Origin of the sequence: Legionella rowbothamii (assembly GCF_900639985.1) — a bacterium.
Taxonomy (GTDB): Bacteria; Pseudomonadota; Gammaproteobacteria; order Legionellales; family Legionellaceae; genus Legionella; species Legionella rowbothamii.
On record NZ_CAAAIM010000012.1, the window covers coordinates 1 to 47047 of the forward strand.

Below are 47047 nucleotides of genomic sequence, written 5' to 3' on the forward strand. Positions count from 1 at the left end.
GAGAGCGCCCGTGAACAGGTTGTGAATGAGCTGACCGGGGTGCAAAGCGAATTAGAGGAACAGGTAAATGCGGTGCGCCGCTTAGAGCAGGATGCGGTGGAATTAACTCATCAGAACCAAGCCTTGCGCTTGGAATTGCAGACTTCGTATCAAAGCACCGAAAAGGTTCGTCGAGAGTTAAGTGAGAAGTTGGCCCTGCACCAAAAAGCCGCGGACAGTGCTCAGTTAGCTGCCCAATCGACTTTAAATGAGTTGAAGTCTTTGCAAGAAGAACATGCGGGTTTGCATGATAAAGCACTGCAGTTGGAAGAGGCCAACCGTAAGTTGTCCTCGCAGGTGATGTCCTTAGAAGCACGCGTAGACGAATTAAGCGAAGAGCAGGCGCACTTGCACATTTTATTGCGTACCGAGCAAGAGACGGTGACGCAAAGCAAAGAAATGCTAAGGGTCCAGGCCAAGCAACTGGAATCTGCAGAAGTGAGGGTAAGGCTGTTACAGGAAGAGGCAGAAGCAACGGTTCTCGCTCATGCGCGTAGAGTAGAGGAATTGCAATCAGCGATTGCCCAAAACGATGATCACTCCGAGGAAGCCGCTCGAGTTCTGCGTGAAACTCAAGAGCAGCATCAACTGGTTTTGAGGCAGCTCGAGCAACGCCTACGCTTGGCAGAGAGCGCCCGTGAACAGGTTATGAATGAGCTGACCGGGGTGCAAAGCGAATTAGAGGAACAGGTAAATGCGGTGCGCCGCTTAGAACAGGATGCAGTGGAATTAACTCGTCAGAACCAAGCCTTGCGCCTGGAGTTGCAGACTTCGCATCACAGCACCGAAAAGGTTCGTCGAGAGTTAAGTGAGAAGTTGGCCCTGCACCAAAAAGCCGCGGACAGTGCTCAGTTAGCTGCCCAATCGACTTTAAATGAGTTGAAGTCTTTGCAAGAGGAACATGCGCGTTTGCGCGATAAAGCGCTGCAGCTGGAGGAAAGCAATCTTGAGTTATCAGCGAAAGTAATACAACTTGAAGAGGCAGAATCGAGAGTTCAAGCAGAGGCACATCTCAAACAATTGGAAATTAAGCGTTTGACGGGCCTACTGGGCACCGTGGCTCGACAAAAAGCCATACTTTCTCTGAGGGCAGTGATTGAATCCAGCAACAATCTTGTTTTGTTACGGATAGTTGCTACTGCTAAAAGCAAAGAGGAGTTGATTGGTGTTGGGTTAAATCCTGCAGAGGTCAAGGCTTTGGGAAATGTGCCATCAGCATTTACTGAAATTAATAAGACAGGAAGAAGACGTCTGGCAGCATTAGAGAAAAATGCAATTGCTGTGCTAAAAGAACAAGTTGGAGTTGGTGGGGAAGCGTTGCTACTCAAAGTTAAATTAGCAACTAGCAATGAAGATTTAGAGGCTGCTGGTTTAGATAAAAAGCAAATAGCTTTTTTAAAAAACAAGAATTTTTATACGCATCTACTTAAAATCGCTGTTTCCAGACTAGATCAGAATCAAAAGGCAATTGTCGCTATTAAAGCAATAATTGAGAAAAGTATTGATGTGGAATTTTTAAAAACTTTAGCCAAAGCCACAAAAAATGAGCATTTAACCATAGGGCTGCCACATCAATATGTGAAGGATTTAGTTAATCCTGATGTGTATAGAATATTTGTAGTATTGGCAAATGAACGACTACAAAAATTGGAGGCATCTCAAACTAAAGCGATGCCCAACGTACCTAAGAAGGCTAATTTGCTAATCGAAAAAGACGGCTTTTTAGGGTTTAAAGATGATAAAGTAAAAAGAGATCAGTTAGATGAAGGACTACCTAAATGCGAGAGTAGTTATGAGGCAGATACTGAAGTTGGACCCTTGATTAAGGGAACTTTGGGTGTATATAAAGGGACGCGAGTAGAAAATGAAGAAGTTGCTCGTTCACAAAAAGTATTTAAGAGCAGTGGCCAAGATAAGGTGACCGGTGTTGCCCTTTTAGTCCAAGATCAGACGGGGCGAGTTGTTGATAAATCTTATGGAAAATTTGATTTGCAACAGAAAACAGATATTGCATTGAGACAAGCACAAATGTTTCTTCTTAACTATAACGCAGATAATCAGAAGAGGAGCAAGAAGGAAATTTATCTTTGGGGACCCGTAGCTGGGAGCAGTAAAGTATTCGCTGCTTTGTTATATCTTAAACATAATGATCCTACACTTGCAGATGTTGTTATAAAATCTTCGACTAGCGGTTTTGCTGGTCCCCGATACAACTGGTATACCCGTAATAAAGTTAGTGAACAAAACTTTATAAAAAAACATTTGGATATGGATTTCTTAACGCAAAAAGGAAAACTAGTATCCGAGCAAAGTGCGCAAACAAGAAAAGTTTTGTACTCAGCTGAAAAAGGAAAAAGTGTACCAACGAGTACGGCACTTTTAAAAAATTTATATGAGGGAGATGAACTTAGCGCTGAAGGAGATATTAGAAAAATTTCTTATCAAGAAGCAATAACTGTGCTTAATCAACAGCATAAAGCAAAAGTTAAAGTTAATATTCTTTTAAATGTTTTTGAAGAGGACATTAGCGATATTGAAAATGATAAGGCATTTAGAGTTGCAACTTTATTACATAAGAGATTGAACAAACTGAAAGAAGAGGCGTTCAAAGAACCCATTGATTTTGATGCACTGAAGCAGTTTTCTGAACAATCTAAAGTTGTCATAGAACAGGCGATACCAGTCCTAGAGGAGAGTTTGGGGAGAAGTTATTTGGATAATCTTTCGAAAGAGATCGGTATTGTAATAGAAAAAATGTCGCCATTGACGAGTTTAGGTAGTTTGAGTTTGGGTGCTGAGAAACGAGCTTATCCAACCCGGAGAGAGCACGATCGAACAGATGAAAATATGCCGCGGAACGGTTTAAGCTAAAAAAAGAATTTTTACAAGTTAATTAGGAGGGAATTGGTTTGTCAACAGCCCCTGTAGACCGTATTAGGCTTAATGGTTTTGAATTTCAATGTTAAGCAGCATCTGGGATTTCTTCACGCACAATTATTAAAAAGGACAGGAAATTGCATGGAGTTTTTGCAGGGAATGCGATCCAGAAAGTTATTTCCTGATTACTAGCTAAGCTCAACAGTGTTGTACTATCCTAAGTATTGGATGTCTTTTTTCTGATTTTATGGGGTTTGATGCAATGCACTTGCCAGTATTTACTATATTGCTGTTTCAGTATGAAATTCATATTGCTTGGTTTTGGGATTAATAATAAGCAAAGGTTGATTGACGAAGTCTCTATGTGAAAATGATATTCATAAATTGTTCGAGTTCATCACAAAGTGAAACCTACTTGATTACAAAAGGATAATAAAGGTTTTCATGATTTAATAATAATTAGGCAACGTCCCTAAAGTATTTGAATTGAAAATCTTCATCGGCGGTTCGACTCCGTCTCTGAGCTACCCTAGAAATCAATCTCTATGGTAGCTCAGCCCCAAGTTGATACAAACCTTAAGCTATTAAATAGAATAACTTCATTTCTTTGGTGAAAGTAAAGTGCTTTTTATATCCTCATTTTTTTCTGGTTCATCCTCGAAAGGTTCGTCAGAAGTAAACTTTAATTTTTTGTTTTCTTCCAAATCATTATCACGCTTTCGTTTAGGCCATTTAAAAAAGACTATTTCGTCATTGATTAATTGCTTTCGTAAATACTGAAAATTATAAGCAATCGCTTTATCTAGGGCTTTATTTAACGGCATCGGATCAGAGCTAAAAATGTTGGCTATTGTAAGGGTAGGAAAATCTATCTTATTTTTGCTGAATTCATTCTGAATAGCAGGTAATAAGATCAGCGGAGCAACAAACTCAAATAAAGAATGACCACCGTTATAAAATAAAAGGGTAGAAATATAGAGTTTAAAAAAAGACTGGAATTCCTTATGGGATTCACTAAAATAACCTTCATTTTTTTGATTAAAAAAGGATAGCGCGCGTAACTGACAAAGCATACTACCGGAAATAGAATTAGAAAATGGATGCATCTGGCGGGAAAAGTTTAATGCCGGCCACATCTTTCCAAACACAAATCGTGATTGATCACTACCTTTTAGAAAAGGGATAATCGATTCTGCCATAGCCTTGTCATCCGAAGGTAAAGGCATGTGTCCTTTCATTAAACCAAAATGCTGGGATCGAACATTACCTGCATGATTGGAAGCCTCCTGTGGTGTTGTTGGTAATAGTTCTTTCCCGCGCGCATCTTCTGCATAAATCCCTTTTCCATAAATATTAAGAGGAAGATTAATCTTATCTGATTGTGCACAATTTACTGCAAGAAAAGATGCTCGAATAAATAACTCAATAACTAATTTTTGGTTTGCTTTAAGCGTTGGAAATAATTCCCCTGTCTTAAGCCTTCTCATGTAATCAGCATATTCTTTCTGTACATTAGAGTCACCTTCTTCTGAATTCCCTTCTAATACAGCATAGCATTTTCTATAACGGACAAGATCATTAGTTTTAATCAATTGTTCTAATTTATTTACATATTTGATTAGTTTATTGAGATCGACTTCGTGGGTATCATGCATTAGGGTTTCATACGCTAAATGGGTTTCAAAATACCGGCGTGTAGGGTCATTATTGATCACGGAAGGTTCTACGATGATTTTATAAGGTCGGAAAAGACGTTTATTACTACCTACATACTGATCAAACTTCGAGCAATCGTTAGGATTGCAGAGACCATTTAAATACAAAGTTGTTAATATTTTTATGTCTTTATCTGATGATTTTTTTTTATAATGATCTATAAGTAGTAATACCGCTTGACCGGGAGAAATAATCTTTTTAGCCACATTGACACCTAATATCGAACTTTAAGTCTTTATATTATAGATCTATTAATGCTCAATTGGGTAAAAAAATACCATAAATATTTTACTTGATAACTAAAAGCGTATAAAATGTACATAAAAACGACCTTTGTGAGTGCTTTATGGGCAAAATAAATGAGGAAGGAAAATTCACACCATTTCCCGGATTATCAGTTATATCCAGCATTCATTCTGAGGATGAGCCGTTTTGGAAAAATATATTTAATTTTTTACAGCAAGACCCTCTTATAGCCGAGCACTATTCATTGCTTCCAGTAACCAGTTATCATATGACCACTTATAATTTATTTGTGCAAAATCATACATCTGAAGATCAGTGGCTGGCATTTATTGATAAGAACTTGACATTTTTCCAATTAATGCATGAGCATTTACTGATGTTTTTAAATTTCTCCCCTTCAATTACACAAAGTACAAAGATTATTACCAAGCCTGTATTACAATTAGTAGTAGATATTCCAACAGCACAAAAAGATAAAATTGTGAGCATTGCTTCATTTTTTAATTTAACTGAAAATATTGCTTTTCCTTTTCATATCACCTTAGGTTATCAACATAAAGCATTAAATCACACGGAGCACGAAAAGATAGAAAAAACACTATCGGCAAATGTCCATAAGCTAATGCTATCTAACACAGTTCCATCCTTAAAACCTCCCACTCTGAGCTACTTTAATGATATGACCGCATTTATACCTTGGGATGGCCGTATTAATCCTTTTAGAACCTCCTCGACCAGCATATTGGGCGCCTCTCCTCCAATGCAAGAAAAACAATTGATAGTCAATTCTTTCTCTCAGAACAATAATAATACCTTCTTTTCCGAAGAGAAAAATAACTCAACAAATCAAGATGAATGCACCAACAAGAACTCATTAAAGTAACTGCATTAATGTAATGAGGGCACCATCAATTTAACTTTTGCTTTTTCTGGCCCCTTCACTAGTTAAGTTGACGATGATGGCTTTCGAAGCGATTTGTCTTGGACTTACATATGAGGATGAAAAAAAGCGTGCACTTTCATCAGTCTATGCACCACTCTTAAAACCTTTTACAATGTTTTCTATATTTGAGTTATCCCCTAAATATTATTTAGAACATTTACGACTTCGCTTGGCCCAATCCTCGACTGTACCTAGTTTTCATAATTTAAGTATTGAGGAGATGGTGAGGGTAGTATTTCAAACACTAGCTTCTACATGCGCTGAAAAAGAATACGATCTCATAGTAACATCTCTTTTGAAATCGATTCAAAATTCTGATGCGGAACATATAAGTAGAGAAAGCTCCTGTAATAGCATTTAAATGGGCATCCTCAGCTTAACTAGTGAAGTGGCGAGGATTGGTATCCTTGAACATCGAGCGAATCGGTTTCGAAGGGATAACCGTATCTTTTCGGTTTTCTTTCCAGGAGCGCGCTTCTCCTGTAAATAAACTACAGTGTAGAGCATAAGTTAAGTTGACGATTCTTAGTATGGATATCCAAAAATTTTTATTATCAAAAGTTAAACAGATAAATGCTGTAAGTGTTAAATTTAAGGTCGTAATGCTCATTACGATGGAGATGTGCCCAATACAGTAAAAGCATTTGATGAGCAAAAAGAAAATGAGCTTTTTGCGCGCCGTTTGGGAGACAAAGCCCCTTTAATAGGTGATTATGCTCAAAGTGAACAAAGAGAAAAAGCAGATGCCCTTCTAAATGCTGAAAAATCGCCTAACCTTGATAGTACTAAAGAAGGCTGTATTAAAGAACTAGAAAGATATATTAATTCACGTGGATCACTTTATGAGGGTAAATTTAGCCCCTCCTTGACAACAAAAATATTTAGAGACAAAGATTTAACCCTTTATAAAGTCGCAGTAACACTGACACTGATCGAAAATATTAGAAATGCCAATTCGTTAGAGGGCATACGGGATCTGTTAGAGGATACCTATAAGTCCGATCCTAATTATCGCAAAAAACTTTTTTTTCCAGTGGGTTAGAACGAAGTATGGCGAAATGCATTTCGATAACTGATGCCGTAATCAAAGCCGAGCCTCGTTCAGAGTTAAATGCCCAAATACAATAAAGGAAGATATCTAATGCGGCGAGTACTGAGTTTATGTTTACTTTAAAGCTATAGGATTTTCCTTTGCATCTTTGGAATTTGCTATCTGTATTGGTTTTTAGATGGCGGGTTTAATACCAGTGAGAAGGGATATTTTGGTTAATTGCGTATTATAAGTTTTTCAAAAAATCGCTTGAAATAGAAAGTGAGCTTATGAAAGCTCCTTTCTATCGGGAATAACCAATTGCTTATTTTTCTGTATAAGGCAGCATTTTTTTCAATACATCGTCTTTTAAAATAAGGTGATGATGTAATGCAGCAGCAACATGCAAACCAATCAATGTAGCAAAAGCATATCCTAATATGGAATGAGTTTGAAAATAAAAATCTGCCATTTGCTGATTTGTAGAGATTAAATTGGGTAAGTTAAATAAGCCAAAAAAGCTCACCGCTCGTCCATCAGCTGCTGCCATTAAATAACCCAAGATAGGCATAGCCAATAGTAATATAAATAAGGAGTAATGAACTATCTTTGCCAGTATGTGTTGCCAATAAGGCTTATATAGGGCAGAAGGTCGAATAGTTACCATTCTCCATGCGATAAACAATATGGAGAGAAGCAAAATGGTTACACCAAATGATTTATGTAATAGCACGTATTGAGTTTTTATTGCATTGCTTATCGTCATAAGATTAGGTGCCCAAACCCAATAAAACTGGGCACAAACTAATAAAGCAATCACCCAGTGGAAGAACTTTGACATACTTCCAAATGTATTTAGCGTATTTTTTAGCATAAAAATTTCCCTAAACTAAATTTGTATTAATACTTCTGTGTATAAAAAATAGCTCTTTTTAAGTCTAACAAAAAAAACATGACTTGCTAAGACGCATTTGTCTCTATTGATTCAATACCGTATTTTTTACTGTATTTAGCTTACTTCTTTTAATATAAGATAGACAATCTTTATTCAATTTGGATTTATTTTCATTTTGAGTCTTGTTTTTGTTGATTGCTTCAAAAAAACTAGTACTGGTTCTTGGTGCCAAAGGGATTTGTAACTTAGTTTTTTAATGTATTAAGGGAAAACATTTATGAACTTTTATATTGTCAGTACCCCCGTAGAATTAATTGAGCCAGCTGGGTTGGGGAAATGGTTTCCATCCTTGTTTTATATCTTAAATCCTAATCCTCCAATGAAACCAAGGGAAATGGATGCAACAATAATGGAAGAACATCTAAGATCGGTACATTGCTGAATAAGAAAACTCTTACGCGTAGGAAAAAGTTAGGGCTGGGGTGAGAGAGATGTATATGAGATAAACCGTAACCCGTATTAGCGCAACGTAATACGGGATTTCAGTTGGATTCTTGTTCAGATCTCTATGCATAAAGCCCAAAATCTAAATAATTAATACCTTAGTTCCTGGATTAGCTTTTACCCACTTTGCAACATACTCGATGTAGTTATTTTTGCCAACAGCAACACAACCACGCGTTGACCCTGGTAAGTTACTTAACCAACCAAATACATTTCCTGACTGAGTAGGCCCATGAATTCCTACATCTCTACCTGTATATCCAGCAGCTACTTGTTTTGACGTTGGATAGAGAATTGGAATAAAGACTTTAAATTGTTTGGATTTTCGTGGGTAAGCTAAGCTATATAAACCAATAGGTGTTTTATTATCGCCGGCTTTCTTTTTACCTACGCCTTTATTTCCAAGTGCGACTTTAAATGACTTAACCACAGTACCGTGTTTACATATATTTAAAGTCCGCTTTTTAGTGTGTACATTGATTCCGCTTGCTAAAGGACAGGTCCCACTACTAGCGAATAAAGCGAAAGGAAAAAAAAGAGAAGTCATTAATAAAAGTGCTTTAATTTTCATATAACTATATTAATATTGTCGAAGTTGGGCAATAATTATCCCATAAACTTCTCTTTATTCATAGAGTTAACAGGCTAAATCTTTCACTTACAGTCCTTAAGGGAAAATGGTTGTTTCTAACTTATTGATTTTAAATAGTATCATTCTGAATGATTAGACATATTGGATTTTTTTCAAGGAGGGAAATTACAGACGTAAAGAGAGCTTTATAAATCATATCTACGCAAGTCCTTGGGGTTTCAGTGAGTAACATTAACCAAATGCCTAACCACTTGCTGGGTTAGTTGCTGCTCATGGTAATGGGGCCTAAATCTGCAGCCTACCTGTCAATGAGGAGGGTAAAGAAGAGCTCGCGGCTCTGCGCAATGGAACGATAACAAAAATAAAGGAGAGGGGCATCATGATGCAAACAGAAACTATAGCATGAATGGTCCATAATTATTGGGCATGGCGGACCTATATGAGCTTTATAAAAGAGCATATCTATTCAAAATCAGAACTCGTAGATCTGATAATTTTAAGTCAATTTGTGTTAAAATAGGCGAAAAAATATTGCTTCCAGAGGAGCATTAAGATGCCTTTGATTAATAAAACCTCCTTCTTTCAAGGAGATAAAACTTCCTATCAATTAAAAGCTTCCGATTTAAAATCTATTGCTGAATATTATGCTCAAAAAGACATTCCCATTTTAGTAAATGGAGAAAACGGTGGTTTTTCAAAAGATACTGCAATTATAGCAATGCAATCTGAGATTGCTTCATTGAAGATCCCAATAGAGAGTACGGGGTTTACTTTAAAAGACGTTGGCCAGGAAATCAGGATTTTATGCTAGCTCCTCTTTATGCTTTTTTTTACGAAGAGCAATTATCCTGACTTTTAGATTATTTTCATAATCAACCTTTACCGCTGGGTTTGAAGCTTTATGCCAAGATTTTATGACTCAGCTTGCTGCATTCAAAGTCAGCCGTCACGAAGAGTTTGTGCGCAATTTTTTTATGCTAGTAATCCAAGAGGAGCGATGGAATCAAGCCATTTGGGAGCAGCTCCAGACTTTAAGTCTTGGTTCACCCACTCATCCTTTGATTTTAGATGGAGGCACCTTAACTCGTTGGGTCGAACAATACCGTAATGCGGAGGGAGGCGTTGACTTATCCACTTATGAAATCAATCGAATTTTCATGCAATCCTTATTAGTGCCTCCGGCTTCTTGGGGAAATGAATTAAGGATAGCTTTAAATTTAGTAAGTACCTGGCTATTAGAGCCCATACGCGAAGAAGACAATGCATCAACCAGGCTTTCCCGGCGCATTTCTTGTGCCACATCAAGACCTCGCTGTGTGTGTTAAATTCAGACACTCCTCGGCTCCCTGCGGGTCTTGCTTTAGACTCCTTCCTAACGAGTCCTTTGTTTTTTAAGTTGATGCAGCAGAATAATGAGTTGATACCTCAGTTTTTTGAAATTTTAAATGCCCATTGGGGCACGATAATTCTACATATGAGTATACTGAAACACACTTAGCTTTGCCTGAATTAACTAATGAACAACGTCGTGAAATTTGGCTAGCTGTTATAAGATATCGTAACAATGTGGTTCATTTTATTCTCCAAGATCCAATGCTTCTACTTATCCATTTATTGATGCCCAATTATTGAATCAACCACTGATTCACGAAGGAATTTATAAGGGGATAACTCCCTTTTTTAGGTTCTGCATTTCCCCTAAAGGCGTGCAATTACTGCGGGATAAGGGGGATTTTTTTGCGGATAAGCTAACTTCAGAAACCCGTCAAAGAATAGGTGATAATCAAATTAACTTCTTAGATAGCCTAAAGACCAATACTTCAAGCAAAAAAAGAGAACGGGTTACCTTTTTTGAGGCGGGTCGAGAGAAATTAGATCCGCTCAATGATTCATCCAAAGACGTTTATTACAGCCCTTATAATTAAGGAATCAATGAAATAGTCTTGGCACATACTTAAGTTCTTTACAGTGGACGTAGGTTCGCGCTGAATGCAACGAAGTCCAACAACGGGTAAAGGTGAAAGTGTAAGTGCCATTAGACTTAGCTCCATTAAGGGAATGTGAATCGATTATGGTTTGTTGCCAAATCTTCATCATGCCCAGCCATTATTAGCTGCTAAAATTTTTAATGCTGGATTTAATCCACCATCCCTAGCTAGGGGATAGGGAGATAATGATTGAGGTTCTATTTTTTGTTCTAAATAGTGATTAAAAAATGCAGTAATTTTTTTGTAAATTAAAGTAGAAGATGCCAATGGTCTGTTGGTATTTTCAGGCACAGCAGGTTTTTGCTTATCCCCTTCATTATTAAACATAGAGTTTTAATTGTTGAATTTGCAAATCAATTACCAAAGGATGGTTTGTTCGTGTAGGAGGCAATAAAGAAGTCCTGCAGTTAATGGCAGTGCGCCCGGGACTATCCTAATAAATAAAGAGTGCTTAGCTGTTATTGTCTTAAGCAGCACGGACAAGAAGGACAGGTGTAGAAGCAATGCGCATCACATGTTCTGCTACACTACCCAAAAGGAAATGGCTAAATCCTTTTCGGCCATGAGTGCCTAAAACCAACAAATCTGCAGGCCATTCTTTTGTCGCTTCTACAATTAGTTCAGCGATTCTTCCTCCTTGCAATTGCCCTAATTCAAGAAGTTCTGTTTCAACTTTAATAGGTACTTGTTCTGCGATGAATTGCTTCGCTTTGTTTAAAATATCCTGCCCTTCATTTCTTAGCACCTCTATATATGCAGAATAATCAAAACCTGGACCCCCGTAATAAATCAAGGATTCGTCAACAACATGGATAATTTTTAGTTCGGCATCTTGGCTTTTTATTAATTTAATGACTTCTTCGATAGCAGAATTAGACGTGTCGCTACCATCAATTGCTAACATTATCTTTTTATAAAACATAATAGTTCCTTATGTTTTGCATAAAGTCATACTGTTTGATGAGTTGTTGGATAATTTAATTTCTGGCCCGGTAAAACTTAAGTGTTCTATGAGAAAACTTACCTGTTTATTAATCCAACACGTGTATTCATTTTTTAGTATAGCATTTCTAATGATAATTAATTAAAAAGGATAATAAACTGTAGGTTGGGCCTATGGCCCAACAAGGCAGCGAACCACGACAAAACTCCACGTTGAGCCAGCGGCCCAACCTACAAGTCATTGCAATATCTTTTGTCGACCCTCGATGAAGGGTACCGGATAGGAGCCTAGTTGTTCAAACCTAATCTTTGCTATGCTTAAAAGGATGGATGCGTAAATTTATATACTCAAAATTAAGAGGTTTTTTCTTACAAAGGGACATGAGTGATGAAGAAAGTCGTATTATATTTCTTAGCCTTTATTGGCGTTTTGTTTTTATTATTTCTCTCTTATCACTGGTTATTCAGCGTAACCGGGGCAACAATGTATGGTAGCGGCAGCGTCTCATCTATCCCGGGTTCGGCCCCAGCTCCTATAGCAGCATATGCTCGATTGGATAATGCGGCAATGACCTCCACGCCTCAAACAACACCCTTATCGCCATCTGCAGAAAATGTAATAAGGCGCATGATCATTCGTAATGCCAATATTACATTACAAGTGAATGATATTAATCATAGCTTGGATGCCATCACTAATCTGGCCAATACCTCAGGCGGATATGTTGTAAACTCTAATATCAGCCAGAATGCGGGCAGTACTTGGGGTGAAATCAGCATCCGAGTTCCTGCAGAAGGTTTAAATAATGTATTGAAACAATTAAAATCATTAGCTACTCATGTGACACAAGAGAGTATTAGTGGAGAGGATATTACTCAGCAATACGTCAATTTACAAAGCCAGCTAGAAAATCTACAGAAATCAAAAAGCCAACTCGAAAAAATTATGCTTGGTGCAACAAAGACTGAGGATGTGCTTAAGGTACATCAACAGTTGAGTGATACTCAGGGGCAAATAGATGTTCTTGAAGGGCAAATAAAATATTATAAAGAGTCAGTTGCTTTGTCTTTAATTAGTATTACCTTAAACATGAGTCCAACAATACAAAATGAATATCAGTCACAATGGCGAATAGTAGAAGCATTTAAAAGTTCCTATGTGGATTTGGTTAACGGTTTGAGGAGTTTCACCTATAGCCTGATTCAAATTATGGTTTATTTTCTACCATTAGCAGTGTTATGGGGATGTGTATGTTTTGTCATCTATTGGATCGGGAAAAAAATATACAAATTATTGTAACCCATCATCAATGAGGGCAGACTCGATTGAAATTTGATTAAATAAATCAATCGAGTCTGAGCTCAATCGAACTTACTTGAGTGTTTTACACCAAATAATTTTCAAGAATTCCCACAACTTTAACATACCGTAAAAAATACGGTATGGACTTAATATCTAATATTAGTACAGACAGTTTTGAGCCAACTGGCGGTGACGCATATTCAACGTATATGTACCAGTTCAGAAAAGTGGAGATATAGTTTTAATGATAATCCACGAGCTTGGTTTGCCACCCGAGACTTATATTTAGAACATTGTGATGCAATCCATTTTGCCTTTGCAGAGCTAAAAGAAAATATTGAGAAGAAGCAATATTACAAACTAACACCCAGCTCATTCAGTTTTATTCCTCAAGGGTATCGGTATACCGCTGTGATTCCAAATACAACGCTCAAATTATTATTACCTTTACTAGAACATGAGGATTATTTTCTTGTTTCCAGAGTAATTACTATTCTCACACAAGTAAGCTTTGATGATTCTCCTGAATTTAATTCCAAAAAAAACTCCCCTAAGCCAACGGAGCTAGTACAACAAGATTTGCTAGCGACCCTTAAAAAAGATCTTGGGCATTGGGAGGCATTCGGGGTACTAAAAAATATTCCTCTTAGCAAAACTACAGTAAAAGAATTGATTCCTCTTTTAATTAAGATATTAAAAACAGTTAAAGGGCCTGTTCCTGCATATCACGCTGCTGAGCTTTTAACAAGTAATAGCTATGTGTTAGACAATGAAGAGGTAAAAGTTGGCTTGTTCTCTTGTCTTGAGGAGCGTCAATCACATGATACGATACGGCATATTTTCTCTGTCTTAGCAAAGATAAATCTTTGAGGAACAGCATTGGAAAATAAACTTAAAGAGTTCCTAATGCATGAAAATTCACATATACGAGCAAACACTATTTTATTAATTGGAAAACAGCCACATTGGGAAAGTCGCGAGTTTCTAGATGGGATAATACATTTGCTTCTCACTGAAGATACTCCATTTGTTATCCATGAAATTTGCCAGATTTTTGCTAAATGGTATAAAGAAATGGATATGGATGTATTTCTCCAAGCAATCAAAAAGCATATTTCTTCTCATGTTGCGGAAAAGTTTTACTCTGTTTTGCAACACATTGTAATCCGAGAAAATGATTTAGATAAAAAAATATATTTTATTGTTCAAATTGAATCTTTGGTTGAGCAAGAAAAAGCAGCAGGCAATAAGATAAAACCCTCTTTGGGATAATTTTGCTAGAAAGTGTCAGGATAAATTTGTTGATGCAGAATGGGCTGCAGAACAAGAAAAGCCAAGTCCACTATGCGATTAGCCGATTTCTTTTGTTGAGTATACGAGACAAGCCCCATCTGGGGCTGTCTCCAAGCATTTAACAAAAAACCTGAGCTTAAAGCACTAGGGTTGCCTTACTCCTTCTTCTATACGGCGCCCAATTTCATGGTCAATGTTTTTCCAATATTGGATTGCTCTTTCTAGAATTGGCTGAGTTACACCATTTTTCAGATGGCCAACCACATTATTCACAAGTCTGTCTCGTTCTTCATCATTCATTACTTTTCGCACTAATGTATTCGCTTGCCCGAAATCGTCATCATCCCTACGCAAAGTATATGCTTCACGCACCAAATCCCCATGGGCGTTCCATGTCGCTACTTCAGGATTGAGCGAACTATCGGCTACGGGGCCGCCTTTCGAATTAGGTGTATAAACAGGATCCGCAACATTTTCAACTCGCATGGCTCCGTCCTTACTGTAGCTATGGACTGGGCATTGTGGTTTATTGACAGGTATTTGCTTATAGTTAACACCCAATCTTGCTCGATGTGCATCAGCATAGGAAAAGACTCTCGCAAGAAGCATCTTATCAGGACTAATACCAGTTCCTGGGACCATATTATTTATTTCAAAAGCAAGTTGTTCCATTTCGGTGTGATTATCGGTTGGATTACGATTCAAGGTAAGTTTTCCAACTTTAATAAGAGGGTAATCTGCATGTGGCCAAACTTTGGTGAGATCAAATGGGTTATAGCGATAAGTTTCTGCTTCATGAAATGGCATAATTTGCATGTGGAGAGTCCAACTTGGATGATCACCACGCTTGATTGCGTCAAACAAATCGCGCATATGATAGTCGCTATCTTTTCCGGCAAGATAATCTGCCTCATCCTGGGTTAGGTATTCAATGCCTTGATCTGTTTTAAAGTGATATTTTACCCAGAACTTTTCTCCCTTTGCGTTAACCCACATATAGGTGTGACTTGAAAAACCATCCATGTGCCGCCAGCTTTTTGGAATACCGCGATCGCCCATTAACCACGTGACTTGATGTGCCGACTCAGGAGACAAGGTCCAAAAGTCCCATTGCATGTCATGATCACGCAAATTATTATCTGCACGTCGTTTTTGAGAGCGAATGAAATGTTGGAATTTCATTGGATCTCGTAGGAAAAAAACTGGAGTATTGTTGCCAACAAGGTCGAAATTTCCTTCTGTAGTATAAAATTTTACTGCAAATCCACGAGGGTCTCGCCAGGTATCTGGGCTGCCACGCTCACCTGCGACCGTTGAAAAACGCATGACTAGATTGGTTTTCGTTCCAGGCTGAAACACGGCCGCTTTAGTATACTCACTGACATCCTCCGTTACTTCAAAATGTCCAAAGGCGCCACTTCCTTTTGCATGTGGCTGGCGCTCAGGTATTCTTTCACGGTTAAAATTAGCCATTTGCTCAATGAGATAATGATCATGCAGAACAATAGGACCATTCGGTCCTACCGTCAGTGAGTGTTCAGTACTAGGAACAGGTATTCCTGAATCTGTTGTGGTAAATTTTTGAGTTTTGTTTTTGTCCGTCATGTTAATACTTCCCTTAATATTCAATCTTTGAAAAGCCACACTTAAAAATGAGCCTAAGTTGATTCCGAATTGGTATTGTTTTAATTGCATCGCTTACTAAGTCTATTTTATCTATCGTTTCAATAATAGATAAAATTTCGATGTGTGTCGAAAATCATAATATATCAAGGGTCTAGCGAGTCAATATTTTGAGTTATGGTGGTGATTTAGAAGTGATTTTATCTTCGCAAAATACATGACCCAACACTGTAGCGAGCTCTGCAGGAACTCTATGTTGGGCCATGGGCCCAACCTACAAGCCGGCATAATCCTTATAGTTGTTGAGACTAATAGACGATGACTGTTCTTTATCCTCATTAGGTATTTCCATTCTATCAGCTCCAGGTGCTGTTGTTCCAAAAAAACCCATTTGTATCGTTGCTCTTAATTTCTGATATAAGGGGGAATTTAAAAGCAGGTTTTCTATTTCTGGTTGTTCAGAAAAAAGAGCCTGTTCGTGAGGAAATAATAAAATACTTGCCGATTGATAACTTTCTTGTATTTTTTTCTCTAGTGCATAATGTACCGCTGCATTCTTCTGAGAAATATTCGAAATTTTGGGAACAAAAACCGCTCTAAATGATTCTGAGTCAAACACCGTGGGTAAACACGCATCATTTTCAAGTAAAAAGCGAACCACATCAGTATGCCCTTTGCTTATTGCAAAATAAATAGGTCTGACCCCTTGAGGTAGCACTTTTGAAATACCTCCTAAAAGATTCAAATTAGCGCCAATTTCTTTCAAAGCCTTAAGATTCGGTACAAAACCCTCAAGGGCCGCTACATGGACAGCTGAACAATTACTTTGACCAGAGAAATAATCTGGGTCTATTCCTGAATCTCTCAAAAATTTAAATACCTCAATGCTACTTTTGGGGTTCATAGCGGCGAGTATCATAAGCGAGTTTCCATTCTCATCACAGCGAGTTAAATCTGCGCCTAATAGTTTCCATCTTTTTACTCCTTCCCAATGTGCACTTTTTGCAAGCTCCCAAAATGAAGGTAGGCAATTTGGTGGATTGACACTAAGAGCAAAATGCTCTGGGCTAATGTTCTTTTTAAGAAAGGAACTTAATGATGAAAATGTCTTAAGGGGTTCTTGCGTAATAGCTGATAAAACATGCTCTAATATTAGAAATTTATCATTCTCTCCATTATTAAAGACTCTAGACAAGAGAGTGAAAAAAGAACCAGCTTTCTTGTTTTTATTAGCCGTTAAATCAGAAAGTATTCGGACGAATGTTTTTAATGTTTGAGAAGTACGTTCTGGAGTACTTAACATCATCCAGGTCAGAATATTAGGGGAAATATTAGAAAGATTCATTTGTTTTGGAGTCACATCATACAAATAATATTCCGCATTATCATGCTCTAATAATAATCTTATGGCGCTCCAATCTCTGTTTTGAATTCGTTGCAACAATTTCTTAACTACCTCTCTTTCCTTGTCTAGGATGTTAGAAGAAGTGGCTTTTTGTAGCTGTTTTCCTGTTCTTTTTGCTTTATGCGGTACTTCAAGTGGCAATGGATGAACAGGTGCTGTAGGCAAATGACGAGTTCTAATCGCTTCTGCCAGTTTAATATTTCCTTCTTCTCGATGATGATGTTCTTGAGCGAGCCATTTTAGCTCTTCTTGTTCCGGAGTTGTCAGCTTTAGCTCTGATGTATGAAGTTCATTCAGGGGATGTGGCCCTAAAAGGGTTCCCACAATCTCTGATTGCATCCAGCGTTTCTGTTCTTCATAAATAAATAAACGTTTTTGAGAGCGCTTCATCGCTACATAAAGTGTATTCAGTGCATTCCATTGTTCTATCGAATATTCTTGTTTTATATTGGGATCTAATTGGGTGATTTCAGGTACATGGCTGAAGGGATTCCAAAGAATGACCGTTTCAAAATCTAGGCCTATCGCTTGAGCTGGGGTTAGAACATTGATACATTTTAGTTTTTTTTGAATTTCAGCAATCATTTCTTCATCTGAGGTAAAGACAATTACTGCGGTGTCAGCTAAAGCACCATAAGTATCAGCGATTGCTTCAAGCGATTCAGCGTTTATCCAACTGATTCTTCCTTTAGTAGTCAATGCCGATTGCACGTTTTTATAGGCTCGTTTTTTACGATCCGCGTCCATCTTATGCTTGGCCTCATTCATCCGATTTCCCAAAGCGGTAATTTCTGGAGGACTGCGCCAGTCTTGAGTAAGAATTTCTTCAGAATAGTTTCCACAATGAATATGTAATAGTGTTTCAAAACAATTTTGAATGTAAGGCGAGGAACACAAACATTGATCACTATCTAAGGCACTTACAACATGATGGTTTAAAGCTAAAGGAATTAGAGACCTAATGGCAGCAGGAGGTAGGTTTTGCGCTTCATCCAAATACATAGCCGCATAAGGCTCTGTCTCGGGAGGCAATAAACTCACCATAGGGTCTATACGATTGTTTTGTTTTAAGTGGTTCTCCCAACTATTCCATAAACGTAGCAATTGTCCTTGCTTGGTTTTATCTCCAGAATAGTGGCATTGGCGTTTTCCAAGAGTTAGATATTTGGGAATACCTAAAGCAGTCATTAAACTAAATTCATAATGGACACTTTTACTGGGTTCGGTGCAACTCTGTTTTTGTAACCAATCAGCAAATTCAGGCTCATCTATTAAGGTAGACTGGGGATAAGCGTTCTTTAATAGATCTTCCCAAGTTCTAAAAACTACAGCATCTTGGGCATAGTGCATCTCTTGTTTATACTGTTTCTCATGCTTCTCAACCAAAGCCCGAGACGGACTAAGAAATAATACTTTAGGTGAATTCGAGGAGCTGGCTTGTTCTGTGCTCATCTCAGAATTCAAATAACGTAGCATTTGGGTATAAACTAAACTGGTTTTTCCTGAGCCAGGAGCACCCGTAAAAATAACTGGTGTAGGAACTTGCCGTGCAGCTTTTTGACTTTCATCAAGCAGCAACGTTTTGCTCATGTAGGAGACTGCTGGATGCCAGTCCAATTGCTCTGGTTTGGTGCTTAATATCGGTAAAGTTTCAGGTTCAGGCTCATGTTCTAAAATGGCTTCATGTCCACCTTGTGAATGAGTAAGTATACGCCTTAATTTGTCATAGTCATGATCTTCCATCACCATTAAGACCATCAATTTCTTTTGTCCTTCATGCTCTTGATAGGTGTAAACTAAACGATCTTTATCATTTATTTTTGCTCTATATACAGGCTTGCCCAGATGAGTCATGTTGGCTAATTGTTTGGTTTGAGCTTTTTTACCTGATGCTATGGTCAGAATCAAATCCTGATGAGGCATTAATTCTTCTTTGCTGGTGTGTATATCGTGATAAAGGATAGGAAGCATAATTTTTGTTTAAATAAAAAACATTATTGTACACGGGCAATGCATCTGTTGCAAAAAAACACATTATCTGCGGCAAAGTGCAGGTTGGCCCGGGGCCCAGAAATCACGGCCATGAAGTGACTCCGTCACTTCATATTAATTCTAATTGATTGCTTATTATCACAAAATATTATGTTAGCATCGCTACTTATGTAACATATTAAAAGAAATTAATTTAAGGATAAATGATATGCGTTTAGGAATTTCTGTTCTAGGTATTGTTGGGGCTTGCTGGTACTCTTCATGTGCTTTAGCTGGTGACTCAGGTATATCCAGTATTAATTGTGCGACTACGAGCTATCGTTCAGTGATTTCTTTTTTTGGCGGTTATGCCAATGTTAATGCCGGGGGGAGGGCTTCTTACTTGGGGAGTGAAGGTACTGTTTATTCCTACCGAAGTTTAAAAGATGGTCAAAGCGATGGTTTTTTGGGAGGGTTTATCGGAATTGAACACCCAATATCTTGGTATAATTTATTGGTGCAAGCCGGTCTGGAGTATAATTATTTTGGCCCTGTGGGAGTACAGGGGCTTAATACTGTAAGTATGGCATCTGGGGTATCAACGCTGCATCGCTACAATTACAATTTCCTCGCGCACCAATTCCTTGTTTCAGCAAAATTGTTAACGACTACTTACGCACGTTATCATCCTTATGCCTCAGCTGGAATAGGGGCAGCAGTTACTAATATGGAGCATTTTCGGGCAACGGCTGTTCAAGCAGGGGGGGGGAATACAACTCCATTCTTCGCAGAGCATAATGCAACTAGATTTAGCTACAATGTTGGGCTTGGGGTGGATGCAGATGTTAATCAATATACCCGTTTGGGGTTAGGTTATCGATTCAGTAGTTTAGGTGATGCGGCCTTGAAAAGAGGACAGATGCTTGTAAATAATCAACTTGTTCCCGTACCATTTGCTCTTGGTGCTCATAATACGTATGCAAATCAATTAGTCGCCCAAATCACCTTTGTCGTATAGAGTTAATTTATCTATATTCCGTCATTTTTGTTAGCGAATGACGTAACATAAGAGCACAATTAAGAAATTGTGCTCTTATGTTAGGAAAGAAACTTTATTTGAGCCAAAATTGCATAGGCAAAAGGATTCTGCATCTAAGCCAGAGTTTGTACTGAAGTACCGCTTGGCGGTTTTTATTTTTTCTTTTAAATCTATAAAGTATTTATTGGTTGCGAAATAATCATCGAATATTTCCTCATTAATATGTTGATTAGCTCACCAGACACCAGTTTGCTTTTTTACTTCCTCCAAGATTTTTATCTTTCGCCGCTTGATTTAATTTTTTTCACAAAGAGTATGGTCAAGTAAATAGTCGCTATGGTGGTGATATTCAATAAAAAGTATCAAATGGCATTATTGCCTCCTAGTTCATCCATCTCTTCTTAATAACATGTTTGAATCTATTTTGAAAAAACACAGCAGGCAAATAGCAACTAAAAGGGACAATGACATCATGCCTGACAGATAAATTAGATTGAACATTTCTATGCTTCCTGCATCACCAATTTTTATGAGAAATGTGGAGCACAGAATTGTTTTTGATGCTTATTACCGAGTCTTGATTCTAACATCAAATATAAAACGAGGTTTTAATGATTAGGTTGTTGCTCCGTGACAAGATGTGTTTGAAGAAATGCATTAACAGGGTGGAATTCTATCGAGAGATAATCACCCATTTGAATCAAATTGCAATCTATTTGATTAAATTAAGTTGCCTGGCAATGTGAGGAATTACAAATTCTCAACATACTGCATAAAATAAAGCGATCTCTTAATATTGCGATAATGTTTATTATTTATACTCCCTCTCTTTTTGAAAGTCTAAACAACAATCATAAGGTTAATAAAAAGCACATTTTTAAATGTTTTTTAACGTAAATTCTTTGAACTAACTGAGTATTAAAATGAAAGTAAACAGTAATCCATTATATCTGCTTATTGATGAGCAACCCGAAGCGTTTAAAAAAGGATTTCGAATTCAGCCGAGCAACTCGTTAGACAATGGCCCTTATTATATGTTGCATTTTCCCTTGTTGCCTCAAAATAGAATTAATATCGATACATATAAGCTTATCGCTGTTGATGCTCATATTTCCATTTATGAAGAAGATAAAAAAGAAATGGCCCATTCCGCATTTCATTTGACGGTAAATTTAATAGATAACGTTGAGGACGAATATTGCGTACACCTCTTTTATACTTTATCTGGTGATTATCTTTTTTATACCTTCCGAGATGGAGAGAATAATTTCCATGAACTAGAATCTAAAGAAGAATTATTAAATTTTGGCAAAAAAAATATCCAAACTTTTCTAGATACTCTTTCAGAACAGCAGCAAAGCTACAAAAAACAGTATGATAGACTCACAAATAAAGCACATAATTTGAGTAGGTTAGCGGAGACCCATCAATCTCAAAAATTACTCAAAAAAACATTATCAAACTATAAACGTAGTTTATGCGAATTGATTGATTTTATTGAAAGCGCCACCCTGTTTAATCAAAATCATTTAGCTGGTATCGGAGTATATAAAAGTTTACTTGACAATACGCAACAAAAATTAGCCTCTTTTGAATCCGCTCCTCGCGGTAACGTTCCGGTTATAGCGGCGACCCCTGTTTCCGAAGAGCTGTCCTTGATAGGGGAAAGCAAACCGATGGAAAACAAATCTCATTCTATGGAACTGGATAGCCTGAACAACAAAATTAACGCTTTGAGCCGTAATAGAAAAACCAGAACGTCGAGTTTAATCCTGCAAGAATATGAATTATATCAAAAAAAATTAAATATTCTCAAAAAAAGTGATACCAACCCGTCCCCAAAAGGTTCCAAAAAAACGAACCACAATAATACGGATGATTTTATTAGTGTTTTGGACAAAATGCGCCAATTGCAAGAAGAAATTAATAGTTATGTTCTGGATATATTAAGAAATGACGATCGCTATAGAGCGATGCAAAATTCACTGGGTGCTCTCATCCAAATTTGCTCTCTTAAAACCAGCGCACTACTTCAAACTGCGGTGGAATATAACCGAGAGTCTATTTTCGAATATTTGGTTGCACAACGTAAAGATCTGGATGTGAATGGCTTAATCCAGAATGTTGATGGTGCATCTAAATCTCTGTTGGAAATCGCCTATAAAAAAGATTACATTGAAATGTGTAAACTTCTTCTACAACATGGTGCTGATTCGAATATAAAACGCGATATTGGGCTTACTTCATTAGGACTTTGTGTAATTAATAATGACTTTAATTTATTTAAAATGATTCTTGAACATTCAACGGTCCCACTAAAGGAGGCGGTGAAAAATGCCTTGGATGTCGCTGTATTTCTTAAACGCATTAGGAATACTGGCTCTTTTATTGGGGAAATCATCCGTTACAACGATAATCATCAATTGAAAACATATATTCCGGAATTTATGGATGCATTTAGCCAACTCGATAATGTTTTGAACCCGCGTCAAAAAGCATTTGTTACACCATATAATTTTTTCCAGAGCAGTATGAAAAATACTAAAGAACGACGTGAAGAGCACCTTCCCACTACCTCAAAACCATAAGGTAATTCTGTGGTAGCTTTTTAGTCTTAATCCGCTTATTTTCCGCAATTTTATTTGCTCTAGCATAGTGCATGGAGGCACCATATTTATCATTCAATTAATACTTTTAAATTCACAATAATTTTTTAATGTCTAATGTTCTCATGCTTTATCACGGGCTGAGCAGGAGATTGTTGAATGTTCTCATGCTTTATCACGGGCTGAGCAGGAGATTGTTGAATGTTCTCATGCTTTATCACGGGCTGAGCAGGAGATTTTTGAATGTTCTCATGCCTTATCACGGGCTGAGCAGGAGATTTTTGAATGTTCTCATGCCTTATCACGGGCTGAGCAGGAGATTTTTGAATGTTCTCATGCCTTATCACGGGTTGTGCAGGAGGTTGTTGAATGTTCTCATGCCTTATCACGGGTTGTGCAGGAGGTTGTTGAATGTTCTCATGCCTTATCACGGGCTGAGCAGGAGATTTTTGAATGTTCTCATGCCTTATCACAGGCCGTTGTGAAGGAGTTTGCATCGGAGTTGGATGCTCCGTAGGGCGTTGAATTTGCTGATTTTTCTTGACTGGATTATTTAAAGGTTGTGGGGTTACCTTGGTTGGCAATGGTGTATTTGAGTTTTGACTATTTAATGGTACCCCTGGGTTGTTTGTTAACTCACCTTTTACTTTAGTAAAAGGGGCGGGTGGGGCAGGGGGCGGATTTTTAATAATGATGCGCTGATGAGAGACGTTATCTGGGGGGTTCACCCCTTTTGTAAGGGCCCCCCCCAATATGCTTTGATTTGTAGGCGCTATTGGTGCATGAGTGAGAGAAGACGCTTTAAGCAACTCAGGCTGGGTAAGTTTAATAGCTGCTTTATTAACTGGTTGAGCATTTATAAAGGTATTTTTATTAACACTAGTAATCGCCTTCTCAATGTGTTTATTTTTATAGTCAAATTGAGAATTATTTTTTCTATACCAGTTATTAACATCAATATTGTGAAAATAAGTGTTACTCATATTTAATCTATTAAAATAAGCACGGCTCACTGCATATGCAGGAGTGTATATTTCACCAGGACCCAAAGGAAACCAGGAAATATTGTTACTGTCTGTTTCAACAAAAACGACTAAGGCAGGTGCATAGATAGCTTCAACATCTACAGGACCAGGAACCCAAGCCCATTGCTCATCGATAAAAGCCCAACGACCGTAATGAAACGGTGCAAATCCCCATGGTTGATTATCCACCCACGTCCATCCCCATTGATTTAACCATATCCATTGTCCATCGCTGTAAGGAGCCCATTCTGAACCTACATTTTCTGGTATCCAGATAGCTCCATAGTTCTCGTCAGTCTGCCAGCTACCAGAAGACTCAAGATCCTGATAGCCTAAAACACTAGGGGAAACATAATTAGGAGTATTTTTAGCCTCTAAAGTGTGCTTTTCTTGTTGTAATACCAAATTATCAAACTCATCTAAAGACTTGAATAGGTTGCATTCAGGGTTTTGAAGATCAATACCTGTGTAACGACAAGTAGTCCCTTCTTTTATTTCTAGGGGAGTAGAGGTATTTTGGCCATATACTTCAGCCAAACCTATTTTTATACTGACTCCAGTTGAAGAGGAGTCTTCTTTGCTTTTGACATCAATTCTGTAATATCCAGGCTTATTAATAATTAAGGCAATATTGGGTGTATCTATTTCATAAGTTTGACCAGCTTTTATTTCGTTTGCAATTAAAACCATGGTTCCTTCTGCCAACTGAAATTGCCTTAGATTTTCTGTGAGATTTATTATTTTGAAACTGGTCGAGCTATTAAGCCAAATCGCGGTTTTGTTGTTAAATTCCAGCGCCGCCTTTGCAGATGCATCTATCCATAGACTATCACCTACAACTAAAGGTCTATTAAGTGATGCATCAACCCATTGTTCCTCTCCTGCAGGAAGTAAGCTAACACTACCAGTAATTAAATTTAATCTGGCTATATCTGTCAACGGATCTGCAAATGCTGTGTTAAATAAGATAATGGAAGCAAATAAATAAAATACTATGTGGATTTTCCTAATCATGCTCATGATAAGTTCCTCTTTATCTTTTACTTCCCTATATTAAATTATAGTAAATATGCCCTATAAATGGGCATGTTTTTTTGTGTGATACGATTATGGGTCTTTATCGTAATCAAAAGGGGCTGCTTTACCTATGTTCTCTATTAGGCCCAGCAGATGATTCTGCTTGATTTTCTGTTGCTTCATCGGTAGAAAGGATTACTTTAGTACCCAATTTGGGTGGGGTAAAACTCGGGAAAAAGAGCTAATTTTTCGAGTAATAACTCACGGACCATAGTTCTAGTTTGTTCGGTTTCTTTTTGTTTTCTTTTTTTTCTCAGCGTCTACATCTACCTCTTCTGTTTAAAATTGCCCTAATTTAACATAGGCGATTTTAAATTCTTCGTTTATTAAGAGTAGTGTTATAAGCCAAGGATCTGTATTTGTTTGATTAATATTTTGCAGATAATTAGCCAAATTAATACTGTAACTTTTCGCAACACTTATTTGAAAATGGTTCATGCTTACTTGAATCACCTTCTCTATGGGTAAATTTGCATTTTGTATCGCATTTAAAAATGGCATTACATAAGTGTTGAAAATAACCTGTTTGGCTGCTAGATATTCAGGAGAGTATTGTTTCATTTGTTAACCATTATTTGTGCTGCTTTAATACATATAAGCAAATTATATTACCGTAAAAAATACGGTATTATTTCAAATAAGTTATCAACACTTGCTTCCAAAGGTGACAGAAATTACAGAGGGGGGACCCAAAGAAGGTAGGTAATATCCTCGTGGAATTAATGAATGTACTGTGGTTATACTCATCAAAAAATTCACGCTTCAATTAACTGCGTAATCGAAGTTATTTTGCACAGAAGGTCATCTATTTTAAGGGGTTTATTTATAAAGGCATAGGCGCCTAATTTTAAACATTCATTTGCTACTGCAGGGGTTCCATGACCACTTATGATAATTATATATAAGTTGTTATTAATTTTTTTTAACTTTTTCATCAGCTCCATACCACTTAATGAAGGCATAAATAAATCAATAATTAAACATCCTTGCCAAGTAGGCGAAAATCTTTCTAAAAACTGGAGGGGATTATTATACGTTTCAACATCGAGTTTGTAGAACGTTTGAATCAAAAATTTAAGGGAGTCACAAACGTTTTGATTATCATCAATAATACAAATTTTAGTATCTTTCATGGGAACTTAGACCAAAAATTGGTAATGTAAAAGTAAACCATGCCCCCTTGCCTGGATGTTCTTTTAGATGTAGTTCTCCACCATGCTCTTCTATTAATGACCTACAAATTCCAAGTCCAATCCCAGTACCTTTACATTTAGTAGTAAAATAAGCTTTTAATATTTTATCTTTAAATGCCTCCGGGATTCCAGGGCCATTATCACGTACATCAACAACTAAATAATTCTCCGATTGAGTGGTTTCAATTATTACTTGATTGTTTTTTTCTTGATCATCCTGAAATGCTTCGATGCTATTACGTATTAAATTTAAAATTACTTGCATTATATGAACTTTGTTTATCATGATTTTTGGCAGCCTTGTCATTAAATTCAAGTCGATTTTTAATTTAGAATCCAACAACTCATACCGCAAAATGGAAATAGTATCTTTTATTAATAGATTAATGTCAGTTTCTTCAATCGAAATACTTCCATCACGCATAAAGTTTTTCATATTATGAATAATTTCTCCCGCCAACTCGGTTTGCATTGCAATTTTTTCGAGAGGAGAGATTAATTTATCTATATCTTGAGTGTTGAGATTGTTTTTTATTAAAAAGAGACAGCTGCGACTGTAAACATTAATTACTGTTAGAGGTTGATTAATTTCATGGGCAAGAGCGGACGCCATTTCTCCCATTGCACTTACTCGGGAAGAATGAGCTAGCTCTTGCTGCAATTTATGCTGAATCCTTTCTTGTAATTTTAATTCGGTAATATCTCCAATCCTAACTATAAATTCTTTATTCTTATTTTCCATGTTATCCAGAATATCAATTTGATAGCAGTAATAGAGTTCAACTTTATTACTGCGGCTTTCGATAATAATAGGTTTTTTTTTCCCTTCTAGGGTATTTTCTATGGAATTAATAATTTTTAATTCTATGTCAGGAAATTCAAAAAGACTCGTAATTAAATTCATACCTGTGGTGACTTTAACGGAAAAGATTTTGGAAAATATTTCAACAAATGTATTATTTAGAATTTTAAAGTTAAATTTCTCGTCAATGGCAGCAAGCCCCTCAGTAGTTCCATGAGATAACTGATTGAGTAAAATGAACGATTTTTCTAAATCCTTATTTTGATGTTTTAGTAAATAATTAGAGGAGATATCTATTAAGTGAATTAAAATTAAAGAACTCTTTTCGAGGAAAGAGCTCTCAAAAGTAACATATTTTCTTTCACCATTTTTTCGTAATATTTCTAATTCACCTATTTGCTTTATTTTTTCCTGTAAGAGAGTATTTATGGTAATTTGAAATTTTTCTTGGTCGCTTCCTGAAATATAATTTAAAAAACAATGATTAAATAATGATTTTCTCTCACGCTCTAAAAGCAGTGCTGCTTGAAAGTTAACATTTTGAATAATGTAACTACTGTCTATAGTCAAAAAAGTTGAAGGATTGTAGTCATACAAATTCTGATGTTCCTTTTTTAATGCATTTAACTCATCATTTAAAGAAATAATTTTTTGGTTTAATTTATGAACATAATGTTGCGTATATTCTTCATGCTTTAAATCCATTAACATGTCAGTTTCCCATTGTTTTATTTATATGTCAGAGAATATAAGTAAAATTATTGAAGAAGAAATTATCTGTGCTTTAATTTGACTCGTTTGAGTTTCTGAAATTTTAAAATTATAATTTTCTACTATTTTCTGTGATGGTAATAATTTTTCAATTAAGTTTTTCAAATTAGTTATATCCCACCCGAGTTTTAATTTATAAATGGAATGAGCCTCAACCTCCTCAATGGGCATATTAAATCGGGCCAAAAATAGGGTATTTGCCATGATTATTTTGGCCTCTATAGTTAAAATAATAGCAGGGCTAGGAATGGCATTGAGTAAGGTGGTATTGGATTCTTTTAGAATCGTTAACTCATTTTCCAAGGTACATAGTTTATTTTCTGCTTTCTTTTGACTATGTATATTCAAAAACGTAACTACCACTCCCTCAATGTGTCCTGAAACTGTACGATAAGGGATAATTCTAATAACATACCAATGCCCTTTTTTATCAATACCTTCTTTGCTAATCGGCTCTAAAGTTTGTAACACAGTTCTGGCATCTTCAACTAATTTTTCATACTCTAAATTAGAAACAATATGACTTACCGGTCTTCCAACATCTGTTGCAATTAGATTAATAATTTCCGTGGCTTTCGGAGTAAACCGTTTAATACAAAGATTTTTATCTAAAAAAATTGTTGCTAGCTCAGTATTATCCAGTAAATTTTTAATATCATCATTTGCACTTGATAGTAGCTCAATACGATTTTCTAACTCTGTATTAACAGTTGATAATTCTTCATTTAAAGATTGTAATTCTTCTTTGGAGGTTTCGATTTCTTCATTGGTACTTTGTAACTCTTCATTAGTGGATTGTAATTCTTCGTTACTGGATTTAAGTTCTTCATTTGATGTTTCTAACTCTTCTATAGTCGTTTGTAAATTCTCTTTTGTATACTTTAATTCTTGTTCTAATTGGGTTACTTTTTTATCTTTAGTTTGGGGCTCAATTTTTTCATTTATCGCTTGGGGGGTATCTTCTAATAAGATCAATAATAACTTGTTACTTAAAGTATTTTTGTTGATGGGTCTTATTTTTATATTGATGTATTTAAGTACATCATTTTCTTTAATTTGAAGATTATCTAAAATAATTTCTTTTTGTTGTTCAAAGGCTTTATGAATTGCACTGTGTAATACGGATCTTAATTCCGGACGAATCATATCAAGAAAAGAAAGTCGTACTTCTCCTGAGGGAAACTCTAAAAACTTACTGGTCTTACCATAAACATAAACGATCATTCCTTTTTCATCTATAACTACGCACGCAGGAACATAATATTTTAGTAGTATATTCTTAATCAAATTTGACAGATTTTGCTCTGTATCTTGCATATTATTTTCCAATATTGTTGCATTTGTTGGCAGATCATTTTTAAAAGTTATTTCTCGATTTGAGATGAAGGAGGATTTTCTTTGATTTCGTTCAAAAATTTTCCATTTCTTATCTACCGTGTTAAAAAAATTAGAAGAACTACCAATGGTTTCAGAGGTACCTAAAAACAATAATCCTTTAGGAAGCAAACTGTAATGCAGCAATGGAAAGATTTTCTTTTGTAATTCAGAACTTAAATAAATGAATAAATTACGACAGCTAAGTAAATCGAGCCGAGTAAAGGGGGGATCTTTGATTATATTTTGTACGGCAAATATGATCATTTTTCTTATTTCTATATTAATTTTATAAGAATCATTATCTTTAATAAAAAACTGCTGTAATCTTTCAGAAGAAATATCTGCGTTAATGCTTAGAGGGTATACACCGGCTCTCGCTATTTTTATAGCATCTTCATCAATATCTGTTCCAAATATTTGCACATTATAATTTAATTTTAGAGACTGCATGCATTCATAGACAATAATAGCAATAGAATAGGCCTCCTCACCGGTCGAACATCCAGGAACCCATATTCTTAAATCACGGTTTTTATCTTTATGCGCTAATATTTTTTCCAATAATTCTTTTTTAAGCACTTCAAAAGCGTCTGGATCACGAAAAAAACTAGTCACATTAATGAGAAGTTCTTTAAAAAGGATATTTAATTCCGAAGGATGTTGATGGATATAATAGATATAATCGGATAAATTATGAATACAAAGAGCTCCTAATCTCTTTTGAATGCGACGGAATAAGGTATTGGATTTATAAAGAGAGAAATCATGTCCTGTATGGTGCTTTATTAATTTTAAAATTTTTTGAATTTCATCAAAGATGCTTTCATCAAGGGTGGCTATTTTATTATTTAAGTGAGCAATATATTTGATTAAGAAAGAATAAATTTTTTCAGGCGGGAGGATGTAATCGACTAACCCCGTGTTAATTGCACTTTTAGGCATACCCTCAAATCGAGCGGATTGAGTGTTTTGGGCAATCACTAGCCCTCCATTTTCTCGTAATACTCGTAGTCCTATACTGCCATCATGACCCATTCCCGATAATATAATACATATTGCTTTTTTTCCTTGATCTTGCGCTAAAGCAGCCAAGAAAAAATCAATAGGCAATTTTTTTATTGGCTGCGTATTCGGATCGATTAATTCCAATTCACCACGCTGAATGGTGACTAATTTTCCAGGAGGTAAGACATATATATGATTACCTAAAATTTTCTGATGATTGCTGATAGACTCTACTTTAATTGAGGTGCATGATTGTAATAATTCAGGCAGATGACTTTCATGAGTTGGACTGAGATGAGTAATAATCACATAGGCAATATTGGCGTTTTCAAAAGAATGCATAAAAAAGGTTTTTAATGATTCAAGTCCACCTGCTGATGCCCCAATTGCTACGATAAACGGTGAGCTAAGAGCCTCATCATCTAAATTTGGAATTAAAGAGGTAGTTTTTTTTTTTTTCATTATTTTAGGATCAGTATTTAATTTTTCAAGCAGAGTACCATCTTGAAGTATTGAGTCAATCAAAAAAACTAGTTCAAGTTTTTTATTCAGGGCCTAATTGAAAACTCTGCTTTCATTATAATAAAGCTCTATTATTTTGAGCTTGTAAATACATTTTAATAAAATGAGCTACAGTTTTGGCTTCCATCTTGTGCATAATGCTTGCTCGATGCGCCTCTACAGTAGACATAGATATATTCAATTCATAGGCTATTTCTTTATTTAATTTTCCATCTAAAATTAAATCAATAATTTGATGTTCTCTGCTCGATAAACTATTAATTTTTTCATTAAGTTGTTTATTAATTAGTTTCCATGAATAGTTCTTAGAAGAATCATCAATTTGTTTTTGTACTGACTCCAATAGACATTGATCATTAAAAGGTTTTAAAACATAATCTGTAGCTCCTGCCTTCATTGCTCGCACAGCCATTTGAATATCTCCATATCCAGTAATTACGATCACAGGTAAACTATTCTTATTTTGTTTTAGCTGCTCAAGCAACTCAAGCCCACTCATTCCTGGTAGACGCACATCTACAATAAGACAGCCTTCTACAGTATAATTAAAGTTTTCTAGGAAGAGATCCGCATTTTTATAAATTTCTACATTAAACTGGACTGATTCGAAAAGATATTTCAATGCGCAACATACTTCAGTGTCATCTTCCACAATAAAGATATTTGGATTTATTTTAGACATCTTGATTCCTAATATACTAAAGATCTCTGTTAAGCATCTCAAGATTGGCTATAATTGAATAAGAACTTATACCTTTATTGATATAAAGTTTATTTGAAATTTATAATATTGATTATTACTACTCCCAATACTTCTTTCCGATACTCCATAAAACTTGCCTCAATACTATTTGTTTTTTGATTAAAGAACATCCAAGGTTATCCTTTGATAACATAGGGGAAACCTTAGACTTATTGTATGTCCTGATTGCCTTGTCCAGGGATGGTATTAGTAGGGTTTTCCTTTATCATTCAAGGATCTCTGTAGCAGCCAATTGTTTAAAAGTAGCCTAAGATAACATGGTGCAATGCAATAAGGAGATCACCATGCAATATGTTAACTTAAATACAAATCCGTTTAATTTAAGTGATTCTATACAACAAATTATGGAACTTAATCAAAAAACATTGAAAAAATTTTCTTACCTTGAGCCTCAAAAAATAACACAAATTCATGGCACCCAAGCTTTATTAGAAAAAAACATGAAAATTTTTATAGAGAACAGTCATACGAGTTTAGATTATATATCTCAATTATTTAATATATTGGAAAAATCCTGGATAAATTTGTCCCATGATGTTGAAGAAGAATCACAAGATTTAGGGCGGCAAACTCAATCTACTTCGAGTTCAGCCATGAATAAAATGTCTGGATCTCAACCAAACGCAACGCATTCTCATAGCGGCGCTCATGCCTCAACAAAAAGAGCAAGTGGCTCAAGTCCTAAAAGCTCAGGAACTCATGCATGAAGCCAAAATGAGGCATCAAAAAGTTCTCAGGTGGCTACCACCTCCGGCCATAAAGAATGATTCTCATAAAACTGAGTGGAGATAAAAATTAATAACTAGAGCGGTTCATTGATTTTTTTGCTACTTAAATGAGGGCGGTATGAATTTTTATTTATTAATATTCTAAATCAAGGAGTTATTAAAAATGAAAAGACTTATTCTAAACTTAGTCCTATCTCTATTGACTACGGTGGCTTTAGCCGAAAACCCAATCAATACTCAAACGAAAACATGGAAACACATTCCTATAACTGTCGATGCAAATAACCATACTTATTCTACTGCGAAGGGTTTTTTAATGCCTGAAGGTAATTATTATTATACCTATTCTGGCTATCGTTGTCTTAATGAGAAACCACAGATCGCAAGAGTGAATCCTGTAGTGTTAAAGCCTAAAAATGCTAAAGGAACAGTTATTTATTGTTACCCCGATAAATAATGCAGTCTTCAAATTAATAAATTAATTTTATATTAACATATAAGGAAATTATCATGAGTACTAAAAAAGATATGCTCGTTACAACGGAATTATTTAAAGACAGAGAGTCAGCAGAAAAAGCATATAATGACGCATTGAAAAATGGGTATACTCCAAAAGACATCAATGTCATTATGTCCGAAGATTCTCGCAAGAAATACTATGATTCTGTTTTAGTAAAAGAAGAATCAAAAGCTCCTCAAGGAGCAGGCGTTGGAGGTGCTACAGGAGCTGCTATAGGTGGGATTGTTGCGGCAATAGCTGCTATTGGAACAAGTCTCATTATTCCTGGTTTAGGCTTAGTTGTTGCAGGACCCTTAGCGGCTGGATTGGCCGGAGCAGGTGCTGGTGGAATCACTGGGGGGTTAATCGGAGCCTTAATCGGTTGGGGAATTCCTGAGGATAAAGCTAAAATTTATGAATCTGGAATTAAATCCGGAGGCATTGTTTTAGGCGTTCATGAAGCACGTCCTAACAGTACTCTGGAAGAAGATTGGAAAAAATATAATCCTCCAATTAAATATGAATAGAGGCAAAATGCAGCATCTTAATTTTAATTCTTGAATTTATTCAGTCAATCCGCACTAGAATTCTAATGAGGATTGACTGAGCAGTAAGCCAACCTTTAATCCTAAACCAGGGCTAAAACTAAATTTATAATTTCAAAATCGAGCTCTTATTTTATTTTGAAGGAGTTTTTATGGAAGATTTGAAAAGCGCTTTATTTCATTTTATTGAAGATCCGCTATTTCCTTGTATTGGTGCCAAAGCGGCCATTAAAAAAAACTGCCTTAATGTAATTATTGCTAACAATTTAGACTCCCCTCAAGATGATGTAGATATTTTAGTAAGTCTTTATTATTTTATTGAACTGTGGAAAAAAAGAAAAAACACCCTACAAACATTGGCTGTTATTTTTGAATTGCCTTTAGGTAGTTCAGAAAAAGATTTTGAGGCCTCATTATGGCATCGTTTACAACGGCTGCATGAATTGGATAAAGAAATTTATCCTTGGGATACCCAGGTAAGCTCTGATGTGACCAATGCTCATTTTAGTTTTAGTATTGGAGGGTATGGTTTTTTTATTGTAGGCCTCCATCCTCATAGCTCACGAAAATCAAGACAATTTATTCGTCCTACCTTAGTTTTTAATCTTCATGCGCAATTCGAACAATTAAAACAAAGGGAAAAGTTTGAGCCTATGCGAACTAAAATTCGCGAACGAGACATAAAATATTCAGGCTCAGTAAATCCGATGGTAAACGATTTTGGTGAAGATTCAGAAGCCTTACAATACAGTGGTCGAGAAACCTATGGACATATCTCTTTACCGTTTATAAAGAAAGTCTCTCCACATCAACAGTGGGAAATGATAAAACCGTGCTCAGCAAAAGCTTTCGTTTTAAATAAAGGAGATTTGCTAGTAGTGCAAGATGTTGAGGGCGAACAAGTTGCGGATTTATTTTGTTTTGCACTTAATGACAAGAGTGAGTTTCTCAGTTCGGGGAAATCAATTGATTATAATGGAAAAATAGCTTTTTCTACGGGGGATCATTTATATTCTAATAAAAGTAATCAAATGCTGAGTATTATTAATGACGATGTAAAAAAGCATGATTTTTTATTTGCTCCGTGCAGTAGCGAGACGTTCAACATCATTTATGGTATTCCAGGGGAAACGCCGGGATGTTATGAGCATTTAGCACAAGTATTTCTACCTTATAAACTTTCCTGTGATCATATAACCACTACTTTTAATATTTTTATGAATGTAAGTCTAACACCTAAAGGGAGAACGCGCGTTAATCCTCCTTTAAGTAAGCCGGAAGATAAAATTATATTTCAAAGCCAGATGGATTTAATCATTGGGTTAACGGCCTGTTCTGCACCCCAATCTAATAATTACTCATTAAAACCTATTCGCTTTAAGATTATAAAAAAAGAATTTATAGAATCAAAAAATTAAACTAAGGCGTTTCAAACATACTACCGAAGAGCTGGGTTTAAATTTTTATATAATGTATATTCAAATGTAGCTAATGAGATATTGACAATTTAATTTTGATAAGACAGGTGGAAACTATTCAAAATGAAACCTCTCGCACGTGGACACATACATCGAGTAGCATTTTTTCTTATTCTTTATCTTTGTACTTACCTCATGATTTACAGCAATGGACCTCGGGCTTTCGTAGCTAGTCTGATATATAGTGGAAGTCTAATTATGCAATATGGGGTTAGTTCGCTCTATCATTGTTACATATGGAGTCGTAAAAAATATTTATTATTAAGGCGAATTGATCATGCTGCTATTTTTGTTTTAATCGCAGGTTCTGCAACCCCTATTTGTCTCCTTAAATTAAAACCCGCAATAGGTTTGCAGTTATTATCAACTCTTTGGTTAATTGCAGTTATTGGGATGTTGATGACAACTCTATGGCCCCATTTGCCCAAATGGACTCGCGCACTTCTTTATGTGGTGATGGGTTGGATTGGTGTTTTCTATTATGCTGAAATTCAATCTTCTCTAAACGTAATAAATTTACATTTATTAGTTTTAGGAGGTATAGCTTACACCTTAGGGGCTCTAATCTATGCTTTAAAATGGCCGGATCCTTTTCCTACTCTTTTTGGATATCATGAAATTTTTCATGCTTTAGTGGTATTGGGGAGTGGATTTCATTTTGCTCTAAATTATAATATAGCAACTACTTAAAAAGGTTTGCAGCCACATCCACCACTTCTCCCTTACTCATTAAAATATCCTTTTCTGTCCAGAGCGGGGTATAGTGTTCTTTTCTTAAAGACGGGGCTTTAAAAAGAGCTCGCTAGAAAAAACTTCTAGCGAGAGGTGGATTATCGATTGGTTCCTTGTCCGGACCGCTCATTTTTTTGTTCTTGAACAGGTTTTTTCTGTTCTTGATCAGGTTTTTTCTGGCCCTGTGATCCTTCTTGATCTTGGGGATTTTGTTGTGCCCTTCCATTTTCATTTTTATTCATAATATTCTCCTTTTGTTCAACACTATGAGTATAGTGGCTGTCAGGAGTTGTTCAATTAAGGTTTATTTTCTTCTTTCAAGGCTGACCTTATTTTGGAGGAGACATGGCGGTAAGACTTTTTGATAAGCATGTAATTGCTTGCGTGTTTTGAGTTCGAGGAATGAGTAGCTTGCTTCCATGGCGACAGAGCTGATGCCAGGTAATGATTATCACTCTTATCGGCTATATATTAAAAGATATTCAGCAACGAGAGCTTCGAATTCCTTGCTAATGACATCCAATCTATAATTAATATAAGGAGTAGGTGTATTTCACCAGGAGTTTATTATGGATATCCACAACGATTATAAAATGCTTCGTGTTGCTTTAGTGATTTTTGGACTGATATTTACCTTCGCAGTATATCCCTTAACTCGTTTTTGGCCTTCCGGTTGGGCATTGCATCTAGTGGGTCAGAATGTCTATTTACAAATGATATTAGGAGTTTATGCTACATTGGGAATTTTTTTAATCCTGGCCGCGAAGGATCCAATTCAGCACTTAAGTTTAATTTGGTTTACGGTTTGGTCTAGTATAGTCCATGGCAGTATCATGGCAATCCAAGCACTATACTACCCTCAGCATTTTGCTCATTTATATGGTGATGTTCCTGCTTTATTTATTGTTGCTCTTGTCTTAGCTGTTTTGACACCACGCCAAAGCACTGTGACAAAGAGAAACTCTTGAATAATGGAGGTCATTGATGAACAATTGTTCTGAGCGGGATGTGGGGGAGTGTTCAAATGGATGAAGAGAGTTAATAGTCTTTATAACTAGAAGGAGGGAAGCACAACATAATTTGATTGACGTTAGAATTGCAACAACAATCTTACATTTTTCATGTAATGCTGGGCAAATAAGCCCCCCAAAAAGCGAAAGTAGTTTTAGCTCGGAGAGTTATTAATATAGTTAAAAAGCAAACGTAGGGAGGACTGGTGTATTCGCTTGGGATTTGCTCTGTAACGTACTTTGAAATATTGACAAAAATTCATTTTCGGGTGTGGTTATTAGATCAGTTAAATCGCAGGTTTGTGTAAACGCATTGCTTATATCCTCAATCGTTATAAATTCCTCTTTATTCTCTGAATATAAACGACATCGCGCAATATATTGCGGATCTTCGAAGGTCCAGAAACGGTTGTAATTTTGGTCAAAGTAAGTTTTGTAGAGTTGAGCTGATGCAAAGTCCTTAACGTTAATCCATTCTTGCTCAACATTAATATTATGTTGCTGTAATGTACGGCGCATTTGTAGGATGAGGTCTCTGAACATTTATTTTGGTACTCCTTTTTTATTATTAATTTGGGTTACAAGATGTAATTAATAGTCCATTGGCTAAGGCATTCATTGAACGGTAGTACACTTGAAGAATATTGGATTAATTTCCCTTAAGGGTGCTTCATTTTAAATCAATCGGTTGTTTGTTAAAATAGCAATTTGTGCTTTTAAGAAAAAATATTTAACTGATGGTCCAGTTATGGGAGGTATCTTTTAGGTTCTCCGATCGAAGCTGCGCCTGTTGCACAGGAATTTGTTGTGATTTCAATAGCATTAATTTTCGTGTTCAGGTAGCGTAGGCGTTAGATGTTGGGTAGGGCTTTGAATTGGCTGACTTTCCTTGATCTGTTTATTTAAAGGTTTAAAGAAGTTCAATTATTATTCTTTTGGTACAGCACTATTATGCGCATTTTTCAAAGCTTCATATGATGTTAATAACAGGTGCAGGAAATAACAATTTGCGCGGCTCAAAAAATGACTTGCTTCAATCGGGGCCTTTTTGGGGTATCCACTGACATTAATAATTTTTACATCATTTGATAGCGTAATTATTTCATCGTGCTTACTACCAAATACATTCCCACCATCCGATGTTGCTAAGTCAACAAGGACTGTTCCTCGCTTTAATTTGTATAAGGTTGATTCGGAAATTAATAACGGTGCCGTAGTCCATGCGACTGATGCAGTAGTTATTATAATGTCAGAATCCTTAACCACTTGGTAAATTTTATCTTGTCTCACTTCTAGCGGTAAATCACGTTCGATAACTTCACTATGAATACCTTGTGACAAAAGATGTTTCGATTTAGAGCGGTCACTAGTTATGATCGTATGTGCCAGGTTGAGCCTAATACACTCTTGCGATGCTGCTTTACCTGCTTCACTGCCACCAAGAATTGAAATGTGTTTAATGGGATTTGCAAAAGTGTAAATAGCGTGTTGAAGTGCTAATTTACCTGCTATTTTGCTCATTTCCTTCAATGAATCCATCGGAGTTCCCGGAGGAAAAATAAACTGATCCAATGAGTAATATTCAATTTTAGCTTGCTTATATTCTGAAATATGCTCAGCACCTCGTTCAAGAATATCTAATAAGCCTACTATTTTAGTGTGGGGTTTAATGACACTGTTTTCTATTTTCTCGCGTTTTCGATTAGGGCGTTTAACGCGTACAATGATATCTATATCACCAAATACTTGTTTGCAGCGTTCAATTTGTTCGAAGTCAATTTGACGGATGATAGCACCGACAGCTGTATAATCCGCATTGGTATATCCGGCGCCAAAGCCTGCATAATCCTCCACATAAACAATAGCGCCCAGACTAATTATTTTTTTGACATCACTAGGAATTAATGCAACCCTTTTTTCACCATTGCTAGACTCTCGTAATAAGAAAATTTTAGATCGCATTTTCTATACCTTCTTCCTTTTTTTTATTGATATACATAATATTCTTTAATTTATTATCATAAGCTTTTCCTGTATGAATACTTTTTCGGGAGGCATTATTAGAGTGAGGATTGATGCCTTCAATGACAGGAATTTCAGTGTTATAATTGGGACGCATTTTATAGATAATCGATAGTCTTCTCTGAGCAGTTGATTTCAAAACTTGATGAAGTGGTGCTTGATAATATTTATCAGTCCAATTTTCAATAAACTCACCTAGCATGACAAGTAATGTGTTGGGAACATAGGGAACTACTTTCCATTCACCATACTCATCCTTTAACATTAACCCTGGTTTGTCCTGAGCAATTAGGGTTACAAGGCATAAATCTTTATGTGCACTCATTCCATATTGCTGAATATTATCCCCGTTTAAAGAGGTGGTCTGTGCTGGATAGCAATTAAGCCCTAATTGATGGTTGGGATTATTACAATGACTACTAAAATAGTTTTCTCCTAAATTTAAATTCTTAGCGATGGCGGATAAAATGTATGTTCCAATACGGTCAAAAGAATAAAAAGAAGATTCTAAATATTTTTTAAAAATTAAACGATGGGCTTGAATTGACTCTGTGTCAATTTTTGACATTTTACTTTTGATGTCGTGTAAATAACCAACTTTATATTGTTCACAAGGTTCATATTGGCGATGGGCTAACTCACTAAATTCACTTCCCATTCCCCTATAACCTAAATAGTGATTATCTGCAGATGCAACGTACTTATTTTTTATTGATATATCCAGATCAAAGAAACAAGATGATTCAGAAAAAAGACCATGAGCATTTAATTGTGCGATTGATTCAAATCCACGAATAAAGAAAGCGCCGTATTTTCTGCATGCTTCCTTGATTTTATTATATTCTTTATCGCCTGTTTTGTTATCTAACGTCTTTAAAATATCAATCACCGGTAGTTCAATAAAATTATAGTCGTTCATGCTCAATTCCCTGTGGCTAATTTAAGTGGAATATCGAAGCGCACCCTGTGCGTTGTGTTTAAGCAATCTATCGAACTAAAAATATTTAAACAATGGCCAATTATTAATAACACATTTTACTATTTAGATATAAAGCGTTAAAGAGAAGGTAAGCCGGTCTAGCTGTAGGACAATACGGAGATTTTTTAGTGGATTTACTCTTGCACGAGACTAGTCTAAATTGGTTTAGAATGCATAGTACGGGGCGGTTTATTGTGTAATGTTGTGTCGCTTAGCAATGCTTTCGTATGCACAAAAATAAAATCCAGAAACAACCTTGTTCTTTCGGGTAGAGTTTGCTGTTGTGGATAGATAGCAAATAAATGATAAGTTCCCCAATCATATTGTTCTAAAATAGGGTGGACTTGTTTTTTTTGGATTGCATTTCGGGCATTTAACTCGGTAAACCGGCCTATGCCAAGTCCCGAAGCGCATGCATTCATGCAGCTTTCAATATCATTGGCGTTAAATGTAGGTTCAAAGACGAATTCCCCAGGAAGCTCATTTTTTAAATAAGGCCATTTTTCTTTTTCCTGAAGTCGATTTTGAAATGAATAATTGATAAGTAAATGAGAAGATAAATCAGCACAACATTTAGGCTCTTCATGCATGCGCAAATAAGATGCACTTGCATATAATCCAATTTTATCCTTCAATAATAATTTCATCTGCATGCTACTGTCTTGCAAGCGTGGCTCAGCTATAAATCCTGCGCCACGTATTACTAAATCGAGTTGTTCTTTAATGGGATCTAATTGATTATTGGACAGCACTAAATCAATTTTAATATCAGGAAAATCACTTAAAAATTTCATGATAATGGATGTTAAATAATGTCGACCAAAATAGGGAGGGGCACTCACTCTAATGGATCCTCTCGGTTTATTTGCAGACAATTGAATGAGGCTTATTGCTGAGTCTAATTCTTGCTGTATGCGGACAGCGTGGTGGAAGAATAGCTTGCCTTCCGGGGTTAAATGCAATTCTCTGGTTGTACGCTTAATCAAGCTGACCCCAAGCTGTGATTCCAGCTGCGTAATGCGTCTACTTACCAATCCATTAGAAATACCTAAATATTTAGCAGCACGACTGAACCCTCCTTGCTGAATAACCGCAGCAAAGATAACCGAGTCGTCTAAAATACTCATTGATTACATCCAAATTGTAAATTATATGGTGGATAATTAGTTATTGTTTATTAATTGTCAACTATATATCAATGATGTTTGGCTCAATTATAGCGAGGTAAGGGTAGAAGATTATTCTACTCATCCTAAGATTACTAGTTGCTGGGACTTGTCGATTTTAGCACCTTTCCATTCGTCATCCGAGTTTGCACGCTATTTATCACTAGCTTATAGCTAAATACAGAGCTACACCTCTCCTTCATTTTATTTTAGAATACTTTTAAATAATTCGTATCAATAGGTTCAGACTCGATTGATTTATGAATACCAACGTTCTCTCTATCGAGCTTAGCCAAATAGCATGTTAACGATTATCCAGGTACCTCTTGAAGGGGGCGTCTGGATTTTGATGTTTTTCATAATTTATTGGTTTAGCTCAAGATAAAATCTTTCAAGAACTGGTTTATATTATATTTTGTTACACAATTGGCGCAGCAGATGATCTGGCTAAAGCGACTGAAATTGCTCGCAGTATGGTCATGCATTATGGTATAGATAAACAATTAGGGCCTGTAACTTACGATAGAGAGCCTCAAGCTTTTCTGGAAAATCCTTTCGCTGCTCACTCTCGGCGTAAATTTAGTGAGGATACTGTCCGTAAGATTGATGCGGCAATCCATAAAATAATACAAACTGCATTTGCTGAGGCTGTTGACAGGATTAAAAAACAGATTAACTGCCTAGAACAAGGAGCACGATTGTTATTGCAGAAAGAAATACTTAATGAAGAAGATTTATTTAATTTACACGTAACTAATGATTCAGCTCCAAATGATGTACATTAAGGCATCACTTAAATTTCTTGCAAAAATAAATTATTGTCTAAATGCAAAAATTAACAAATGCCCCATGAATTTGAGCAATGACATTTGATTATCACTCAAAGAAATCCACAGGGGATTTGTAAAAAATGCAAACCGTTGCTCAAAAGCATAGTGTTTGCGGTAGTAGAGATTCTAATTAGCCGAATTTATTCACTTTTTTCAATTTTTATTGATTTCGAGCTGCCTGTGCTTTGAGTTTTTTTGGGTATAGTTACCCATAACATGCCTTTTTTGAAAGACGCAGATGCTTTGTCTACATCCGCAGTGAACGGCAATGAAACCGTACGCTCATAGCGACCGTAAGTAATTTCACGACTTACAAAATTTTTCTTTTCATCTTTCTTGGAGGTCGATTTTTCACCTTCGATAGTAATTCTATTATCATTGAAAGTTACTGTAATGTCTTTTTCACTCATGCCTGGCATTTCAGCTTCAATCTTAAAACACTCGTTATCTTCAACAATATCTAGAGCTGGGGAAAGTTTAATATTTTCGAATTTTTTCAAATCAATGCTCATGGGCTCAAACAAATCGTAAAAATCATTCATTGCATGACTTACTTCTTGCTGAAGTTTCAAGAAAGGGCTGATAACATTTTCGCTTTGATGATATTTCTTTAAACTGGTCATTGTCTCATCTCCTTATCCATAAACTAATTATGAGAGCTTTATCCATACAATTTGTTTCTGTAAGAGATATCAATATAATTTTAGACCAAAAAAGGAGGGTGTGTTCAATAATTAATCACCACGGTTTGTGGGTTTGTTATATATCAAAACTTGTTGGTCTATAATTTATCATATGCTCACTGTCTTTCGTCAAGGTGAATAATGGATAAATTCATCGATAGATATGAAGCAGGTGTTATTTTAGCAAAATATCTAAAGGACTATGCCCATAATCCAAATGTAATTATTTTAGCTTTGCCTCGAGGGGGAGTACCAGTAGGCTATGAGATAGCCACTGTATTATCAGCGCCTCTTGATGTCTTTATTGTTCGCAAATTAGGGCTTCCCGGTCATGAAGAGCTTGCTATGGGGGCAATTGCTTCAGGAGGCACGGTTTTTTTTAATGAGCCGCTGATGAATCAATTAAACCTAGATCGGTTAACAATACAGAATGTGGTAGAAAAAGAACGTGAGGAATTATTGCGTAGAGAGCAATTATATCGAGGTAATAGACCTTTTCCAAATCTGAAAGAAAAAATAGTCATATTGGTCGATGATGGAATTGCAACGGGTTCTACCATGAGGGCTGCAATAGAAGCGCTCCGTACTCACAAACCAACATCTATCGTTATAGCCATTCCTGTTGCAGCTTATTCAACTTGCTCGGAAATGGCTCATTTGGTTGAAAGGATTGTCTGTCCACTAAAGCCAATTGATTTTTATGCTGTAGGTTTATGGTATGAAAATTTCCCACAAATCTCTGATGACGAAGTTATTGAATTACTAAAAAAATCCCATTCAATACATTCTGCGCTTAGGTGAATCATGTCTCATTTTACTTTAAATACACCGCACAATATTTCGCTTCCAAGCAGCAATGTTACCCTTGATGGAATATTATATATTCCCGAAGAAGCACGTGGGTTGGTATTGTTTGTGCATGGAAGTGGCAGTAGTCGATTTAGTGTACGCAATCAATACGTAGCAAGAGTTTTAAACGAGGCTAAGCTATCTACTTTGTTGTTTGATTTGTTTACTCCTGATGAGGATGCTATTGATAGTCGCACACGGCAATTTCGTTTTGATATTGACTTTTTAGCCTCACGATTACTTGATGCAACTCAATGGTGCTTGGGGCAAGAGCAACTGAGTTCTTTATCCATAGGTTATTTTGGAGCGAGTACCGGGGGAGGTGCTGCTTTAGTAGCTGCGGCACTTAGGCCCGATTTCGTTTATGCCGTAGTCTCACGGGGTGGAAGACCTGACTTGGCTGGAGAGTCTTTAGCACATGTTCTAGCGCCTACTTTACTCATAGTTGGTGGTTATGATGAAGTAGTCATTCAAATTAATAAAGAGGCGATGTCCCAATTAAATTGCATAAAAAAAATGGAAATAGTGCCCGGAGCAACTCACTTATTTGAAGAGCCAGGGGCTCTTGATGAGGCCGCAAAATTTGCAAGAAATTGGTTTGTTAAATACTTAAAAGCTACTTCAATGAATCATCAAGTACTCCCTATAGTGGAAAAAGGAGACTATTAATGAATATTGATGCACAGTTCAAGCTCATTGAAGTGATTAATGAAGCCGCTCTCCCGCTAGAAAAACCAACTGATTGTTCTTCACTGATGGAACAAATTGGTGATGCACGTTTTGTTATGATAGGTGAGGCTTCGCATGGAACGCATGAATTTTATCAGACTCGTATTGAAATAACCCAAAAACTTATCCAAAAAAAGGGATTTATGGCTGTAGCTATAGAGGGAGATTGGCCTGATGCTCACCGCGTGTACCGCTACATCCAAGGTCGAAGTGATGTGGATGATAACAAGAGTGCTTTGGGTGATTTTAAACGATTTCCGACCTGGATGTGGCGCAATACCACCATGCCTCCCTTCCTCAAGTGGTTACGTGAATATAATGATTTGCCAAGCACTGTAAACAAAGTTGGATTTTATGGGCTTGACTTATACAGTATTAATGCATCCATGCAAGCGGTTATTAATTATTTAACAAAGGTTGATCCAAAGGCTGCTGAGCAGGCCAAAAAGCGCTATGCTTGTTTTGATCATCTCAATGTTGATCCCCAAATGTACGGCTACCTAACGAATATCAGAATAAAAAAATCCTGCATTGTTGAGGTGCTAGAAACGCTCTATGAATTACAACATAATGCTTTTAAATTTATGCAGAATAAAGATGAACGTGCTGAAGATGATTATTTTTTTGCAGCTCAAAATGCCCGTTTAGTTAAAAATGCAGAAGAATATTATCGTTCCATGTTTGAAGGACATATCACCTCTTGGAATATTCGTGATAATCATATGGTGGAAACGCTTAATGTAATTACCGACCATTTGGAGCATCGTTTTAATAAACCAGCCAAGATAGTTATTTGGGCCCATAATTCTCATTTAGGAGACGCTCGTGCTACAGAAATGGGAGCAAGAGGTGAGGTTAACATCGGGCAGCTGGTACGAGAGCAACATGCTGATACTTATTCCATTGGCTTTTCAACCTATGATGGTTTTGTTACTGCTGCTACAGATTGGGATGAGCCTGCTCAATGCAAAAAAATTCTCCCAGGACTTCCCGGTAGCTATGAGGAATTATTTCATTTTGTATGTTATAAAAATTTTATTTTAAATCTGGTAGGTAATGAACAACTGGAGCATTTTCTTAAAATTCCACGATTACAAAGAGCTATAGGCGTTATTTATCGGCCTGAAACAGAACGATTAAGCCACTATTTCTTTACCCATTTACCCTATCAATTTGATACCATCATTCATTTTGATAAAACAACAGCATTACAATCTCTTGAAAGTGATACAAATTGAATAGGTTAGAGACTTTATAATTTTAGTTTACGTATGAATAATGGATTGGATATAAATTATCGATCTTTTTATTTAGAACAACCGAAAATGTAGAAGTTAAATTATGGTTAAAATATTAATTGATTCAAATTAAATGAGGCAATATGTTAGGAGACAATCATGAAGATTGGTGAATTTTGTAATAGGGATGTGATTATAATGAATGGTGGTGAGTCAGTGAAAACTGCGGCCGAACTGATGCGTCGTCATCATGTTGGTGATGTGGTATTGGTTGAAGAGCATGAAGGAGAACAAATTCCAATTGGAATAGTGACTGACCGCGATTTAGTAGTAGAAGTTATGGCCGTAGGGCTTGAAGCAACAGTTTTAACGGTCCAGGACTTAATTACTCGCTCACTATTAATGGTTAAAGAAGATGATTGTTTGTTCGATTGTCTTGAACTTATGAAAATAAAAGGAGTACGTCGTCTGCCCGTAGTAGATTCGCAGAAATCGTTAATCGGTATTATTACTATGGATGACATCACGGTTTTATTGGCAGGGATGTTATACAATGTAGTTAGTCTAGTTGATCGCGAGCAAAAAAATGAGATGAAACAAAGACCTTGAAATCTTTTTCGAAGTTCTTTAGGTGTATCTTTATATGCGTCGATACATATGGGATGCTGAGAGGTATACCTCTACCTGTCAATACATCGCCACTTAAAAAAATTTTTAACGGGGATTTTTCAGGCATTTTAATCTTCCTCGTTAGGGAGTTTTGTAATAATTTTCCTTTAATTGCAAAATGTCATGAAAATATCTTTTATCAATGTCGAGCTTATATTTTTTAGTTAAATGAGCATGTGCAACTTCTTCTTTTTCTTCTAACATATTATCTTTATAAAGAAAGGCAAGAACGTCCTCTGCAACTGCCCATTGATAGATTAACCATTTCCATTCTGTTATTTTCTCAACCACAAAATCGACTTTAAATACTGTGTTTGGTTTTTCATGAATCACGGCTGTTTTAAGTAAGGTAGGTTCCATAGCCTGGATATAGTCCTGTGCAGTGATTAAGGTTTTTCCCGTATCATTGACATCATCAATAAGCAATATTTTTTTGCCTTCGACTACAGCATTGACTGGAGCGATGATTTGCATTTGTTCTACCTCCGTAGCTCCGGCGGTGTAATGTGTGATTTGTACAGAACCTAAATGATGAATGTTTAGAAAATCACAAACAAAGCGCGCTATGGGAAATCCACCTCTTGCTATAGCGATCACTGTATCAAAATTATAAGGGGATTCCATAATAAGTAAGGCAAGTTTATAACTTGCGACATAAACTTCTTGTAGAGGAACTATTCTCGCTGAAAAATTGGGTTTCATATTATTTCCAGGTAAGTATTTCCCTCTTGCTGTTCATTTTCGCATTTATTAATCTCTGCATAGATTACTTAAGCATATGCTTGTGCACGAAGTCAGCCAACTCCGGTTCCTTTAAATTAAGTACATCATTTTTTATATTATGAGTTACTAAGGTTTTCACATGTTTATTGAGGTGTTGAAATAAAATCCCATTCATATGGGGGGGCGCTACAACAATCAGTTTGTTGTAAGCATCGATATTTCTATCTTTATTAAGCTCTTCAGCAACATGTCTTGAAAAAGCTTCGATTTGAATTTCTTTAGGATCGGATGGTTGAGTGTATGCACCATGAGCCATATCACCCGCTCTATAGCGTCCAGGCTTGTCTGAAGTTAATTCGATGTCCCTAAGTTTGCTTTCAGGATGTATGATTTCTTTATGTAACGTTAGTTGATAAGGTTTTGTATGTAGTTCATATATTCTGCAATCATTAGAGTTTAAGGCAACAACCCATGTTGAATGTTGATTAGATGACATAATATGTACTCCATTACGTTTACATCATTAATTAGGCTCTACCCCAAATAAGGGGGCATTTTAATCAAGTTAGTCTAGACTAACCCTTTGATTTGACGGTCAAAAGGAAGATTAAAATGCCTAA

The 47047-nt window shown here is 36.2% G+C and carries 43 protein-coding genes; 22 read left to right on the forward strand and 21 right to left on the reverse strand.

The annotated features are described in order from the left end of the window. Positions 1 to 2910: coiled-coil domain-containing protein (locus E1P08_RS17255; protein ID WP_165485208.1), on the forward strand; the 2910-nt coding region annotated here is incomplete at its 5' end. Positions 2911 to 3515: 605 nt separating this feature from the next. On the opposite strand, the gene E1P08_RS15500 is transcribed toward E1P08_RS17255, so the two are convergent. After that, positions 3516 to 4838 (reverse strand): hypothetical protein, encoded by a 1323-nt coding sequence (locus E1P08_RS15500; RefSeq protein ID WP_133137904.1) that lies wholly within the window; start codon positions 4836 to 4838, stop codon positions 3516 to 3518. A 140-nt stretch (positions 4839 to 4978) separates the two neighbouring features. Here E1P08_RS15500 and E1P08_RS15505 point away from each other — a divergent pair, with 140 nt between their 5' ends. Both E1P08_RS15505 and E1P08_RS15510 read left to right on the forward strand, forming a co-directional pair. Continuing rightward, positions 4979 to 5761, forward strand: a complete 783-nt coding sequence (locus E1P08_RS15505) for a DUF1868 domain-containing protein (RefSeq protein WP_133137905.1) — start codon at positions 4979 to 4981, stop codon at positions 5759 to 5761. A gap of 682 nt (positions 5762 to 6443) precedes the next feature. After that, positions 6444 to 6863: a hypothetical protein gene (locus tag E1P08_RS15510; RefSeq protein ID WP_133137906.1), complete on the forward strand. Its 420-nt coding sequence runs from the start codon at positions 6444 to 6446 to the stop codon at positions 6861 to 6863. A 313-nt stretch (positions 6864 to 7176) separates the two neighbouring features. Here the strand turns inward: E1P08_RS15510 and E1P08_RS15515 are convergent, their stop codons facing one another. Both E1P08_RS15515 and E1P08_RS15520 read right to left on the reverse strand, forming a co-directional pair. Next, entirely contained in the window at positions 7177 to 7725 is a 549-nt protein-coding gene (locus tag E1P08_RS15515) for a cytochrome b (RefSeq protein ID WP_133137907.1), read from the reverse strand. 607 nt (positions 7726 to 8332) lie between these two features. Beyond that, the gene (locus E1P08_RS15520; RefSeq protein WP_133137908.1) at positions 8333 to 8821 is read right to left on the reverse strand and encodes a L,D-transpeptidase family protein; all 489 of its coding nucleotides are present in this window, start codon (positions 8819 to 8821) and stop codon (positions 8333 to 8335) included. A 574-nt stretch (positions 8822 to 9395) separates the two neighbouring features. Here E1P08_RS15520 and E1P08_RS15525 point away from each other — a divergent pair. The 3 genes from E1P08_RS15525 (at position 9396) to E1P08_RS15535 (ending at position 10767) form a co-directional block, all read left to right on the forward strand. Continuing rightward, positions 9396 to 9653 (forward strand): hypothetical protein, encoded by a 258-nt coding sequence (locus tag E1P08_RS15525; protein ID WP_133137909.1) that lies wholly within the window; start codon positions 9396 to 9398, stop codon positions 9651 to 9653. Positions 9654 to 9756: 103 nt separating this feature from the next. Continuing rightward, on the forward strand, positions 9757 to 10167 hold the full coding sequence (locus tag E1P08_RS15530) for a hypothetical protein (RefSeq protein WP_133137910.1): 411 nt from the start codon (positions 9757 to 9759) through the stop codon (positions 10165 to 10167). A gap of 303 nt (positions 10168 to 10470) precedes the next feature. Further along, positions 10471 to 10767: a hypothetical protein gene (locus tag E1P08_RS15535; protein WP_133137911.1), complete on the forward strand. Its 297-nt coding sequence runs from the start codon at positions 10471 to 10473 to the stop codon at positions 10765 to 10767. 168 nt (positions 10768 to 10935) lie between these two features. Here E1P08_RS15535 and E1P08_RS15540 read toward each other — a convergent pair whose 3' ends face one another. Then, positions 10936 to 11157, reverse strand: a complete 222-nt coding sequence (locus E1P08_RS15540) for a hypothetical protein (RefSeq protein WP_133137912.1) — start codon at positions 11155 to 11157, stop codon at positions 10936 to 10938. 139 nt (positions 11158 to 11296) lie between these two features. Next, positions 11297 to 11752, reverse strand: coding sequence for a universal stress protein (locus tag E1P08_RS15545; protein WP_133137913.1), 456 nt, complete (start codon positions 11750 to 11752; stop codon positions 11297 to 11299). A 408-nt stretch (positions 11753 to 12160) separates the two neighbouring features. On the opposite strand from E1P08_RS15545, the gene E1P08_RS15550 reads away from it, so the two are divergent. The 3 genes from E1P08_RS15550 to E1P08_RS15560 all read left to right on the forward strand — a co-directional run bounded on the left by E1P08_RS15550 (position 12161) and on the right by E1P08_RS15560 (position 14347). Next, complete coding sequence (locus tag E1P08_RS15550; RefSeq protein ID WP_133137914.1) at positions 12161 to 13072, forward strand: DUF4349 domain-containing protein; 912 nt, start codon at positions 12161 to 12163, stop codon at positions 13070 to 13072. Positions 13073 to 13264: 192 nt separating this feature from the next. Then, positions 13265 to 13945, forward strand: a complete 681-nt coding sequence (locus tag E1P08_RS15555; protein WP_133137915.1) for a hypothetical protein — start codon at positions 13265 to 13267, stop codon at positions 13943 to 13945. 36 nt (positions 13946 to 13981) lie between these two features. Continuing rightward, positions 13982 to 14347, forward strand: a complete 366-nt coding sequence (locus E1P08_RS15560; RefSeq protein ID WP_133137916.1) for a hypothetical protein — start codon at positions 13982 to 13984, stop codon at positions 14345 to 14347. A gap of 165 nt (positions 14348 to 14512) precedes the next feature. Here E1P08_RS15560 and E1P08_RS15565 read toward each other — a convergent pair whose 3' ends face one another. Continuing rightward, on the reverse strand, positions 14513 to 15973 hold the full coding sequence (locus E1P08_RS15565) for a catalase (protein ID WP_133137917.1): 1461 nt from the start codon (positions 15971 to 15973) through the stop codon (positions 14513 to 14515). A gap of 292 nt (positions 15974 to 16265) precedes the next feature. Further along, the gene (locus E1P08_RS15570) at positions 16266 to 19319 is read right to left on the reverse strand and encodes an ankyrin repeat domain-containing protein (protein WP_165485209.1); all 3054 of its coding nucleotides are present in this window, start codon (positions 19317 to 19319) and stop codon (positions 16266 to 16268) included. Positions 19320 to 19596: 277 nt separating this feature from the next. Here E1P08_RS15570 and E1P08_RS15575 point away from each other — a divergent pair, with 277 nt between their 5' ends. Continuing rightward, positions 19597 to 20385 (forward strand): outer membrane protein, encoded by a 789-nt coding sequence (locus tag E1P08_RS15575; protein WP_133137919.1) that lies wholly within the window; start codon positions 19597 to 19599, stop codon positions 20383 to 20385. 944 nt (positions 20386 to 21329) lie between these two features. Continuing rightward, positions 21330 to 22994, forward strand: coding sequence for an ankyrin repeat domain-containing protein (locus E1P08_RS15580; RefSeq protein ID WP_133137920.1), 1665 nt, complete (start codon positions 21330 to 21332; stop codon positions 22992 to 22994). Positions 22995 to 23119: 125 nt separating this feature from the next. Here the strand turns inward: E1P08_RS15580 and E1P08_RS15585 are convergent, their stop codons facing one another. The 6 genes from E1P08_RS15585 to E1P08_RS15610 form a co-directional block, all read right to left on the reverse strand. After that, positions 23120 to 25057, reverse strand: a complete 1938-nt coding sequence (locus E1P08_RS15585) for a DUF6600 domain-containing protein (RefSeq protein WP_133137921.1) — start codon at positions 25055 to 25057, stop codon at positions 23120 to 23122. Between the two features lie 336 nt (positions 25058 to 25393). Then, on the reverse strand, positions 25394 to 25675 hold the full coding sequence (locus tag E1P08_RS15590) for a hypothetical protein (RefSeq protein ID WP_133137922.1): 282 nt from the start codon (positions 25673 to 25675) through the stop codon (positions 25394 to 25396). Positions 25676 to 25869: 194 nt separating this feature from the next. Then, entirely contained in the window at positions 25870 to 26247 is a 378-nt protein-coding gene (locus E1P08_RS15595; protein WP_133137923.1) for a response regulator transcription factor, read from the reverse strand. Then, positions 26234 to 27820 (reverse strand): PAS domain-containing sensor histidine kinase, encoded by a 1587-nt coding sequence (locus E1P08_RS15600; protein WP_133137924.1) that lies wholly within the window; start codon positions 27818 to 27820, stop codon positions 26234 to 26236. The genes E1P08_RS15595 and E1P08_RS15600 overlap by 14 nt, the downstream gene beginning before the upstream one ends. A gap of 21 nt (positions 27821 to 27841) precedes the next feature. Next, positions 27842 to 30787 carry a CheR family methyltransferase gene (locus E1P08_RS15605; RefSeq protein ID WP_133137925.1) on the reverse strand — a complete coding sequence of 982 codons (2946 nt, stop codon included), beginning with the start codon at positions 30785 to 30787 and terminating at the stop codon, positions 27842 to 27844. 52 nt (positions 30788 to 30839) lie between these two features. Then, positions 30840 to 31466: a response regulator transcription factor gene (locus E1P08_RS15610; RefSeq protein WP_133137926.1), complete on the reverse strand. Its 627-nt coding sequence runs from the start codon at positions 31464 to 31466 to the stop codon at positions 30840 to 30842. Positions 31467 to 31831: 365 nt separating this feature from the next. On the opposite strand from E1P08_RS15610, the gene E1P08_RS15615 reads away from it, so the two are divergent. The 5 genes from E1P08_RS15615 to trhA all read left to right on the forward strand — a co-directional run bounded on the left by E1P08_RS15615 (position 31832) and on the right by trhA (position 35487). Next, positions 31832 to 32254, forward strand: coding sequence for a hypothetical protein (locus E1P08_RS15615; RefSeq protein WP_133137927.1), 423 nt, complete (start codon positions 31832 to 31834; stop codon positions 32252 to 32254). Between the two features lie 184 nt (positions 32255 to 32438). Continuing rightward, entirely contained in the window at positions 32439 to 32732 is a 294-nt protein-coding gene (locus tag E1P08_RS15620; protein ID WP_133137928.1) for a hypothetical protein, read from the forward strand. 53 nt (positions 32733 to 32785) lie between these two features. Beyond that, positions 32786 to 33301: a hypothetical protein gene (locus tag E1P08_RS15625; protein ID WP_133137929.1), complete on the forward strand. Its 516-nt coding sequence runs from the start codon at positions 32786 to 32788 to the stop codon at positions 33299 to 33301. 170 nt (positions 33302 to 33471) lie between these two features. Next, on the forward strand, positions 33472 to 34737 hold the full coding sequence (gntA, locus tag E1P08_RS15630) for a guanitoxin biosynthesis heme-dependent pre-guanitoxin N-hydroxylase GntA (RefSeq protein ID WP_133137930.1): 1266 nt from the start codon (positions 33472 to 33474) through the stop codon (positions 34735 to 34737). 123 nt (positions 34738 to 34860) lie between these two features. After that, a complete protein-coding gene (trhA, locus tag E1P08_RS15635) occupies positions 34861 to 35487 on the forward strand; it encodes a PAQR family membrane homeostasis protein TrhA (RefSeq protein ID WP_133137931.1) in 627 nt (208 codons plus the stop codon). A gap of 140 nt (positions 35488 to 35627) precedes the next feature. Here the strand turns inward: trhA and E1P08_RS17260 are convergent, their stop codons facing one another. Continuing rightward, positions 35628 to 35771: a hypothetical protein gene (locus E1P08_RS17260; protein WP_165485210.1), complete on the reverse strand. Its 144-nt coding sequence runs from the start codon at positions 35769 to 35771 to the stop codon at positions 35628 to 35630. A 327-nt stretch (positions 35772 to 36098) separates the two neighbouring features. On the opposite strand from E1P08_RS17260, the gene E1P08_RS15640 reads away from it, so the two are divergent. Then, on the forward strand, positions 36099 to 36497 hold the full coding sequence (locus tag E1P08_RS15640; protein ID WP_133137932.1) for a DUF6632 domain-containing protein: 399 nt from the start codon (positions 36099 to 36101) through the stop codon (positions 36495 to 36497). Between the two features lie 222 nt (positions 36498 to 36719). Here the strand turns inward: E1P08_RS15640 and E1P08_RS15645 are convergent, their stop codons facing one another. The 4 genes from E1P08_RS15645 to E1P08_RS15660 all read right to left on the reverse strand — a co-directional run bounded on the left by E1P08_RS15645 (position 36720) and on the right by E1P08_RS15660 (position 40667). Beyond that, positions 36720 to 37082, reverse strand: a complete 363-nt coding sequence (locus E1P08_RS15645; protein ID WP_133137933.1) for a hypothetical protein — start codon at positions 37080 to 37082, stop codon at positions 36720 to 36722. Between the two features lie 384 nt (positions 37083 to 37466). Next, entirely contained in the window at positions 37467 to 38501 is a 1035-nt protein-coding gene (locus E1P08_RS15650; protein WP_133137934.1) for a Rossmann-fold NAD(P)-binding domain-containing protein, read from the reverse strand. Further along, positions 38491 to 39480: a 2OG-Fe(II) oxygenase family protein gene (locus E1P08_RS15655; protein ID WP_133137935.1), complete on the reverse strand. Its 990-nt coding sequence runs from the start codon at positions 39478 to 39480 to the stop codon at positions 38491 to 38493. Before E1P08_RS15655 ends, E1P08_RS15650 begins: the two co-directional genes overlap by 11 nt. Positions 39481 to 39695: 215 nt before the next feature. Continuing rightward, positions 39696 to 40667 (reverse strand): LysR family transcriptional regulator, encoded by a 972-nt coding sequence (locus E1P08_RS15660; protein ID WP_133137936.1) that lies wholly within the window; start codon positions 40665 to 40667, stop codon positions 39696 to 39698. 464 nt (positions 40668 to 41131) lie between these two features. Here E1P08_RS15660 and E1P08_RS15665 point away from each other — a divergent pair, with 464 nt between their 5' ends. Further along, entirely contained in the window at positions 41132 to 41491 is a 360-nt protein-coding gene (locus tag E1P08_RS15665; RefSeq protein WP_278043073.1) for a hypothetical protein, read from the forward strand. A gap of 185 nt (positions 41492 to 41676) precedes the next feature. Here E1P08_RS15665 and E1P08_RS15670 read toward each other — a convergent pair whose 3' ends face one another. Continuing rightward, complete coding sequence (locus E1P08_RS15670; protein WP_133137938.1) at positions 41677 to 42159, reverse strand: Hsp20/alpha crystallin family protein; 483 nt, start codon at positions 42157 to 42159, stop codon at positions 41677 to 41679. A 201-nt stretch (positions 42160 to 42360) separates the two neighbouring features. Between E1P08_RS15670 and E1P08_RS15675 the strand changes: the two genes are divergently transcribed. The 4 genes from E1P08_RS15675 (at position 42361) to E1P08_RS15690 (ending at position 45644) form a co-directional block, all read left to right on the forward strand. Further along, positions 42361 to 43020, forward strand: a complete 660-nt coding sequence (locus tag E1P08_RS15675) for a phosphoribosyltransferase (protein ID WP_133137939.1) — start codon at positions 42361 to 42363, stop codon at positions 43018 to 43020. A 3-nt stretch (positions 43021 to 43023) separates the two neighbouring features. Then, the gene (locus tag E1P08_RS15680) at positions 43024 to 43737 is read left to right on the forward strand and encodes a dienelactone hydrolase family protein (RefSeq protein ID WP_133137940.1); all 714 of its coding nucleotides are present in this window, start codon (positions 43024 to 43026) and stop codon (positions 43735 to 43737) included. After that, on the forward strand, positions 43737 to 45035 hold the full coding sequence (locus tag E1P08_RS15685; protein ID WP_133137941.1) for an erythromycin esterase family protein: 1299 nt from the start codon (positions 43737 to 43739) through the stop codon (positions 45033 to 45035). The genes E1P08_RS15680 and E1P08_RS15685 overlap by 1 nt, the downstream gene beginning before the upstream one ends. A 159-nt stretch (positions 45036 to 45194) precedes the next feature. After that, on the forward strand, positions 45195 to 45644 hold the full coding sequence (locus tag E1P08_RS15690; protein WP_133137942.1) for a CBS domain-containing protein: 450 nt from the start codon (positions 45195 to 45197) through the stop codon (positions 45642 to 45644). 141 nt (positions 45645 to 45785) lie between these two features. On the opposite strand, the gene E1P08_RS15695 is transcribed toward E1P08_RS15690, so the two are convergent. Together E1P08_RS15695 and E1P08_RS15700 are read right to left on the reverse strand one after the other, a co-directional pair. Then, on the reverse strand, positions 45786 to 46406 hold the full coding sequence (locus tag E1P08_RS15695; protein WP_133137943.1) for a phosphoribosyltransferase: 621 nt from the start codon (positions 46404 to 46406) through the stop codon (positions 45786 to 45788). Positions 46407 to 46470: 64 nt separating this feature from the next. Next, positions 46471 to 46923 (reverse strand): host attachment protein, encoded by a 453-nt coding sequence (locus tag E1P08_RS15700; RefSeq protein ID WP_133137944.1) that lies wholly within the window; start codon positions 46921 to 46923, stop codon positions 46471 to 46473. Positions 46924 to 47047 lie beyond the last annotated feature (124 nt).

What these genes read in the sequence shown, in the direction of transcription:
- E1P08_RS15505 (WP_133137905.1), top strand. Translation starts at nt 4,979, where the DNA reads ATGGGCAAAATAAATGAGGAAGGAAAATTCACACCATTTCCCGGATTA.
- E1P08_RS15515 (WP_133137907.1), bottom strand. Translation starts at nt 7,725, where the DNA reads ATGCTAAAAAATACGCTAAATACATTTGGAAGTATGTCAAAGTTCTTC.
- E1P08_RS15520 (WP_133137908.1), bottom strand. Translation starts at nt 8,821, where the DNA reads ATGAAAATTAAAGCACTTTTATTAATGACTTCTCTTTTTTTTCCTTTC.
- E1P08_RS15525 (WP_133137909.1), top strand. Translation starts at nt 9,396, where the DNA reads ATGCCTTTGATTAATAAAACCTCCTTCTTTCAAGGAGATAAAACTTCC.
- E1P08_RS15530 (WP_133137910.1), top strand. Translation starts at nt 9,757, where the DNA reads ATGACTCAGCTTGCTGCATTCAAAGTCAGCCGTCACGAAGAGTTTGTG.
- E1P08_RS15540 (WP_133137912.1), bottom strand. Translation starts at nt 11,157, where the DNA reads ATGTTTAATAATGAAGGGGATAAGCAAAAACCTGCTGTGCCTGAAAAT.
- E1P08_RS15545 (WP_133137913.1), bottom strand. Translation starts at nt 11,752, where the DNA reads ATGTTTTATAAAAAGATAATGTTAGCAATTGATGGTAGCGACACGTCT.
- E1P08_RS15550 (WP_133137914.1), top strand. Translation starts at nt 12,161, where the DNA reads ATGAAGAAAGTCGTATTATATTTCTTAGCCTTTATTGGCGTTTTGTTT.
- E1P08_RS15560 (WP_133137916.1), top strand. Translation starts at nt 13,982, where the DNA reads ATGCATGAAAATTCACATATACGAGCAAACACTATTTTATTAATTGGA.
- E1P08_RS15565 (WP_133137917.1), bottom strand. Translation starts at nt 15,973, where the DNA reads ATGACGGACAAAAACAAAACTCAAAAATTTACCACAACAGATTCAGGA.
- E1P08_RS15570 (WP_165485209.1), bottom strand. Translation starts at nt 19,319, where the DNA reads ATGCCTCATCAGGATTTGATTCTGACCATAGCATCAGGTAAAAAAGCT.
- E1P08_RS15575 (WP_133137919.1), top strand. Translation starts at nt 19,597, where the DNA reads ATGCGTTTAGGAATTTCTGTTCTAGGTATTGTTGGGGCTTGCTGGTAC.
- E1P08_RS15580 (WP_133137920.1), top strand. Translation starts at nt 21,330, where the DNA reads ATGAAAGTAAACAGTAATCCATTATATCTGCTTATTGATGAGCAACCC.
- E1P08_RS15585 (WP_133137921.1), bottom strand. Translation starts at nt 25,057, where the DNA reads ATGAGCATGATTAGGAAAATCCACATAGTATTTTATTTATTTGCTTCC.
- E1P08_RS15590 (WP_133137922.1), bottom strand. Translation starts at nt 25,675, where the DNA reads ATGAAACAATACTCTCCTGAATATCTAGCAGCCAAACAGGTTATTTTC.
- E1P08_RS15595 (WP_133137923.1), bottom strand. Translation starts at nt 26,247, where the DNA reads ATGAAAGATACTAAAATTTGTATTATTGATGATAATCAAAACGTTTGT.
- E1P08_RS15600 (WP_133137924.1), bottom strand. Translation starts at nt 27,820, where the DNA reads ATGTTAATGGATTTAAAGCATGAAGAATATACGCAACATTATGTTCAT.
- E1P08_RS15610 (WP_133137926.1), bottom strand. Translation starts at nt 31,466, where the DNA reads ATGTCTAAAATAAATCCAAATATCTTTATTGTGGAAGATGACACTGAA.
- E1P08_RS15615 (WP_133137927.1), top strand. Translation starts at nt 31,832, where the DNA reads ATGCAATATGTTAACTTAAATACAAATCCGTTTAATTTAAGTGATTCT.
- E1P08_RS15620 (WP_133137928.1), top strand. Translation starts at nt 32,439, where the DNA reads ATGAAAAGACTTATTCTAAACTTAGTCCTATCTCTATTGACTACGGTG.
- E1P08_RS15625 (WP_133137929.1), top strand. Translation starts at nt 32,786, where the DNA reads ATGAGTACTAAAAAAGATATGCTCGTTACAACGGAATTATTTAAAGAC.
- gntA (WP_133137930.1), top strand. Translation starts at nt 33,472, where the DNA reads ATGGAAGATTTGAAAAGCGCTTTATTTCATTTTATTGAAGATCCGCTA.
- trhA (WP_133137931.1), top strand. Translation starts at nt 34,861, where the DNA reads ATGAAACCTCTCGCACGTGGACACATACATCGAGTAGCATTTTTTCTT.
- E1P08_RS17260 (WP_165485210.1), bottom strand. Translation starts at nt 35,771, where the DNA reads ATGAATAAAAATGAAAATGGAAGGGCACAACAAAATCCCCAAGATCAA.
- E1P08_RS15640 (WP_133137932.1), top strand. Translation starts at nt 36,099, where the DNA reads ATGGATATCCACAACGATTATAAAATGCTTCGTGTTGCTTTAGTGATT.
- E1P08_RS15645 (WP_133137933.1), bottom strand. Translation starts at nt 37,082, where the DNA reads ATGTTCAGAGACCTCATCCTACAAATGCGCCGTACATTACAGCAACAT.
- E1P08_RS15650 (WP_133137934.1), bottom strand. Translation starts at nt 38,501, where the DNA reads ATGCGATCTAAAATTTTCTTATTACGAGAGTCTAGCAATGGTGAAAAA.
- E1P08_RS15655 (WP_133137935.1), bottom strand. Translation starts at nt 39,480, where the DNA reads ATGAACGACTATAATTTTATTGAACTACCGGTGATTGATATTTTAAAG.
- E1P08_RS15660 (WP_133137936.1), bottom strand. Translation starts at nt 40,667, where the DNA reads ATGAGTATTTTAGACGACTCGGTTATCTTTGCTGCGGTTATTCAGCAA.
- E1P08_RS15670 (WP_133137938.1), bottom strand. Translation starts at nt 42,159, where the DNA reads ATGACCAGTTTAAAGAAATATCATCAAAGCGAAAATGTTATCAGCCCT.
- E1P08_RS15675 (WP_133137939.1), top strand. Translation starts at nt 42,361, where the DNA reads ATGGATAAATTCATCGATAGATATGAAGCAGGTGTTATTTTAGCAAAA.
- E1P08_RS15680 (WP_133137940.1), top strand. Translation starts at nt 43,024, where the DNA reads ATGTCTCATTTTACTTTAAATACACCGCACAATATTTCGCTTCCAAGC.
- E1P08_RS15685 (WP_133137941.1), top strand. Translation starts at nt 43,737, where the DNA reads ATGAATATTGATGCACAGTTCAAGCTCATTGAAGTGATTAATGAAGCC.
- E1P08_RS15690 (WP_133137942.1), top strand. Translation starts at nt 45,195, where the DNA reads ATGAAGATTGGTGAATTTTGTAATAGGGATGTGATTATAATGAATGGT.
- E1P08_RS15695 (WP_133137943.1), bottom strand. Translation starts at nt 46,406, where the DNA reads ATGAAACCCAATTTTTCAGCGAGAATAGTTCCTCTACAAGAAGTTTAT.
- E1P08_RS15700 (WP_133137944.1), bottom strand. Translation starts at nt 46,923, where the DNA reads ATGTCATCTAATCAACATTCAACATGGGTTGTTGCCTTAAACTCTAAT.